The sequence below is a fragment of the Micromonospora sp. KC606 genome (assembly GCF_004348675.1).
Lineage (GTDB): Bacteria > Actinomycetota > Actinomycetes > Mycobacteriales > Micromonosporaceae > Micromonospora.
The window spans coordinates 1-46,834 of sequence record NZ_SMKN01000022.1; the positions used below are offsets into that span (position 1 = coordinate 1).

A 46,834-nucleotide genomic window follows, 5' to 3' on the forward strand; every position below is an offset into this window, starting at 1 on the left:
CCGGTACCCCTGCCCACCGACCGTCCGCGCACCACCGACGGAACGCCGACCGGCGGTCGGCTGGGCCGGCGGCTGCCCGCGGCGCTACGCGAACGGCTGCACGCGGTGTGCCGAGCCGAGGGCGTCACCCCGTTCATGGCGCTCCTCGCCGGATTCACCGGCCTGCTGCACCGCGTCGGCGGCGTACCGGACCTCGTCGTCGGCTCTCCCGTCGTGACCCGCACCGACCCCGGCGCCGACCGGCTGATCGGCAACTTCGGCAACACCCTCGCCCTGCGCACCCGGACGACGCCGGCGACGACGTTCCGCGCCTTCCTGCAGCACGTCCGCGAGGAGTGTCTCGCCGCGTACGCCCACCAGCGGGTGCCGTTCGACACCCTGGTGCAGGAACTGCGACCAGAACGCAGCGCCGGGCAGCACGTCTGGTTCGACGTCCTCTTCTCGGTGCGCAGCGACGTGTGGGCGGCGCTCGACCTGCCCGGCGTCACGGTGGCGGAACACCCCGTCGACAACGGAGCCGCAGCCTTCGACCTGGCGGTCGCCGCGGTGCTGGAAGCCGACGGCACCCTCGGTCTGGACGTCACCTACCGCGCCGACCGGTACGACGCCGTCACCGTCGAAGGCCTGATCGACCGCTACGCGCGGCTGCTCGACGCCGCGCTGACCGACCCGGACACTCCCCTCGGCGACCTCGAACTGCTCGCTCCCGGCGAGCGGGACATCGTCCTGAGCGGCTGGGGCAGCGACCCGCGGCCGCTGGAGCGGGCCACCATCGCGGAGCTGTTCCGCGCACAGGTCCGGCGCACACCGGACGCGGAGGCTCTGGTCTGGGAGAACGCCGACCCGGCGACCGGAACGCGACATGTGCTCAGCTACGCCGCCCTGGACAAGCGCTCGGATCTGCTGGCGGGTGCGCTCGCCGCGCGCGGCGCCGGACCCGGGGCCCTGGTGGCCGTGGCGCTCCCCCGCTGCGGCGAGTTTCTGGTCTGCGTGCTCGCCGTGCTGAAGGCCGGCGCGGCGTACCTGCCCGTCGATCCCGAGTACCCGAGGGACCGGATCGCGCTGATGCTCGACGACGCCCGTCCCGCACTGCTGGTGACCGACTCCGCGACCGCGCCGGCGCTGCCCGACGACACGCCGCCGGTGTTCCTGATCGACCGGGACGCCGCGGCGGGGGCGGTCCCCGAGCCCTGCCCGGCCGTGCCGGAGCAGGCCGCCTACGTCATCTACACCTCCGGGTCGACCGGCCGCCCGAAGGGCGTCGTGGTGACGCACGAGGGCGTCCCGAGCCTGGTCTCCACCATGGTTGGCGAGTTGGGCGTCGGGCCCGGGCACCGGGTGCTGCAGTTCGCGTCGATGAGCTTCGACACCTCGGTGTGGGAGTGGACGATGGGGTTGCTCACCGGCGCCACGCTGGTGGTCGTCCCGGCGGAGCAGCGCCTCGGCCCCCCGCTGGCCGACTTCTGCGCCCGCCACGGCATCACCCACCTGACGCTGCCGCCCGGAGTGCTCGCCTCCCTGCCCGACGAGCGCGCGCTGCCCGCCGGGGTCACCCTGATCGTGGCCGGCGAGGCGTGCCCGCCCGAACTGATGCGGCGCTGGGCGGCCACCTGCCGCATGTTCAACTCGTACGGCCCCACCGAGACCACCGTGGACGCCACGCTGTGGGCGTGCACCCCCGAGCACACCGGTCCCGTGGTGCCGATCGGGGGGCCGGTGCACAACACCGCCGTCCGACTGCTCGACGAGCGGCTTCACCCGGTCCCGCCCGGTGCCGCCGGCGAGCTGTACGTGGCCGGCGACGGCCTCGCCCGCGGCTACCACGACCGGCCCGGACTCACCGCCAGCCGCTTCGTCGCCGACCCCTACGGCCCGCCCGGCAGCCGGATGTACCGCACCGGGGACCTGGCCCGCTGGACCACGGGCGGCGTTCTGGAGTACCTCGGCCGGGTGGACCACCAGGTCAAGATCCGAGGCTTCCGGGTGGAACCGGGCGAGGTGGAGCAGCTGCTGCGCACCGACGCCTCGGTGGCGCAGGCCGCCGTGGTCGCCCGAGAAGACACCCCGGGTGACGTGCGCCTCGTCGCCTACGTCACCGGGACCGACCCGTCGCCCCAGCAGTTGCGCAACGACCTGGCCCGTACGCTGCCCGCGCATCTCGTACCGGCGGCGGTCGTCGTGCTGGAGAGGCTGCCGCTGACCAGCAATGGCAAGCTCGACCGCGCGGCCCTACCCGCGCCGGTCTACTCGGCCGGGCCCGGTCGGGCGCCCTCCTCGACTCTGGAGGCGCGGCTGTGCGCGGTGTTCGCGGCCGTCCTCGACGTGGCCGCCGTCGGGCCCGACGACGACTTCTTCACGCTGGGCGGCCACTCGATGCTCGCCGCCCGACTGATCACCCGAGTCCAGGCCGAGGTGGGCGTGCGACCCACCCTGCGATGCCTGTTCGACGGGCCCACGCCCGCCGCCCTGGCGCGTGCGCTGGCGCCGGCGGTCGCGCCGGGACCCGCCGACGCGCCCGCGGCGCATCCGACATCCCAGGCGGCGGTTCATGCTCCCGCCCCGCCCTCGTTGGCGCCGCGTGCCGACGACGGTCCGACCCCGTTGTCGTTCGCCCAGCAACGGCTGTGGGTGTTGCACCGTCTCGAGAACGCCGGTGCCGCCTACCACATCCCGTTCGGGCTGGTCCTTGACGGCCCGCTGGACGCGGACCTGCTCGATGCCGCGCTGCAGGACGTCGTCGCCCGGCACGAGATCCTGCGGACGATCTTCCCGGAGCGGGACGGAACGCCGTACCAGGTGCTCCTGCCCGTCGGGCCGCGGCTGGCCGTCCGGGACGTCACCGCGGCGACGCTGGACGCCGAGCTGACCTCGGCCGCCGCCCGGGTCTTCGCGCTCGACGCCGAGGCACCGCTGCGCGCCACACTGTTCAGGCTCGCGCCGGACAGGCACGTGCTGCTCCTGCTGCTGCACCACATCGCGGGCGACGGCCGGTCGCTGCCCGTGCTCGCCCGCGACCTCGCCACGGCGTACACGGCCCGGCGCTCGGGGGCGGCGCCCGCGTGGACCGCGTTGCCGGTGCAGTACGCCGACTTCGCGGTATGGCAGCGGCGGGCGCTCGGGCATGCCGACGACCCGGAGAGCCTCACCGCCCGGCAGGCGGCCCACTGGCGGCAGGTCCTCGACGGTGCGCCGGCCGAGCTGCGTCTGCCCACCGACCGGCCCCGGCCGGCCGAGTCCTCGTACGTCGGCGAGCTCACCCGGTTCACCATCGAGGCCGGGCAGGCCCGGGCCGTCCGGGAGCTGGCGGCCCGGTTGGGGGTCACCCCCTTCATGGTGTATCAGGCCGCCGTGGCGGCCCTGCTCACCCGGCTCGGCGCCGGCGACGACATCCCGCTCGGCACGCCCGTGGCCGGCCGCGGCGTGGAACCGCTCGACGACCTGGTCGGTTTCTTCGTCAACACGCTGGTGCTGCGCACGGACACGTCCGGCTCACCGACGTTCGAGCAACTGCTGCGTCGGGTCCGGCAGACCAACCTGGACGCCTACGAACACCAGGATCTGCCCTTCGAGAGGCTCGTCGAGATCCTGAACCCGCCGCGGTCCGCCGCCCGGCACCCGCTGTTCCAGGTGATGGTGGTGCACCAGAGCGGCACCGCGTCGGAGCTGCCCGTTGCGGGGCTGACCAGCCGCCCGTACGTCGTGGCCACGCAGACGGCCACGTTCGACCTGAGCCTGACGTTCATCGAGGACTTCGACCCCGCGGCGCCGGGCATGGTCGGCGGGTTCGCCGAGTACAGCGCCGACCTGTTCGACCGGGACACCGTGGACACGCTGACGGCGCGGCTGGTGCGGCTGCTCACCGCCGCGCTCGCCCACCCGTACCGGCCGATCGACGAGCACGATCTGCTCACCGCAGCGGAGCGGGCGGTGCTGGTGGCGGAGCCGCCACCCGCCCCCGCCGCGCCGGCGCTGCCGGAGGCGTTCGCCCGGCAGGCCGGCCGTACCCCGGAGGCGGTCGCACTCGTCGTGCGCGCCACCACCGGCGAGTTGTCGCGGCTGACCTACGCCGCGCTGTCCACGGTCGTGGACCGGATCGCCCGGCTGGTGACGGCGCACGGCGCGGGGCCCGACCGGTTGGTCGCGCTGGCCCTGCCCCGCCGTGACATGGTGCCCGCCCTGCTGGGCACGCTGCGCTCCGGCGCCGCGTTCCTGCCGCTCGACCCGGCGTACCCGCAGGACCGCCTGGCGGCGATGCTCGCCGACGCCGACCCGGTCTGCCTGCTCACCACCCGGACGCTCGCCGCGGACCTGCCCCGTCCTCCAGGGCTGCCCGTGGTGTTCGTCGAGGACGACGCGCCGCCCGGGGCGGTGCTGGACCCGCGGCCGCCGGCGCCCGCCAGCGCGGCGTACGTCATCTACACCTCCGGCTCCACCGGCCGCCCGAAGGGGGTGGTGGTCAGCCACGCCAATCTGGCGAACCTCTTCGCGGCCCACACGGGCACGCTCTTTCCGCCCGAGGTGGCCGCGGTCGGCGGGCGCCGGATCCGGGTGGGCCACGTGGCGTCGTTCGCGTTCGACGCCGCCCTCGACCCCGTGGTGCTGATGGTCGGCGGGCACGAGTTGCACGTCCTCGACGAGGCCGGGTATCCCGATCCCGAGGCCGTCACCGCGTACGTGGCCGAGGAGCGCATCGACTACCTCGACCTCACCCCGGCCCACCTGCAACAGCTCATCCGGCACGGCCTGTTCGCGCCGGACCGCCATCGGCCGGCGCTGCTCGGGCCGGGCGCCGACGCCATGCCGGACGCGCTGTGGCGCGACCTCGGCGCGCGGGCCGACCTGCACGCGTGGAACTTCTACGGGCCGACCGAGTGCACCGTCGACGCCGTCGTCGCCCGGGTCACCGGCGCGGGGACGCCGCGGATCGGCCGGCCGATCGCCGGTATGACCGCGTATGTGCTCGACGCTCGGCTGCGGCCCGTGCCGCCCGGTGTCACCGGCGAGCTGTACCTGGCCGGCGCCGGCCTGGCCCGCGGCTATCTGCGGCGCCCTGCGCTCACCGCCGAGCGGTTCGTCGCCGACCCGTTCGGTCGGCCCGGCGCCCGCATGTACCGCACCGGCGACCTGGCCCGGTGGGTCGACGGCGAACTGGAGTGCCTCGGCCGGGCCGACGACCAGGTGAAGATCCGCGGCTTCCGGATCGAGCCCCGCGAGATCGAGGCGGTCCTCAGCCGGCACGCGGGTGTCGCGGAGGTCGCGGTGGTCGCCCGCGACGACCTGCCCGGCTCCCGTCGCCTGGTGGCGTACGTGGTGCCCGCGCCCGGTCACCACGCCGACCCGGACGGCTGGCGGGCGCACGCCGCCGCGGCGCTGCCCGAGTACATGGTGCCGTCGCTGTGGGTGCCGCTCGACCGGCTTCCGCAGACCGCCAACCGCAAACTGGACCGGGCCGCGCTGCCGGTACCGCAGCTGCCGGCAGCCGACAGCGGGCGGAGCCCTGCCGACGCCGTCGAGGCCCTGTTCTGCGACCTGTTCGCCGTGCTGCTCGACCGCGACCGGGTCGCCGCCGACGCGAACTTCTTCGAGCTGGGCGGGGACAGCATCGTCTCGCTGCAGTTGGTGAGCAGGGCGCGGGGCGCCGGGTGGCTGGTCGAGCCGCGCGACGTGTTCCGCCACCAGACACCGGCCGCTCTGGCCGCCGTCGCACGGGCCGTCCCCGACGCGGCGCCCCGAGCGGCGGACGACGGCATCGGCCCCATCGGCGAGACGCCCATCGTGGGATGGCTGCGCGAACTCGCCGCGTCGGCCGACCCACCCGCGCCGATCGACGGTTACAGCCAGGGCATGGCGCTGCGCACCCCGGCCGGACTGACCGTCGAGCGGCTGACCGGCGTGCTCCAGGAGGTCCTGGACCGGCACCCGGCGCTGCGGGTCACGCTGGTGACCGCGGCGGACGGACGCTGGCAGCTGGCGGCCGCGCCCCCCGGCGCAATCCGCGCCGACGACCTGCTGCGGGTGGGCGACGGCGCCCCGGCCGACGAGGCACGGGCCGCCGCCCAGCGACTCCGACCGGCGGACGGGGTGCTGGTGCAGGCGGTCTGGCTGCCCGCGCGAGAGCAGCTGGTGCTGGTCGTGCACCACCTCGTCACGGACGGGGTGTCCTGGCGGATCCTCTGCGCCGACCTGGCCGCCGCGTGGCGCGGCACCACGCCGTCGCCGACTGGCACATCGCTGCGGGCCTGGTCCGCTCGGCTGCGCGACTACGCCGGGCGACCCGAGACGGAGGGCCAGGCGCCACAATGGTCAACCGCCCTGGACGCGCCGGGGCCGTTCGGTGACCGCCGGCTCGACCCGGCCCGGGACACCACGGCGACGCAGCAGCGCCGGGTGGTCACCCTGGCCGCCGACGTCACGCAGGCGCTGCTCACCCGGCTGCCCGTGGCCTTCCGCGCCGATCCGGCGGACGCGCTGCTGACCGCCCTGGTGCTCGCCGTCGCCGAGTCGCGCCGCGGCGGCGGGAGGTCGACGGCCCTCGCCGTCGCGTTGGAGGTCCACGGTCGGGAGGAGACCATCTGTCCGGGGACCGACCTGGCCGGCACCGTCGGCTGGTTCACCGCCGTGTACCCGGTCCGGCTCGACCCCGGACCCGTCGACCTGGCCTCGGCGCGGGCCGGTGGCACGGAGATCGGCCGAGCACTCAAGGCCGTCAAGGAGCAGCTGCGCGCGATCCCCGACGGCGGACTCGGGTACGGCGCGCTGCGCCACCTGAACCCGCAGGCGGCCCCGACCCTGGCGCAACTGCCCGCCCCGGCGGTCTGCGTCAACTATCTGGGTCGCCTCGGCGGTACCGGTGACGAACCATGGGAACCGGTGGCCGACGGGCTGTTCCACCACGTCGACCCGGCGCTGCCCCTCGCCCACCAGCTGGAGATCGACGCCTGGATCGCACCCGGAGCCGACGGCGCGGCCCTGCACGCCACCTGGTCGTGGGCCGGCGCCGCCCTCGACCCTGACGAGGTGCACACGCTGGCCGACCGCTGGGCGGCATACCTGGCCGCCCTCGCGGCACACGCCGACGATCCTGCCGCCGGCGGCCTGACGCCCTCCGACGTACCCCTGATGACGATGAGCCAGGACGAGATCGACGACTTCGTTTCCGATTGGAGCTTCTCGTGACGATCCGTCCCGAGCTCGACGACATCCTTCCGCCGACCCCGCTGCAGGAGGGACTGCTCTTCCGCGCCGAACTGGACGCCGACGGGCCGGACGTCTACGCCGGACGGCTGGTCCTCACCCTGCGCGGACCGGTGGATCCGGCTCGGCTGCGGGCCGCCGCGCAGGCACTGCTCGACGCCCACCCCATGCTGCGCTCGGCGTTCCGTCGCAACCGGCAGGGCAGGGCCGCCGCGCTGGTGGCCCGTCAGGTCCCGGCATCCTGGGAGTACGCCGACCTCGGCGCGCTGCCCGCCGAGGAGCAGAAGATCGCCGAGCGGCGGCTCGCCGAACAGGACCGACAGCGGCGGTTCGACCTGGGTCGGCCGCCACTGGTGCGGTTCACCCTGATCCGGCTCGCCGACGACGTGCACCGCTTCGTCCTCACCGCCCACCACATCGTCCTCGACGGGTGGTCGCAGCCGTTGCTGGTACGGGAGCTGTTCGCCCGGTACGCCGGCGAGACACCGCCACCCGCCCCGGCGCCCCGGCGCTACCTCGCATGGCTCGCCGCACAGGACCGCCCCGCCGCCGAGGCGGCCTGGCAGGTGGCGCTGTCCGGGATCGGAACGCCCACGCTCGTCTCGCCCGGCGCGGACGCCCACGTGCGGGAGCACCCGAGACGCGTCGTCGTGCAGCTCGACGCCGCGACCACGGCGCGACTGACCGCCACGGCCCGGTCGCAGAGCCTCACTCTGGGCACCGTCGCGCAGGGGGCGTGGGCACTCGCCCTGGGGCGGACGCTCGGCCGCGACGACGTGGTGTTCGGCACCACGGTGTCCGGTCGGCCCGCCGACCTGCCGGGTGCCGAGGCGATGATCGGGGCGTTCGTCAACACCGTCCCGGTGCGCGTCACGCTGCCGCCGGCCGAGCCGTACGCCGAGGCACTGCGCCGCCTGCAGGAGCAGCAGTCCGAGCTGGGCCGTCACCAGCACCTCGGACTGGCCGACATCCAGCGGGTCGCCGGCGGGCGGGAGCTGTTCGACACGCTCGTCGTGGTGGAGAACTATCCCTTTGATGCCGAGGGTCTCGCCGACCTGGCCCCCGGGATACGCCTCGCCGGCTCCTCCGGTGACGAGGGCGTGCACTATCCGCTCGCCGTCACGGTGCTGCCCGGCGAGCAGCTGCGGCTGGAGCTGGGGTACCGCCCCGACACGCTGACCGATCAGCAGGTGCGGCAGGTGGCCGACCGGCTGGTCCGGGCGCTGACCGCGTTCGCCACAGCGCCCGGCACGCCGCTGGGCCGGGTCGAGCTGCTCGACGCGGCCGACGCCGGGCCGTTGGTCGGCACCACCGCTGCCGTACCCGACACGACGTTGGCCGCGCTGCTGGCCGAGCAGGCCGCCCGCACACCACACGCCACCGCCGTGGTCGCCGATGGCGTCGCCCTCAGCTACGCCGAGTTGCACGAACGCGCCGGGAGGGTGGCCGCCTGGATCACCGCACAGGGCGGCGGACCCGGCACGGTGGTGGGGGTAGCGCTGCCCCGCTCGACCGACCTGGTCGTGGCGCTGGTCGCCGTGCTGCGCGCTGGCGCCGCCTACCTGCCCCTGGACCCCGACTACCCGGCCGACCGGCTCGCCCTGATGGTGGCCGACGCCGCCCCGGCCGCGCTGCTCACCGACACGCCGACCCGCGCCGTCCTGCCGGCTGAGGAGTCAGCGGTGCTGGCGTTGGACGATGCCGACCTCCCGCCCGTGACGGCCGGCGGGCCGACGGTGCGGCCGGAGGATCCGGCGTACGTCATCTACACCTCGGGCTCCACCGGCCGCCCGAAGGGCGTCGTCGTGTCGCACCGCGCGATCGTCAACCGGCTGCTGTGGACCCAGGCCGAGTACGGGCTCACCGCGGACGACCGGGTGCTGCAGAAGACACCGTCGAGCTTCGACGTCTCCGTGTGGGAGTTCTTCTGGCCGCTCGTCACCGGTGCCACGCTGGTCGTGGCCCGGGCGGGTGGCCACCGCGACCCGCGCTACCTGGCCCGCCTCATCCGCGACGAACAGGTCACGACCGTTCACTTCGTGCCGTCGATGCTGCGGGCGTTCCTGGCGGAGCCGGAGGCGGCCGGGTGCGCCGGCCTGACCCGGGTGCTCTGCAGCGGCGAAGCCCTGGGCGTCGACCTCGCCGACGCGTTCCACGCGCGGTACGGCGGCGCGGTCGAACTACACAACCTGTACGGGCCGACCGAGGCTGCCGTGGACGTCACCGCCTGGCCGTGCCCGCCGGGCGCGGCCAGCGTGCCGATCGGCCGCCCGGTGTGGAACACGACGGTGTACGTGCTGGACGCGGCGCTGCGGCCGGTCCCGGTGGGCGTGCCCGGGGAGCTGTACCTGGCGGGACGGCAGCTCGCCGACGGCTACCTCGGTCGGCCCGGACTGACCGCGCAACGGTTCGTCGCCGACCCGTTCGGCCCGCCCGGCAGGCGGATGTACCGCACCGGCGACCTCGTTCGCCGCACCGCCGACGGAGTGGTCGAGTATCTTGGCCGCACCGACGCCCAGGTCAAGATCCGCGGGTTCCGGGTGGAGCCGGGCGAGGTCGAGGCGGCTCTGCTGGCGTTGCCCGGCATCCGCGCGGCGGCGGTGGTCGCCCGGCCGGAGCTGGGGCTGGTCGGCTACGTCGTCGGTGACGGGCCCGATCCGGCCGTCGTGCGGCAGGCCCTGGCCGCGACGCTGCCCGCGCACCTGGTGCCCGCCACGGTCGTGGTGCTCGACGCCCTGCCCGCGACGCCGAGCGGCAAGCTCGACCGGAGCGCGCTTCCCGCGCCCGAGCGTCTGCCGGCCAGCGCGGGACGCCGGCCGCGTACTCCCGCCGAGGAGTTGCTCTGTGAGTTGTTCGCCGAGGTGCTGGAGGTCGAGGCGGTCGGCATCGACGACGATTTCTTCGCGCTGGGCGGCCACTCCCTGCTCGCCACGCGACTGGCCAGTCGGGTCCGCACCGTGTTCGGGGCTGAGCTGGCGCTGCGTACCGTGTTCGACCACCCGACCGTGGCTGCGCTGGCGACCCGGCTCGACGCCCAGGACACACGGCCGGTGCTGCGGGCCGGGGTCCGGCCTGACCCGCTGCCGCTGTCGTACGCCCAGGCCCGGATGTGGTTCCTGTACCGCCTTGACGGCCCGAACCCCGCGTACAACATGGCCTTCGCCGCCCGGATCACCGGCGACCTGGACGTCGCGGCGCTCCGCGCGGCGCTCGGCGATCTGACCGACCGGCACGAGGCGTTACGGACGGTGCTGGCGGACGAGGCGGGTGCCCCTCGCCAGGTCATCCTGCCCGCCGCGGCGGCGCGGCCGGCGCTGCCGGTCACCGCCGTCGAGGAAGACGACCTGGCCGGGATGCTGGCCGCCGCCGCTCGCCGGCCGTTCCGGATCGACGCGGAGTCGCCGTTCACGGCCGAGCTGTTCTCGCTCGGCGCGGACGAGCACGTACTCGCTCTGGTGGTGCACCACGTCGCGGCGGACGGGTGGTCGGCGCTGCCGCTGCTGCGCGACCTCGCCGCCGCCTACACGGCGCGCACGGGCGGCCGGGAGCCCGGCTGGTCACCTCTGCCGGTGCAGTATGCCGACCACGCCGTCTGGCAGCGGGGCCTGCTGCGCGACGACGACGATCCCGAGTCGCTCCTGAACCGTCAGGTCGGCTACTGGCGTAAGGCCCTCGACGGGCTGCCGGAGGAGCTGACCCTGCCCACCGACCGGCCCCGTCGCGCGGTGCCGAGCCTGCGTGGCGGCTCGGTGGAGGTGGCTGTCCCGGCTGGGCTGCACCGGGCGGTGCGGGCGCTGGCCCGGCGGTGCGACGCGAGCGTTTTCATGGTGCTGCACGCGGCACTGGGCGCCCTGCTGACCCGGCTCGGCGCTGGCACGGACATCCCCATCGGCACGCCGATCGCGGGGCGCACCGACGACGCCGTCGACGGGGTGGTCGGCTTCTTCGCGAACACGCTGGTGCTGCGGACCGACACCAGCGGCGACCCGACGTTCCGCACCCTGGTGGCACGGACCCGGGAGACCGACCTGGCCGCGTACGCCCACCAGGACGTTCCGTTCGAGCGGCTCGTCGAGGTGCTCAACCCGACCCGGTCGATGGCCCGGCACCCGCTGTTCCAGGTGATGCTGAGCCACCAGGTCAGGCCGGAGCTGGAGCTGCGGCTCGGGGCGTGCCGGGTGGCGCAGGAACCGGTGGACACCGCGACCGCAAAGTTCGACCTGGCGTTCGAGGTCGTGGAGGAGCCCGGCCGCGCCGCGATGACGCTGGGCGTGGAGTACAGCACCGACCTGTTCGACGACACCACGGTACGCAGCCTCGCGACCGGGCTGGTGCGGCTGCTCGCGGCCGTCACCGCCGAGCCGGAGCGTCCCATCGGCAGCCTGGAGTTGCTCAGCGCCGACGAGTACGACCGGGTGCTCGCGCAGGGCGCGGGGCCGGCGGTCGACTGTCCGCTGCGGACCATCGTCGAGCTGTTCGAGCACCAGGTGTGCCGCACCCCGGACGCTCCCGCGCTGGTCTGCGGTGACGTCGCGTACACGTTCGCCGAGCTGGACGCCCGCAGCGCGGAGTTGGCCCGCCTGCTCGTCGCCCACGGCGCCGGCCCCGAGACGGTGGTGGCGCTGCTGCTGCCCCGGACCGCAGACACCGTCGTGGCGCTGCTCGCCGTGCTGCGGGCCGGAGCGGCGTACCTGCCGATCGACCCCGGCTATCCCCCGGGGCGCATCGAGCACATCCTCGCCGACGCGGACCCGCTGCTCACGGTCACCACCGGGCGGCTCGCCACGCTGGCCGATGGACCGGTGCTTCTGCTCGACTCGCCCGAGGTGCAGGACCGGCTTGCCCAACCCGGCGCGGGTGACCTGCCCCGGCCACGGCCGGAGCACCCGGCGTACGTCATCTACACGTCCGGTTCGACGGGGCTGCCCAAGGGCGTGGTGGTGGAACACCGCAGCATCGCGAACCTGTTCCACAGCCACCGCGAGCTGCTGTACCGGCCCACCGTCGCCGCGGCCGGCGGCCGGTCGCTGCGGGTCGCGCACGGCTGGTCGTTCGCGTTCGACGCCTCCTGGCAGCCGCAGCTGTGGCTGCTCGACGGACACGCGCTGCACCTCGTCACGGAGGACACGCTGCGTGACCCGGCGCTGCTCGTCGACTTCGTCGAGCGACACCGGATCGACTTCATCGAGGTCACGCCGTCGCATGCGCTGCAGCTGGCCGGGGCGGGCCTGATCCGTGACGGGCGCTCACCGTTGCTCGCCTGGGGCGTCGGCGGCGAGGCCGTCCCGACGCCACTCTGGCGGCAGCTGCGGGACCTGCCAGGGACTGCGGCGTTCAACCTGTACGGGCCGACCGAGGCCACCGTCGACGCCCTCGCCGCCCGGGTCGCCGACAGCGAACGGCCCCTGGTCGGCCGGCCCACCGCGAACACCCGGGCGTACGTGCTGGACCGGACGCTGCGGCCGGTGCCCAGCGGCGTCGTCGGCGAGCTGTACCTGGCCGGGGCCGGGCTGGCCCGCGGCTACCTGAACCGGCCCGGGCTCACCGCGGAGCGCTTCGTCGCCGACCCCTACGGCCCGGCCGGCAGCCGGATGTACCGCACCGGCGACCTGGCGCGCTGGATGCCGGACGGTGCGATCGACTTCCTCGGCCGCACCGACGAGCAGGTCAAGATCCGCGGCTTCCGGATCGAGCTGGGCGAGATCACCGCTGCGCTGTCCGCCGACCCGGCCGTGGCACGGGCCGCTGTCGTGGTACGCGACGACCCGCCCGCCGGAAAGCGAATCGTGGCCTACTGCGTCCTGGCCGAGGGAGCCCGGCTCGACCCGGCGGCGCTGCGCTCCCGGCTCGGCCGGATGCTGCCCGACTACATGATCCCGTCGGCGTTCGTCGCGCTGGCCGAGCTGCCGCTGACGGAGCACGGCAAGCTCGACCGGCGGGCGCTGCCGGCACCGACGGGAGACGACAGGCCGCAGGGCCGCCGCCCGGGAACCCCAGAGGAGGCGTCGCTCTGCGGTCTGTTCGCCGAGTTGCTCGACGTGCCCGAGGTCGGTGCGGACGAGAGCTTCTTCGACCTCGGCGGGCACTCGTTGCTGCTCGTGCGGCTGCGCGAACGGGTCCGTGAGGTCACGGGAGTCAACCTGGGTATCGCCGAGTTCTTCGCCCGTCCCACGGCGGCAGGGCTGGCGGAGCTGCTCACCGTCCGCGCGGCGGTCTGACACGCACGCGTACCCGGTGACCGAGCACGGTCACCGGGTACGCGGTCTCGGTGCCGCCGCGGCATTTCGCCGGGGCGCCCGCGGACTAGCGGTGCAGGTAGTGGCTGATGCTGCGCAGCTTCTCGGCGGTCTCCTCCAGCTCGCGCTCGGGGGTGGACTGTTCGACGATGCCGGCGCCCGCGCGCAGCCAGGTCCGGCCCTCCTGCTGGAAGACCGATCGCAGCACCAGGGCCGCGTCCATCGAGCCGTCCGCGTCAACGGTCAGGACCGCCCCGCTGTACAGGCCACGTGGCGCGTTCTCGAGCCGGTCGATGGCCTCGCACGCGGCGGCCTTCGGGACACCTGACGCGGTGATCGCCGGGAAGAGCACGGCGAGCGCGTGCCAGGCGTTGCGACCGCTGTCCAGCGTGGCACTGACCCGCGAGGCGAGGTGCTGCACGCTGCCCCGCTCCTTGACGTCCATGAAGTCGTCGACCTGCACCGTCCCGGGCACCGCGACGGCGGCCAGTTCGTCGAATGCGAGCTTCACGCTGATCGCGTGTTCGAAGATCTCCTTGGCGTCGGCCTGCAGGTCCATCCGGAGCGCGCCGTCGAGCAGCGGATCGCCGTGTCGGGCGCGGGTGCCCGCCAGCGGCTGCGTGGACACCTTGCCGGCGGCGGACACCTCGACGACCGTCTCGGGGCTGAAGCCGGCGCACCGCAGGTCGCCGAGGTCCAGCAGGTACGAACGAGCCGGGGTGTTGGCCCTGCGCCCCGCCTCGTACGTGGCGAACAGGTCGACGTCGCCGTCGACCGGCACGAGGCGGGACAGGATCACCTTCTGGTACCGCCGGGCCCGGATCTCCTCGACCGCGCTGGACACGACAGTGCGGTAGAACTCGGCATCGTGCCCAGTGTCGGCCGGCGGCAACGGCATGGCGGCGGACGGAACGGCCCGCGTGGCGGCGTCCACAGCGGACATCAACGACCGCAGGTCGGCGACGTCGACCGCACGGACGTCGACGGTTTCGGCAGTGATCCGTACTTCCTGGGTGGGAACGATCAGGCGCAGCAATGGCCCACGAGCGGCTGCGGGGTCGCCGTGCAGCAGGTGGCTGAGCCCGAATCCGGCCCAGCCGTACGCGCGCGCACCCGCGATCGGGCAGCCGTCCAACGCATCGGCAACGGTCTGCAGCGGCTTTCCGCCTGCGGGACGAGCCGTCCATCCGGCTGCGTCCCGGATGCGCAGCTCGTCGGCGTACAGCACCAGCTCGTACGCGGCCCCTGAGGCAAGCGACCAGGTGCCGCTGTTCTCGTAGAGGACGTACGGCCCCGACGTCGACCGGGCCAGCTCGGTAGCCAACCGAAGGGGGTCCACCGCACCGACGAGCCGACCCGAGTGGTAGCGGGTACCGACTTCCCGGTCAACTTCCAACAACCCACGACGTTCCAACCCCGGTGCCTCCTCTTGCAGGCGGTCCCCTGCAGACGCCGGGCACCGCGCCTCGTGCGCAGGTCCACACCACAGCGCCTGTTAGGTGAGCCTACCCTTATTCCTGGGAGTGGCGGTAGACGCCACACTCCCCTCAACCCCAAACCCCCGGGCAACCAGCAGCCCTGTCAGAAGACGCGCCTCGGCATTAGGATAGGCTTGCCTAAATGTGACCATCGGCCAGTCGACGGAGGCGGGATGCGGCTGTACCTCACCGCGCTCAACCCCACCGACGCCGTCCTGGAAGGATTCCTACCGGCAGCGGCCTCGCTCGGGCTGCCGGTCACGGTGCTGACCGACCGGCCCGAGCAGTGGCCCGCCGGGACGCCGGTCGCCCGGTGCGCCGTCCGCGACGCGGCGGCCGTCGTCACGGCGGCGACCCGGCCGGCGGCGCTGCTGTCCAACAGCGACCATCTCCAGGAAGCGACCGCGATCGCCGCCCGCAAGCTCGGCCTGCCGGGCAAGGACCCCGCCGCCGCCCGGCGCTGCAAGGACAAGGCCGCCGCCCGCCGGGCCGTCGCCGCCGCCGGGCTCGATCTGGTCCGCGCCGTCGCCGTCGACCCCGGTACGACGCCCGCGGTGCCGGACGGGATGTTCCCCGCCGTGGTCAAGCCCCGCGACGGCGTCGCCAGCGAGGACGCCTACCTGGTGACCGACCCCGGTGACCTGGCTGCCCGGATCGCCGAGATCCACCGACGACGGCCCGAGGTCGCGCTGGTGGTCGAGGAGTACCTCGCCGGCGAACTACGGACGTACGACACCCTCGGCGACACTGCCGGCCTCGCCGTCATCGGCGGGTGGCACACCGGCCTCGGCCCGCCACCGACGTTCACCGAGACGAGCCTCGACTGGTCGCCCCCGCCGGAGCGGGACGACATCGCACTACGGGCGCGGCTCGACGCGCTCGCCGTGCGCTTCGGCGCCTGCCACACCGAGTACGTCGTCCAGGACGGTCGGGTGCGGCTGATCGAGGTGAACTACCGCCTGATCGGCGACCGGATGGACCTGATCCTCGCCGAGCTGCTCGGCGTTCCGCTGTTCGAACACGTCATCCGGCTGCACCTCGGTGAGCCGCTGACCGCCCTCGACCTGCCCGCACCGGCCTCCGTCGCCCGGCACGCCCGCGTCGAGTACGTCTGCGCCGACCGGTCGGGGCGGCTCGCCGCCGCTCCCGGCCGGCTGGACACCGTCCAGGACGGTGTCCGGCTGGCCTGCCGACCCCTGCGCGAGGTGGGCCGGGTCGCCGACCGGACCGGCACCAACCGCGACTACCTCGCGGCGCTGCACGCCGTCGGCCCCGACCGGGACAGCGTCCGGAATGCGCTCGCCGCTTTCCGACGGGACCTGCGGTGGACAATCGTCGGATGATCGACGACAGCGAGCGGGAGCTGTTCGGCCGGGTGCTCGACGCCCTGCTGCGCGAGGACCACCTCGACCTGCTCAGCCGCGGCCGGCCCGCCGACCCCGGCTGGTGGGCGGCGCCGCACCCCGCCGGGCTGCTGCGGATCCCGGTCCGCGCGGACGGTTTCCAGCAGGACCTCCGCAGCGCCGCGCCCGTGCTGCAAGTCGTCGCCGACGGCAACGCCCGCGAGGTGGACACCCTGCAAGGTCTGCTGGCGCTGCTCGCTCCACGGGACGACCCGGAGGCCGAAACCGGCTGGCAGGCGTTCAGCGCCGAGTGCCGGGCCGACCTTCGGGCCCGCCGGCTCGCCGCCGGGGCCCGGCGGCGGGTACTCGCGGCGGTCGTGGCCGAACGCGCGACCGCCCCCACCGGCATGCCGGCAGCGCTGCTCGACGACGTGCTCGCCGCGTACGCCGGCCACCCGGTCTACCCCACGGACCGTTGCCGGCACGGGCTCGGCGACGACGACCTGCTCCGGTACGCCCCCGAGCACGGGCCCCGCCTCGCCCTGCGCTGGTACACCGCCCGCGCCGAGGCGGTGCGGCTCACCGGTGACCTCCCCGACTGGTGGCCGCGGGCGCGACGGACCGACCGGGTGCTGATGCCGGTGCATCCACTCACCGCGGAACGCTACGGGCTGCCGGTGAGCGACCGGCCGGCGATCACCGTACGGCCCACCCTCTCCATGCGGACGGTGGCGCTCGCGCACGACCCGTACACCCATCTGAAGCTGCCGCTGCCGACCGCGACCCTCGGCGCCCGGAACCGGCGGACCCTGCAACCCGACACCCTCGCCGACGGCGCGGCGGTCGCCGGGTTGCTCGACCGGATCGCTACCGCGGAACCGGCCTTCGCCGGCCGGATCCGGCACGCCGACGAGAGCAGCTACGGGCACGTCGGCGACGACGACCGGCTCAGCTTCCTGCTCCGCCGCTTCCCACGCGACCTGGCCGGGGTCCGGGTGGTGCCGGTCGCGGCCCTCGCCGCGCCCGATCCGGTGGCGGGCACCGTGCTCGGACGGGTCACCGCGCGACCCGCGGACCTGGTGGAATCCTATCTGGACCTGTTGCTCGACTGGCACGTCTGCCTGTGGCTACGGCACGGAGTGGCCCTCGAGGCCCACCCGCAGAACATCCACCTGCTGGTGCATCCGGACGGAACGGTCGGCCTGCTCTACAAGGACAACGACGGCGCCCGGCTGGACTCACGCCATCGCGGGCCCGGTGGGCCCCCGCTGCGGGACGACCGGATGTGGGCGCGCGACCCGCAGGAACTGGCCGACGTGTTCGTCACCATCACCCTGCACCTGGCCGCGGCGGCACCCCTGCTCGCCCTCGCCGCCCACGGGGTACGCGTACCGTCGCCGGCCGCCGCGCTGGCACCGAGGCTGGCCGCGGCGCGCGACCGCTGGGGCGACGGCCCGGCGGCGCGGTTCTTCACCGAGCGGGTGCTGCGCGCCGCCCGACTGCCGGTCAAGGCGATGCTCACCGCCGGCACCCTGCTACCGAAGCAGCGGCTCGGCTGCACCGACGTCAACAAGTACTACCGGCGTACCGGCCCGAACTATCTGCGGGAGACACCATGACGGACACGGTGTCCCGACCGAGGCCACGCCTCGACGCTCACCGGCACGCCGACCTGGCCGCCGCCCACGCCGTCCTCGGCTGCCTGGTCCGCGAGATCGCCCTGCCCGACGGCGACGTGACCGTGGCCGCAGGCGCGGCGGTGCTCCGGTTACGGCACCTCGACGTGGCGCTGCGCTGCGCCGTCGCGCGGATCTCACCGGTCGGCGCGCACCGTTACACTGGCCCGGTGCAGCTGCGGCTCGACGGCGACCGGTGGACGGACCTGGACGCGAGCCGCCTGGCGGAACTGGTCGCCGCGGAGCTCACCGCCCGCACCGGCCGGACGAACGACGAGTTCATCGGGCAGGTGCGGGCCAGCCGGGACGCGGTGACCCGGCTGCTGGCCGAGCGGCCGGACCGGGATCCCACCCCCACCGGTGAACCCGCCATCGACGCGTACGTGGATTCCGAGCAGTCGCTGCTCTTCGGCCACCCGCACCACCCCGCCCCGAAGTGGCGCAGCGGCGATGCGGACAAGTGGCGGGCGTACGCGCCGGAGCTGCGCACCGCGTTCCGGCTGCACTGGCTCGCCGTCCCGGACGACCTGGTCGCGGGGGCCGGGCCGTTCGATGCGATGGTGGCGGCCCTCGACCCACCGCGCCCGCCGGCCGGGCACCGGGTGTTGCCCGTACATCCCTGGCAGCTGGCGCTGATCCCGCCCGCGCACCCACAGGTCCGTCGGCTGGGTCCGGCCGGCGTCCCGGTGCGCCCCACGGCGAGCGTCCGCACCCTCTACGCCCCCGAAGCCGACCTGTTCCTCAAGACCAGCCTGCACGTGCGGATCACCAACTGCCTGCGCAAGAACGCCCGGTACGAACTCACCGGTGCGGTCGCCCTGACCGACCTGTTGTCCCGGGTGCCGACGCCGGCCGGGGTCGCACTGCTCACCGAGCCCGCCTACCGCACGGTCGACGCGCCGGGCGCGGACGAGGCGTACGGCACCATCCTGCGCACCGGCCTGCGTCCGCACCTGGGCCCCGGGGAGACCCCGCTACTCGCGGCGGCGCTCGCCGCCGCACCGCTGCCAGCGGTGGACCCGGTGCCCTGGTGGCGGGCGTACGTCGAGCTGCTGGTGCCGGCGGTCCTGCGCTGCTGGCTCCGTCACGGCGTCGTGCACGAGGCGCACCTGCAGAACGTGATCGTGGTGCTCGACTCGGACCGCCGCCCGGTGAAGATGCTGCTGCGGGACCTGGAGGGGGCGAAGCTGGACACCAGCCGGTGGGCCACCTGGCCGGACGGCGTCCCGTCGCAGGCCGCGTACGAGCCCCGGGACGCCCGCCGCCGCGTCGTCTACTGCCTGTTCGTCAATCACCTCGCCGGCGTCTGCGGCGCGCTCGCCGACGCGCGGCCCGGCATCGAACCCCAGCTGTGGCGGGAGCTCGGCGCGGTCGTCGCGGCGGTGGCCGCCGACCTCGGCGACCCGCCCGAACTGCGCGCGCTGCTGCGCGGCGAACCGCTGGCGGCCAAGGCGAACCTCCTGGTCCGGTGGCAGCGCGACGCCGACCGCGCCGCGCCGTTCGTGCCGGTCCCGAACCCGATCGGATCGCGGCGGTGAACGGGCCGGTCTACGTGCACGACCTCGACGGCCTGGCCGCGCACGCCCGGTCCATCCGGGCGGCGTTGCCGAGTCGGGTCGAGCTGCTCTACGCCGTCAAGGCGAACCCGGACCCGGATGTGCTGCAGACCCTCGCCCCGGTCGTCGACGGGTTCGAGACCGCCAGCCGCGGCGAACTGCGGCGGATGGCCGAAGTGCTGCCCGGACGGGCGCCGGCCGCGTTCGCCGGGCCCGGCAAGACCGCTGAGGACCTCGCCGCCGCCCTCGCCGCCGGGGTGGACCGCATCCACGTCGAGTCGCCGGCCGAGCTGCGACGCCTCGGCGCGCTGGCCGTCGCCGGGGGCACGCCGGCCCGGGTGCTGCTCCGGGTGAACCTCCCGGTGGAAGCGCCCGGGGCAAGCCTGATCATGGGCGGGCGACCCAGTCCGTTCGGGATGGACCCGACCGACGCGGTGGAATGCGCCCGCCATCCGCCGCCCGGCGTCGAGGTGCGGGGCGTCCACGCCCACCTGGCCAGCGGGCTGGACGCCCCGCTCGCCGGCGCGGTCGCCGCCGCCGTGGTCCGCTGGGCGGTCGCCGAGGTCGACGCCGCAGAGGTCGACGTGGGCGGCGGCATGGCCGTCGACTACGCCGACCCGGCGGCGCGGTTCGACTGGGTGGGCTACGGCCGGGCGCTGGCGAACGTCCTCGACGCGCACCCGGGGCTGCGGCTGCGCGTCGAGCCGGGGCGGTCGGTGACCGCATACTGCGGGGCGTACCTGGCCGAGGTGATCGACGTGAAGCGCTCGCACGGCGAGTGGTTCGTGGTGGTGGCGGGCGGTACGCACCACCTGCGTACACCTGCCGCGAAGGGGCATCCGCAGCCGTTCACGGTGCACCGGCGGCAGGATGCCGACGGCCCCCGCACCGACGGCGGACCGGTCACCGTGGTCGGGCAGCTGTGCACCCCCAAGGACGTCCTGTCCCGGTCGGCCACCGCAGGACCGATCGGTGTGGGCGACGTGCTGCTCTTCGCCATGGCCGGGGCGTACGCCTGGAACATCAGCCACCGCGACTTTTTGCTGCACGACCCACCGGCGTTCCGCACCGGTGATCCCGAGCAGGTGGCCGCCGACTGGGCGGCCCGACCGGCCCGGTCGTAACCCGCAAGCACGGGCGCTCCGGCACCGGGCCGCCCGCCTCGCGCCGATCGCCGCAGGGTTCGTGCTCGCGGACACCGAGGAATCGCCCTGGATCAGACCCGTCGACGCGCCGCGGGACGGTGACCCTCGTTCTGGCCAACCGCACCAGTCGACTCGCGAAGGTGCCAATTCCGCGGCCACTCAGTCGAGACAGAACTCGTTACCCTCGATGTCCTGCATCACCAGGCACGACTCGTTGTCGCCATCGGCAGGCAGCAGGCGCACGCGTACCGCGCCGAGCGCGACCAGTCGTGCGCATTCGGCCTCAAGTGCCCCCAGGCGCTCCTCACCCACGAGCCCGGTGCCGACCCGCACGTCGAGATGCAGCCGATTCTTGACGACCTTGCCTTCGGGAACGCGCTGGAAGAACAGTCGCGGGCCCACACCCGAGGGATCAGTGCATGCGAACGCCGAACCCTGATGCTCAGGCGGCAGCGCGCGATCGAAATCGTCCCAGGTGGTGAACCCCTCCGGCGGCGGCGGTACGACGTACCCCAACACCTCGCACCAGAAACGGGCGAGGCGCTCAGGTTCTGCGCAGTCGAAGGTGACCTGGATCTGCTTGACCGACGCCATCGGTCCACCATGAAGGTGGGGTCTGTCGTCGTCTCCACGGGCCCGCCGCTGGCCAGGTTGACGGCGCATCCGGCCGACTCTCGACGATGAGAGGGACCTTGAGCCGTCGGAGCCATCAGCACCGTGCCGGTGCTCCGCACCCCCCCGGGAACCCGACGCCTGTTCGCGTAGTCTCCAGCAGAGATCACCGGGCTGCCCGCGGCCAGAGCTGCCGGCAGGCACGACGGGGCACCCCAGGGCGATCGGCCGAACCGCCACACCCGTTTTGGAGGACACCATGGCGATCATTCGTTGGCGCCGGACACTGACCACCGTCCTGGCGGCCTGCCTCGTCGCCGGTTGCGACAGCGGCTCGCCGGAAGCCGCCGACGTGCCAACCCGGCCCCAGTCCGGGAGCCTCGCCGTGGAGACCGTCGTGGCCGGGCTGGAGCACCCGTGGGACATCGGCTTCCTGCCGGACGGGCGCATCCTGCTCACCGAGCGGCCGGCCCGGTTCCGGCTCGTCGACGGCGGCACGGCGAGCGAGGTGCGGGCCGATCTCGCCGATGTGCTCGTCGGCGGCGAGGGCGGGCTGATGGGCCTGGTGATCCACCCGGACTTCGCCCGGACTCGCGAGTTCACCACCTGCCAGACCCGCCAGGAGAACGGTCAGCCGGTGGACGTGCGCCTGGTGACTTGGCGGCTGTCGCCGGACGCGGCGAGCGCCACCCGGGTGCGCGACCTGCTGACCGGGCTTCCGATCAGCACGGGCCGGCACTCGGGCTGCCGGCCGACGATCGCCGCGGACGGCGCGCTGCTGGTCGGCACCGGCGACGTGGCGCGACCGTCGCACCCGCAGGACCGGCGCAGCCTGGGCGGGAAGGTGCTGCGCGTCGACCTGCGCACCGGCGAGGGCCTGCCGGGCAACCCGTTCTCGTCGTCGTCCGACGCCAACGAGCGGCGCGTCTACAGCTACGGCCACCGCAACGTCCAGGGTGTCGCCGTGCGGCCCGGCTCGGGCCAGGTGTTCACCGCCGAGCACGGTCCGAGCGGGTTCGACGAGATGAACCGCATCCGGCCCGGCGGCAACTACGGCTGGGATCCGTCGCGTGGCGGCACCGTTCAGACGTACGACGAGAGCGTGCCGATGACCGACCGCGAACGTTTCCCCGACGCGATCCTGCCGCTGTGGACCTCGGGCCAGACCTCGACAGAGGCGCCGTCCGGGGCCGCGTTCCTCAGCGGCACGCAGTGGGGCCCACTGAACGGCCGACTGGCCGTCGTCGCGCTGCGCGGGCAGAAGACCCTGCTGTTCCAGCTCGACGAGGCCGGGGACCGGGTCGTCGACCTGGCGTTGCCGACCGAGCTCAACGACGCCTACGGCCGGCTGCGCGGCGTGCGCGGCGGCCCGGACGGCGCCCTCTACATCACCACCTCGAACGGCAACGACGATCGCCTGCTCCGCGTCACACCCCGGACCTGACGCCGCGGCTCGGCAGCGATCCGGGTCGCGCGTCCAGGAGTGCGGTGTGTACAGCTCCCGGTCCACCGCCGCGTGCCCGCGGAGTCCCGCATAGACGAGGTACACAACGACCAGCGCGTTTTCGATCCCTCGCCGAGCCGGTCGGCGGCCCCCCGGCGCTGGAGGTCCGCCGGGAAGAACCGGTCCTCGCGGGCGATGAGCACCTTCGTCGGCACATCCGGCCAGGTGTTCAGAGGCCACGGCTCGTTCCACTCCGCGCTGACTTGGTCCCGGCCATGCGCCGCTGCCTCCTCGACAATCTCGGCCGGCACACCGTTGTAGAACTGCTGCTCCTCGCTGAGTCCCTCCGCGCCGCGGTAACCGGTGTTGCCCCACCAGTCCCCGGGCCTCTCACCCGGCTCCGGGACCATGGGAGTGAGCAGGACGACTACCTCGCGCTGGCGGGCCCTTCGAGATAGCCGACGTCCGTCGAGGCGGACGCGACGTGGACTCGGTAGCCCCAACGGTGCCGTCGGCGGTCAGGACGTTGGCCGGGTGCGGGTCGGCGTGCGGCTCAGCCGACCCGCTGGGTCAGCACCTGCCCGGGCGTACGGGAGGTTCTCGGTCATGTACCGATCGACCAGCTCGATCCCTCCGGGCTTTTCGGAGAACTTGCGCGGCCAGTTGTCGCTCAGGGCACCAGCGTGAGGCTGTCGGCCGCCTCGCGCTCGATCGTGGCTCGGTCCCACCGCATCGGAACAGTCTGCCCGGTTCGCCATTTCTCGAACTGGTCGTCGTAGTGGTCGGCGAACGCGTGGCCTGAGTTGCCGGTGAGCTGAATCCACCGTGACTCGTCCAGATCCGACATGTCAACGATCATCCGCATGGACGGCACCCAGTCCACCTCGTACCCGACCGAGGCGTCCCATCCGGTCGCGTTGACGATCGACGAGCCGCCCGACACGCCGGCCCCACGTCCGTTGAACAGCCACTCGATCGGCGCGATCCCCGACTCGCCGAAGGTCTGGTTGCGCGGCGTCAGCGTGTGCAGGTCGCCCCAGCGCCACCGCGACAGGTCGTCGCCCAGCCGGTCGGCGAGCTCCTCGGCCGCCTCGGCCATCGCCGCCGCGACGACCTGGTCGGCGGTCTCCACCACGGGCGTACGTCGGTCGTCCCACCATGGCGACGACGGGTTCGTGACCAGGCCGCGCATGACCTCCCACCATCGGTCGCCGCCGTCCGGCGCGTGACCGTCGGGCAGTTCGTCGAACGTGCGCCGCAGCAGCGCCCGCCACACGGCGTTGAAGTACGCCGCAGCGGCCGAGCTGCGCGCCTCGCCCCGGTCTCCGCGGTCCCCGGCAGGCTGCTGGAAGTTCCAGTCGCGCAGCAGGTCCTGTGCCTGCCGGGCGGTGCCGGACAGCGAGGCGCGCAGCAGCACCGGCACCAGCGTCGCGGCCAGCCCGTTGTGGCTGTCGGCCTGCATGCGCTGAACCTCCCCGGTGGTGATGCCGGCACCCGCCTCGGTGAGCATCTGGTGGATCCGCTCGGAGCGGTAGCCGTACGACCAGTCATCGGTCAGCAGGTGTCGGTAACCTGGCCCGGTCACCGCCTGGTTCGCCGCGACGACATAGCCCTCCGGCGGGTTGAACACGCTCGGCAGCTCGTCGAACGCGATGAAGGAGCGCCACGCGTACGCGGAGTCCCAACCCGGGGCGGGCCACCGGCCGTCGCCTGCCCCGCGCACCGGTATCCGTCCCGGTGCCTGGTACCCGATGTTGCCGTCGACGTCGGCGTACACGATGTTCTGCGCCGGCACCTCGAAGAGGGCCGCGGCGGCACGGAAGCTCGTCCAGTCGCGCGCCCGGTTGAGAGCGAAGAGCGCGTCGATCGTTCGGCCGGGGTCGAGCGCGGTCCAGCGCAGCGCGACCGCGTATCCGCCTCCGGCGTCGCGCAACTCCTCGGACGCGTCCGACAGCAGCGGCCCGTTGCGGCTGGTGCGCACCGTCACGGTCACCGGGTCGCCGCCCGCCACCCTGATGGTCTCCTGTCGCCGGTCTAGGTTCTGCCACCCGCCGTCGACGCGTACCCGATCGCCCTCGACCTTCTCCAGGTAGAGGTCGGTCACGTCGGGACCGAGGTTGGTGAAGCCCCACGCGATCCGCGCGTTGTGGCCGATCACAGCTCCGGGCACGCCGGAGAAGCTGAAGCCCGTCACCTCGTAGCCGCATGCGCAGTGCAGGCCGACCTGAAACCAGATGCCCGGCATCGACGGCGCCAGGTGCGGGTCGTTGGCGAGCAGCGGCTTGCCCGTCGCGGTGCGCGAACCCGCCAGTACCCACGAATTCGAACCGATGTCGTGCCCGGCGCGGCCGAGCAACGCCGGCAGGGCGGCGAGGTCGTCGCGCAGCGCGTCCAGGGTGGCGACCGGCACTCCGCCGCCGGTGCCCGCCGTGCTCGCCACGAACGCGCCGGTGGCGACGTCGCCGCCCGCGACGACGGGCCGGTGCGTCCGGTACGGGTACGGCGGGTAGAGCTGCTCCACCTGCTCACGGCTTAGTCCTCTGCCGAGCAGGATCGCCCGTTCGGCCTCGTCGACCATGTTGCCCCGCAGGTCCCATGCCATCGCCTTCAGCCAGGCGAGGCTGTCCACCGGGTCCCACCTCTCGATCCGGTAGCCGCGGTTCTGCAGGCCCAGCACCGCGTACTCGAGGCTCACGTCACCACCTGGGTCGCCACCGCCGTGCTGGTCGAGCCAGGCGTTGACGCCGTCGGCGTACGCCTGGAGGTAGGCGCGGCTCTGCACCGCGATGAGCGACCACTCCCGCTCGGCGACCCGCCGCCAGCCGAGCGTGCGCAGATACGTGTCGGTCTCGACCTGGCCGGCGCCGAACAGCTCGCTCAGCCTGCCGCTGGTGACGTGGCGGCGGAAGTCCATCTCCCAGAAACGTTCCTGGGCGTGCAGGTAGCCCTGCGCCCGGAAGAGGTCGCCCTCGGTTTCGGCGTAGACGTGCGGCACGCCGGACGCGTCGTGGTGGACCGTCACCTGGGCGCCCAGGCCGGGCAGGGTCGCCTCGCCGCCGTACTGCGGGAACGAACGGCGGATCGTCCAGACGCCCGCCAGCCCCAGCAGGACGGTGACTGCGACGAGCGCCGCGAGCGCCCACATCGCTGACCGTCGCACCCGCGCCCACACCCGCCGACGCGGCGGCCGTGGCTCGTCCGGCAGCTGCGACGAGGGCTGAAGATCGCTGCTTTCCGTGACGTCCGAGGCCTCTGGCACCCCTGGATCGTAGCCACGCTGCCGCCCCGCGGCGGCGCGTGGTCACGGCCAGGCCCCCGGTCGCCACTCGTGCTACTCCAGACCGCCACCCACGATGCATGGATAACCATCGATTGACAGCTGTTCACGCTCCGGGGAGGATATGTGACACACGTCGCCGCGAGCGGACCACAGCGAGGCCGTTGGCGCGACGTGACAACCACACTGCAAGCCACTGGGCACCTCGGGTGCCGTCCTGCCTCCGGGCGGCAGGTCGGGCGCGGTGGCAATGGGTCATGGGCGGGCGGTGGCGGCGGTCAGCCGGGCGGATCCGCCGACCATCCCCGTCTCGAAACCGGTTCGATTCACGTCCCCTGGAGCGCAATCATGCTTTCACGTAGACAGCGCCTCGCGCTGCTCGCCGCCGGCACCGCGCTGACGGTAGCCGGCGCGGGTGCCCTCACCGCGACGGTGGCCGTCGCGGCGGCGACCCGTTACGAGGCCGAAACTTCACCAGCCACCTGCGACGGCTCGATCGACTCGAACCACACCGGGTTCTCCGGCAGCGGATTCTGCAACGGCAACGGCGCGGTCGGCGCGGCGGCGCAGTTCACGGTGACCGCCTCCACCGCCGGCACAGCCAGCATCGGCATCCGGTACGCCAACGGCGCGTCCGCCAACCGTCCGGCGGACGTGCTGGTCAACGGCACCGTCGCCCACTCTGGCGCCGCGTTCGACGCCACCGGCGCCTGGTCCACGTGGGCCACCAAGACACTCACCGTCGCGGTGAACGCGGGCAGCAACACCATCCGGCTGTCCCCGACCACCGCCAACGGCCTGGCCAACATCGACTACCTGGACTTCGAAATCGGTGGCACGCCGCCCACGACACCGCCGCCCACCGGATCGGGCAAGCAGATGGAGGACCTCGACCGCGGCGTGATCAGCGTGCGGTCCGGGTCGGGGAACCTGGTGTCGTGGCGGCTGCTCGGGTATGAGTCCCTCTCGACCGGGTTCAACGTGTACCGGGGCTCGACGAAGGTGAACTCCGCGCCCATCACCAACTCGACCAACTTGCTGGACTCCGGTGCGCCGTCCGACGCCTCGTACACCGTCCGGGCGATCGTGAACGGGGCTGAGCAGCCGGCGTCCGCGCCGTCGCTGCGCTTCGCCGGCGGCAACCACCTGGACGTGCCGATCTCCCGGCCGGGCAGCAACTACACCGCCGGGGACGCCAGCGTCGGTGACGCGGACGGCGACGGCCAGTACGAGATTTTCCTGAAGTGGGATCCGAGCAACCAGAAGGACAACGCGCAGTCCGGCGTCACCAGCAACGTCTACATCGACGCGTACCGGCTCAACGGGCAGCGGCTGTGGCGCATCGACCTGGGTCGCAACATCCGGGCCGGCGCGCACTACACCCAGTTCCAGGTCTACGACTACGACGGCGACGGCCGCGCCGAGCTGGCCGTCAAGACCGGCGACGGCACCGTCTCCGGCACCGGCCAGGTGATCGGCAACGGCAGCGCCCTGCACCGCAACTCCGACGGGTACATCATCACCGGCCCCGAGTACCTCACCATGTTCAACGGGCTCACCGGCGCGGTGCTGTCCACGGTGAACTTCGAGCCCGCCCGCGGCAACATCTGCGACTGGGGTGACTGCAAGGGCAACCGGGGTGACCGGTTCCTGGCCGGCACCGCCTACCTGGACGGGCAGCGGCCCAGCGTGATCATGGCTCGCGGCTACTACGAGAAGAGCACGGTCGCGGCGTGGGACTTCCGCAACGGCGCGCTGACCCTGCGCTGGAAGTTCGACTCCGGCAACGCCGGCAGGCAGTGGACGGGCCGGGGTGCGCACTCGCTCTCCATCGCCGATGTCGACGGCAACGGCACCGACGAGGTCGTCTACGGCGGCATGACCATCAACGCCAACGGCACCGGCCGATACACCACCAGCTTCTACGCCCACGGCGACGCCCTGCACGTGAGCGACTTCGTGCCCAGCCGTGCCGGCCAGGAAATCTGGATGATCCACGAGCAGAGCTCCGGCGCCGCCGCCACGCTCCGCGACGCCAACAACGGCAGCGTCATCATGCAGAAGAACAACACCTGCAACTGCGAGGGGCCCGCCCGCGGCGTCGCCGGCGACATACACGCCGGCAACGCCGGCGGCGAGTTCTGGGGCAGCGGCACCGGGTTGGGCAACCTGTTCAACGCCTCCGGTGGCTCGGTCGGCCGCAACCCGTCGTCATACAACTTCCTGGCCTGGTGGGACGGCGATCCGGTGCGGGAACTGCTGAACGGCAACCAGGTCGCCAAGTACGGCACCGGCGGCGACACCCGCCTGCTCACCGCCTCCGGCGCGCACTCCATCAACGGCACCAAGTCCACCCCGTCGCTCTCCGGAGACCTGTTCGGCGACTGGCGGGAGGAGATCATCCTCCCCCGTGACGACAACGCCGCGCTGCGCATCTACGCCACGCCCATCCAAACCGACCGGCGGATCTACACCCTGATGCACGACGCCCAGTACCGGGTCGCGATCGCCTGGCAGAACACCGCCTACAACCAGCCGCCGCACACCAGCTTCTTCCTCGGCAACGGCATGAGCACCCCGCCGCAACCCGACATCCACGTCCGCTGACATCGTCGAACCGGCGCGAGCCCGGGGCCTGGCACCGCGTGTGCCGGGCCCCGGTCCGCGTACCCGTGACGACACCCGCGTACGCCGCGACGACACCGTCGAGCGGTCAGCTGGTGCGATCCAGGCGGCAGGAACCCGGGCCGGGTGACCGCACGTCAGGAGATGCCTGCCGGGATGCCAAGAAATAGGTTGGAGTCGATGCCACTCGCACGGGTCCAGACGTCACCACGCCCCGCTCCGCACCGACCCGTCGCGGGCCGGTGGGGCGGGGCGGGTTCCTGTCGTGAACGGGTGACGCCCCGGCAACCAGGTGAAAGGGTTGTGATCAGCATGTTCGTACGGAGATCACTCACGGTGGGCGCGCTGTCGGCCGTGGCGCTCGTCGTCACCGCGGGCGCGAGCGGCACCGCCGCCTCGGGCACGGCCCGGGCCGCCGACAGCTCGTGCGGTTTCGTCCGCACGTTGTGCGCCTGGGACCAGGAGGCGTACCAGGGAAACCGGTTCACCGTGCAGGCCCTCAACCCGTCCACGGGAACCTGCGTGGACCTCGCCGCGCACGGCTGGGGCGGCGGCCGGGTGAAGTCCGCCCGAAACACCGCCAGCCAGCCCGCCAGGCTGTACGCCAACCAGAACTGCACGGGCTCCTCCTACACGATCATGCCGTCGGGCTCCTACAGCTCGATCAACTTCGCGTCGCAGAGCGTGTACGTGTACTGACGGGTGTCGGCGGGGTGGACGCGCCCTCGGTCGTGCACCCCGGTCACCGCCGCTCGCCGGGCAACGGCGCCAAAAGGGAGTCATCCGGTCCTCGGCTGCCCGCCGGATACTCCTGCAACGGCACCACTCCCGCCCGCCATGCCTCGAGTACCGGCTCCACGATGCGCCAGCACTCCTCGGCGGTGTCACCCCGCACCGACAGCGTGGGGTCGCCCTCGAAGGCGCCGCGCAGCACCTCGCCGTACGGCGGCAGTTCGCCCGGCCCGAAGTCGGCCACCAGATGCACCTGGTCCAACTCCATCGGGTTGCCCGGGCCGTTGATGTTCACGTCGAGGCCCAACTGGTCCGGGCCGAAGCCGATCCGCAACCGGTCCGGCTGGTCGTACCCGCTCAGCCCGGAGGGCACCCGGGGTGGCTGCTTGAACGTGATGACGGCCTCCTTGCGTCTGCCGGACAGCGCCTTGCCGGAACGGAGCCGGAACGGCACCCCCGCCCAGCGCCAGGTGTCCACCGCCAGCACCACCTCGGCGAGGGTCTCGGTCTGGCGGGCCGGGTCGATGCCCGGCTCGTCGACGTACGCGGGCATCCGCCGCCCCGCGATCTTGCCTGCCGTGTACCGGGCCCGCCTGCTCCACCTCGGTGGGTCGTCGTCCCACACCCGGGTGGCCCGTAGTACCTGCGCCTTGCGTCCGCGCAGGTCCCGGGCTTCGAGGGTGGGCGGCGGGTCCATCGCGATCAGCGCGAGAACCTGCAGCAGATGACTCTGCACCATGTCGATGAGCGCGCCCGCGTCGTCGTAGTAGCCGGCCCGGCCCGCGAGTCCCAGGGTTTCGTCGAAAACGATGTCCACGCACGCCACGTGCGCGGAGGTGAGCACCGGTTCGAAGATCCGGTTGGCGAAACGCAGCCCGAGGATGTTCACCACCGTGGATTTGCCGAGAAAGTGGTCGATGCGGTGCACCTGCTCCTCCGGCACGAGCCGGGCCAGGATGTCGTTGAGCGACCGCGCCGAGACGGCGTCCGTGCCGAACGGTTTCTCCAGCATCAGCCGGGTGCCCGGCGGCAGACCGATTTGGGACAGCGCGGCGGCGGTCCGGGCGGTGACCGTCGGGGGCAGGGCGAAGAAGATCACCAGCTGACCGTGGCAGGCGGCCAGCAGCCGACGCAGGTCCTCCTCCCGGGTGACGTCGGCGGGCAGGTAACGGGAGGCGCGGATCAACTCGGCCTCCCGGGGCCCGTCGGCACCCACCGTCGCGAAGGAGTCGGCCACCCGGCGACGCCACCGCTCGTCGTCCCAGTCGTCCCGGCCGCTGCCGATCAGGATGAGGTGGGGCTGGGCGCCGTCGGCCACCAGCCGGCCCAGACCGGGCAGCAGCAGGCGCCCGGCCAGGTCACCGGTGGCCCCCAACAACAGCAGCGTCTGGGGCAGCGGTTGCGGCGCGGCGGAATGTTCGGCACCGGAATGCGGGGCGCTCGGGGTCGAGGTCGTCATGCACCTACCATGCCCTGCCGACCGGGCGCGCACCCGCCGGTTGTGCGGACGCACCGGCGGTTGCCTGACCACCGCCGCCTCCTGGCTGTCCTTTGCCGATCCGCGGCTCCGCGAGGTGCGCCGGCTCCTCCCGCTCCGCGAGGTGCGCCGGCTCCTTCCAGAGGAGGAGGCGGCGCTCCGACCGCCGGCCGCAACCGAGGCTTGAGGTCGGGCGCGCACCGGGTGCGGGTTCACGAACATCTGCGGTATGACCACCCAGTTGCCCCGGGCGGCGCCCTGGCCCCGCCCACTGACGGTTCTCGTCTCGGCGATGGCGGCGCTCGCCGTCGTCTCCGCTGTCGGCGTCCTCGCCGACCCACGTGTGCTCTCCGGCGGGCCGATCTGGCTCAAGCCGTTCAAGTTCTCCGTGTCCCTCGCGCTCTACGGCGCCACTCTCGCCTGGATGCTCTCCCACCTGCCACGACGCAGCCGGGTCGTCGAATGGTCGGCCACCGTCGTCGTCGCGATGGCGCTGGTCGAGATGCTGGTGATCGTCGTGCAGGTGCTCCGCGGCACCGCCAGTCACTTCAATGTCACGACCCCACTGGACGCCGCCCTGTGGCGGGTGATGGGGGCGGCGATCACCGTGCTGTTCGCCGCGCACGTGGTCATCGCGATCGTGCTGCTGCGCCGGCCAACCACGGACCGGGTCACCACGTACGCCGTGGGGCTGGGGCTCGGCCTGTCGCTGCTGGGAATGCTGGTGGCGTTCCCGATGGTGCGGTCCCGCCCGACGGCCGACGGGATCACCGGGGCACACAGCGTGGGCGTGCCGGACGGTGGGCCCGGCCTGCCGCTGGTGGGGTGGAACACCACCGGCGGGGATCTGCGCATCGGGCACTTCGTGGGACTGCACGCCATGCAGTTGCTGCCGGTCCTGGCGATCCTGCTGACCCGTTTCCTCGGGTCGTGGCTCGATGAGCGCACCCACGTGCGTCTGCTGGTCGTCGGCGGCGCGGCGTACGGCGGACTCATATTGCTGTTGACCTGGCAGGCGCTGCGCGGGCAGCCGCTGCTGCGACCGGACCTGTCCACGGTCGCCGCCGGGGTGGCCCTGTTGGCGGCGACCGCGACCGCGACCAGCCTCGTCGTGGCTCGCCGCCGTAGTCCGGAACTGGCGGCGGCCGTATGACCGGGGGCTTGTTCACGCTGGCCTTCGCGGTGGCCGCGCCGTTCTGGGTGCTGATGATCCTGCTGCCGCACTGGTCCTGGACCGGGCGGGTCGTCAGGTCGCCGCTGATCGTGCTGCCGGTTCTGGTGATCTACGGGATGCTGGTGATACCGGCGATCGGCGACGTGCTGCCGGCGGTGATGTCGCCGACCCTGGAGGGGGTGCGTGACCTTCTGGGCAGCGCCGACGGTGCCGCGGCGGCCTGGGCGCACATGGTCGGGTTCGATCTGTTCGTCGGCCGCTGGGCGTGGCTCGACAGCCGGGAACGAAGGATACCGGCGCTGATCATGGCCCCGGTGCTGGTGCTGACGATCCTGCTCGGGCCGATTGGGCTGGCGACATACCTCGCGGTGCGCGTCAGGTGGGCTCTGCCCGAGGCTCCTGGCACCAAACCGCAACCCCTAGGCTGAGCCCGTGGGCTGGGCGGGGCGGCTGTTCGACGCGCGCGAAGGGCTGGTGCGGGTCCTGCTGCTCAACCTCAGCGGAGTCGGCTACCTGCTCTTCGGCACCCAGGCCGGAGAGCAACCGGCAGCGCAGCAGTGGGTTCTCGCCGTGGCCGCGTTCAGCGTCGGGCTGGTGGCGCACCGCCGGCCACTGATCAATCTGGTGGCGCAGACCACGCTGCTGGCGGTGGCGATCGGCGTCATCGACGACACGACGATCAACCAGGCGGGCGCCAGTTGGGCCTTGCTCGAAGTGACCATGTGCGCGCGCCGACCGAGGACCGTCTGGTTGGCCGCCGGGGTACTGGCGACGGTCGTCCTGTCCGCCTCGGTCGGCGGCACGTTCCGACACTTCGCCGCCGGCGTCATCGGGCTCGCGGTGAAGGCCGGCCTGCCGCTGCTGCTCGGTATGGTCATCCGGACCACCCGGGAACTCGGCCGGCAGGCCGAGGAGCGAACCAGGGAGGAGCAGCGCCGGCGCGAGGCGGACAACCGCGCCGCGCGCGCCGACGAGCGCAGCGCCATCGCCCGCGAGCTGCACGACGTGGTCGCGCATCATGTGGCGTCGATGGTGTTGCGTGTCGGCGTGACCCGGCACGTCTTCACCGACCTGGACCCACGGGTGGGCGCGGTGTTCGACGACGTGCACAGCACGGGAACCGCGGCGCTGGCGGATCTGCGCCGGCTGGTCGCGGTCCTGCGCGACCCCGACGTCGTCCGGAGTGACGCGGCGCTGACCGCGATCGAGCCGTCGGCGCTGCCGGCGGCACTCGGCGCGGCGGTCGACCGGGCCCGCCAGGCCGGCGTCACGGTGGAGGCCGACATCGACCCGGCGGTCGGCTCGCTGGACGCGGTCCGGGGCCTGGCGGTGCTGCGGCTGACTCAGGAGGCGTTGACCAACGTGGTCAAACATGCGGGCACATCCGCGCGGTCCCGGCTGTCGGTGTCGGTGGTGGACCGGGCCGTCCACTGGGAGGTTTCGGACAACGGGCGGGGCTCGGTGCTGGCGGCGGTGCCGCCCGGCGGCGGGCACGGCATCACCGGCATGCGCGAGCGCGTCGACCTCCTCGGGGGCCGGCTGGACGTCGGGCCCACCGGCGCCGGATGGCGCGCCTCCGCCGTCCTCCCGGCCCCGGTGCCTGCCTCCACGCCACCGGCCACCGCCGGCCCAGCCCTTTCGGCGTGGCGCGACGGCACGGTGCCGGCCGGCCCGCGCGCACCGGAACCGGCGTGATCCGCGTCCTGCTGGTCGACGACCAGCACCTCATCCGCGCGGGCCTGCGCATGCTCTGCGAAGCCCAACCCGACATCGAGATCGTCGGCGAGGCCGACAACGGGCGCGAGGCGATCTCCCTCGCCACGCGGCTCGTCCCCGACGTCGTCGTCATGGACCTGCGCATGCCGGCGGTCGACGGGATCACCGCGACCAGCCGCATCCTCGCCGACCGGCCCGCCACCCGCGTCCTGGTCCTGACCACCTTCGGCGACGACGACCACCTCTATCCGGCACTGACCGCCGGCGCCTGCGGGTTCCTGCTCAAGGACGCGCCGCCTGCCGACCTGATCGACGGCATCCGCCGAGCCGCAGCGGGTGCCAGCCCGTTCAGCCAGGAGGTGCTCCAGCGCCTGGTCCAGCGGGCCGTACACGCCCGCGCCGAGACACCGCAACCGACCGCGGGACTGACCGCACGCGAGCGGGACGTGCTCGACCTGGTCGCCGAGGGCCTGTCGAACACGGAGATCGCCGACCGCCTGCACATCGGCGTCACCACGGTCAAGACCCACATCACCAACCTGATGGCCAAGACCAACAGCCCCAACCGGGTACGCCTGGCCCTGTTCGCCCGCGGCGGCTGAGCGGAGACCGGACGATCACGCCGGGGACGGCCCCCGCCACGCGCCGTCCCGGAACGTAACCGCGCCCATCGGTGCGCCGGCTCAGGCGGCCTGAACCGCCCTGATCACCTCGGTCACCGCCGCCGCGACCGGCGCGACCGCACCGCCAGCGCGGCCAGGTGGCACAGCAGCTCCGCCGCCCTTGGCGGCGACGCGGGCCAGTGGGCCGCGGGCCGTCGGAGGTTCGTCTGCTCCTGATCGCAGTCCCCGCCACCCTCGCCACCTCATGGCGTCCCCGCGCCGCCCGACCGAACCCCGGCGCGCACCGTCAGACCGGGCTGACCGGGGCGCGCAGGCCCACCAGCCCGGGTACGGTGGCGCGACCGAGCTCCTTGCCGGTGGCGGGGTCGTGCCAGCTCGCGGCGCCGTTCTGCCCCACATAGAGGCGCACGCCGTCGGGGCCGCGGACCAGGCCGGTGATCGGGTCACGGACGGACCACTCGGCGGCGACGCCGAGGCCCGCGAGGTCCACGGTCCGCAGGGTGGCGCCGACGCCGAGGAACAGGCGGTCGCGGTCGGCCACCGCGTAGGCGGGGCCGGTGCCACGGGCCAGCGTGGCGGTGCGGCGCACCGTCAACTCCTCGGTGGAGATCTCCGCGACGGCGCCCGAGGTGACGTCGATGACCAGGAGCCGTCCGCCGTCCGGGCTGAGCGCCATGGCGTGCCCGTTCGCCGGCCCCTCGCCGAACGGGTGCGGCAGATCGACGCAGTACGCCCACCGCTCGCCGAGGTGCAGCGTGTGCACGAACGCGTGCACGTTGCCCGGCCGTCCGCTCACCAGATCACGGGTGTGCTGGTGGTCGGGCTGGTGGGTGTAGAGCGTGTAGAGGGTGGCACGGTCCGGCGCGAGGACCGCCTGGCGCCCGTCGCCGCGCATCTCCTCCTCCGCGCCGGCCGGGATCGGCCCCTTGTCCCGGGTGGACAACGGACCGGAGGTGCCGGTGGCGAGGTCGACGACGCGAACCCGGTAGCGGTCCGGGGCGTGCGCCGGCAGCCACTCCAGCACGAAGAGCCCGGACTGGTCGGCGGTGAACGCCTCCGGCACGATGTTGCCCGGCAACCGGAGCCGGTGGCGGATCCCGGTGGCGTTGACGACCAGCACAGGCGTGGTGTCCCGAGGGCCGGGCCGTTCGGCGGTGACACTCACCGCGTCCGGGGTCAGGGCCACGTTGGCGCCGTCGGTGGAGACGGTCTGCGGCACCCAGCGCCCGGGCAGGGTGACACGGTCGGAGGTACGGCCGGTTGTGACGTCGAGCCGCCAGAGGGCCGTGTCGGCCCCTTCGGGGGCGGTCGCGTGGAGCACCCGCCCGTCGGCGGCGGCGACGGCGTGCGGGATCGTCTCCCGGTCGGTGCCGCGCAGCACGCCGACCCCGCCGTCGAGGTCGACCAGCAACGGGTCGGGAATCGCCGCGGAGGGCACCGCGCCGGGACGTCGGGCCGGCTCGCACCCGACGAACGCTGCGACACCGGACCCGGCGAGTGCGGTCAGTACGGTGCGACGCGAGAGGTTCGTGTTCGCCATCATGCTCCGGTGACACCGTCGGCGCCACCCGGGTTCCGACCGGATGGAACCCGCGCCCCGCAGGCGGTGTCACCAGTGTGATCGAACCGGAGGTTGCCCTGGACGACGACGAGGCTGTCACCCGCGCTCAGGCCGGTGACCTGGAGGCGTACGGGTTCCTGGTCGCCCGGTACACCGCGTCCGCGCACCGGACGGCGACGCTGCTCGGTGCGGGCTCGGACGCGGACGACGTCATCCAGGAGGCGTTCGTGAAGGGGTACCGCAGGCTCTCCCGGTACCGCGGGGAGTCGTCCTTCCGCTCCTGGCTGCTGGCGATCGTGGCCAACGAGACGCGCAACCTGCACCGGTCGCGCGGCCGGCGCGACGGGCTCGTGCTGAGGGCCGCGACGGCGAACCCGCACTCGGAGATCGCCGAGGACGTCGCGGTCGGCAGCGTCCTTGCCGGGGAACGCCGCGCCGCGCTGGTGCGGGCCCTGCGCCTGCTTCCGGTCAAGGACCGGGAGGTGATCGTCTGCCGGTACTTTCTCGATCTGAACGAGGACGAGACGGTCACGATGCTGGGGTGGCCGCGTGGCACGGTGAAGTCGCGGACGTCCCGGGCGCTTGCCAAGCTGCGCGGCCTGCTCGCCGTCGAGGAGGTCAGCCGTGGATGACCTGGAACGCGAGTTGCGGGAGCTGTCGGCCTGGCTGGAGGCTCCCGACCCGCCCGAGGTGGCGACCCGGGTACACGCGCGGCTCGCCGCGCCGAAGCGGCGCCGGTGGCGGTGGCGGTACCCGGTCGCGGTGGCGCTGGCCGCGCTGGTGGTCGCGGTGCTGCCACCAGGCCGGGCCGCAATCGCCGACGCCGTGGCGGGTCTGCTGCGCTTCGCCGGGATCACCATCAGCACGTCGTCCGCGCCGGTGATGCCGACCGGTTCCCCGTCGCCGTTGCCCGCACAGCGACCGGCCGGGTTCGACGAGGCGCAGCGTGCGGTGCGGTTCCCGATCCGGATGCCGGCGAGGCTGGGCGCGCCCGAGCAGGTGCTGGTGGCCGATCCGGACAGCAACGGCAGCCACCGGGTGGCGACCCTGCTCTACCGGGGCGGCGCGCTGCGCCTCGACGCCTTCGACGGTCGCCTCGACCCGGTCTTCTTCAAGCAGGCCGGCGGGCCGGGGACGGAGTGGGTGCAGGTCGGCGAGCGGCAGGCGATCTGGATCGGCGGCCCGCACCCGGTGTCCTACGTGGACCGGGACGGTGTGGTCCGGGTGGAGAGCGCCCGGCTGGCGGCCCCGACCCTGGTCTGGGATGACGCGGGTGTCAGCTACCGGCTCGAGGGCCAGCTCACCATGGCCGAGGCCGTCGAGGTCGCGGCCTCGATGAAGTGACGTGTGCAGGACGTGCGGCAGGCCGGGAGGGCCGTGACGGCCCTCCCGGCCTGCCGGTCAGGACAGCATCGCGATCACGGCCCCGGCCTGGTGGGTGAGCGCCGTGTACGCGGCGCCGGAGATGTGGCTCGGGCGCTTGACCTGCCCGAGGTCCCGGACGAAACGCTCCAGCGCCCGGGCCGCCGCGGCCTGCCGGCCCTGGTCGAGGTGGTACTCGGCCTCGACGAGGGCCACCTTCAGCCGCAACACCACCGGGCCGAACACCTCGCCCGCGCGGATCTGCGTGTCGAACTGGTCGCCGAGCGCGGCGACGCTGCCCGGCGCCCAGATCTTCGGCACCGGCACCTGGGACCAGTTGATGTCCGAGCCGAGGTAGAAGCTCGGGTACGAGGGCTGGTTGTACGTGGTCTGCTGCCGGGCCACCTCGGCGCGGTACTGCGGATCGTGCATGAGGGTGTACAGCTTGCGGTTGGTCACCTCGGTGCTCAGGTAGATCCGGATCGCCGAGCTGTCCGCGGTCCGCACGAGCATCTCCTCCCGCCAGTCGCCGAAGATGTCGGCGACGAGGCCGGGGTTCCCCTTCGTGTGGTTGTTGGTGCGGGTCCCCTCCGCGGTGAGCAGGGTGCCGCGCCGCCAGTCGCCGATGGTCGGCGTGACCTCCTGCGACCCGCCGACGATCTGGGTCGTCATGTCGGCGGCCCATTTGATGCTCTGGTTGGTGCCGGGCACCCGGTCACCGAGGCTCGCCCCGTCCGCACCGCGTAGCCCGATGCCGCTGATCGACCCGGAGGGCTGCGAGCACCAGGTCTCCAGACCGGGGTGCTCGGGGACGACGTCACCGATCATGCCGCGACCGGTGTCCACACCGGTGTAGCCACCGTAGATCAGTTGGCCGGTGGCGCCGTCGCGCAGGGTGTAGCCGTACGGCGCCCACCGCCCGCCCTCGTGCACCTGGTACATCTCCAACCCCGGGCGGTTCGGGTCGATGTCGGTCACGTGCATGGCGTCGCCGTGGCCGATCCGGGCCGACGTGCCGGGGGCGCCGCTCCCCGGCGGCATCTGCCCGAACGAGCTGTACAGCAGGGTGCCGTCATGGTCGATGGTGGCCCCACCGTAGACGATCTCCTGCTTGCCGTCGGCGTCCACGTCGGCCGCGCTCAGCGAGTGCTGGCCCTGGGTCGTGATCGTGCCGAACTGCGGGTCGGTGCCGTCCCGGCCGTGCGGGCCGTCGTTGAACGGGTTGGTCATGGGCGTCCAACCACTGTCGACATACCAGTTCTGCGTCAACCGCCTGCCATCCCAGCCGTAGGCGACGAGCGTCGAGCGCGTGTAGTAGCCGCGGGCGAAGACCGCCGACGGACGCCGGCCGTCGAGGTACGCCACGCCGGAGAGGAACCGGTCCACCCGGTTGCCCGGCTCGATGCGCCCCATCGCGTAGTCGCCCCACATGAGGCCGTCGTCGTGCCGCCCGGGCTTGTAGTCGATGGTGTGCAGGTCCCGTCCGGTGGCGCCGTCGAAGACGGTGAGGTACTCGGGCCCGTGCAGGATGAAGCCCTCGAACGCCCGCAGGTTGTTGCGGCTGCTGCGGCTGGGGGCGTACACGTCCATGAAGTGGTCCGCGAGGGCCTGCGCGTGCTCCTGCGACAGCGGGTACTGGTAGCGCGGCTCGATGCCGAAGGCCTGCTCCAGGGTGGCGGGCCAACGCCCGGCCACCACCTCGGGGTGTTGGTGCCACTGCCGGAACATCCGCACGACGTGGGCGTAGTAGTCGGTCCGGCTGAGGCGGTAGTCGTCGGTGTGCGAGACGCCCGCCCGGACGTCCTTCTTCGGCAGCGTGATGTACCGCTCGGAGACGACGTTGCCCTTCTTGCCGTACCTGGTGATCTTCGTGCCCGGCGCGGTCTTGAACATCATCTCGGACCGGCCGTCGCCGTCGAAGTCGTAGACCAGGAACTGGGTGTAGTGCGCGCCGGCGCGGATGTTGACCCCGAGGTCGACGCGGTACAGCAGCGTGCCGTCCAGCTCGTACGCGTCGATGAGGACGTTGCCGGTGTAGCCGACCTGCGAGACGTCCTTGGCGTTCGACGGATCCCACTTGACGATGTACTCGTACTGGCCGTCGCCGTCCACGTCGCCGACGCTCAGGTCGCCCGCCGAGTACGTGTAGCTCTCCCCGGCCGGGGTGACGCCGTCGGCCGGTTTGCGCAGCGGCAGGTCGCGGAAGGCGTCGGACCAGGCGGTCACGGTCGCGCTCCGGTCGACCTCGTGCCCCCCGACGACCGCCGCCACCCGGTACGTGGCCGTGGACGTGCCGGCCCCGTCCAGGTAGTTGGTGCTGTCGGTGACCGTCGCGATCCGCCTGCCGTCGCGGTACACGTGGAAGTTCGCCCCGGTCATGCCGCTGGCGGTGGAACCGGTTACCTCGTGCCCGAGCAGGCGCCAGCTGAGGAAGACGCCGTTGCTGGTGGTCGCGGCCACCAGTCCGCGGTCGAGGTGCTCCAGTTGGACGCGGGCCGAACCGGTCCGACCGGGGTCGGCCGACGCCGGGATGGATGACACGGGCACGGCGATGGCGCAGACAGCCGCCATCAGTGCACCTGATGTCGCGGCCAGTCCGCGACGGGATCTGCTGCGAGGACGCATTCGGTCTCCTGAATCGATGCCGGCCTCAGCGGGGAGGCGGGCATGGCCGATGGCGGCCCAGCGGGTGCCATGCCGGTGCAGTCGTCCGCCGGGCCGGAGGTCAGCTCTGCCGTGAAACGTTTTAAGGATCAAGGATGTAAATATATTAGCCAATCCACGGGCCGGGGCCTAGGACGACGAGGGAAGACGCTGCGCAACCGGCAGAAGGGCCGGCGCACCCCCGGAGACAGACGGGGTGCGCCGGCCCTTCTGCCGGTGGTATCGGTCGGCCGTACACGCCAAGGGGGGCAGGACCCGGCCGGTCCTGCCCCCCTTGGCGTACGGCGTCAGCGGGCGGTGCCTGCCCGGCGCTTGTTCCAGACGTCGAACGCGACGGCGATGAGCAGCACGAGTCCCTTCACCACCGACTGCAACGACTGGTCCACGCCCATGAGCTGCATCCCGTTGCTCATCACCGCCATGATCAGGCCACCGACCATGGCACCGACGACCGTGCCGACCCCGCCGGTCACCGCCGCGCCGCCGATGAACGCCGCCGCGATCGCGTCGAGTTCGAACATGTTCCCGGCGGCCGGCTGCGCGCCGTTGGAACGGGAGGAGTAGATGACCCCGGCGATGGCCGCCAGGAAGCCCATGTTGACGAACATCCAGAAATTGACCGTCTTGACCTTCACCCCCGACAGCGTCGCCGCCGACAGGTTGCCGCCGATCGCGTAGACCTGGCGGCCGAAGACGGTGCGCCGGGTGAGCAGCCCGTACACGAGGACGAGGGCCGCGAGGATGATCAGCACGATCGGCAGTCCCCGGGCGTGGGCCAACTGCCAGGCGAAGTACATGATGACGGCGCCGACCGCGACCACCCGGGCGACGAACAGCGGGAACGACTCGACAGGCTGCTGGTACCGGATGCGGGCGAGGCGGGTGCGGAAGCCGCTGACCGCGTACCCGGCCACCGCGAGGGCCCCGATGAGCAGGGTGAAGGCGTCGTAGCCCTGCCCGCCGATGAGTCCGTTGAGGAAACCGGCCGCGACCTGCTGGTACTCCGCCGGGAACGGCGACAGCGAGATGTTGTCGAGCACCCGCAGGGTGAGCCCGCGGAACAGCAGCATGCCGGCCAGGGTCACGATGAACGCCGGAATCCCGACGTAGGCCACCCAGAAACCGTGCCAGGCGCCGACCGCGACACCGACGGCCAGCGCGGCCAGGATGCCGACCCACCACGGTTGCCCCTGCCGGATGACGAGCACGGCGGAGACCGAACCGGTGAGCGCGACCACCGACCCCACCGACAGGTCGATGTGACCACCGATGATCACGATGACCATGCCGATCGCGAGCACCAGGATGTATGAGTACTGCAGGATGATGTTCGTGATGTTGCCGGGGCTCAACGAGACACCGTCGGTCAGGATCGCGAAGAGCGCGACGATGACGACAAGCGCGACGTAGATGCCGCTCTGCCGCAGGTTGCTCATCAGCAGCGTCCGCACGTCGCTGGTCCCGGTGTGCAGGGCCATGGCGGGGGCGCTGTCGGCGGAGGCGGTGGGCCGCGTCGAGGGGTTCTTGGTGCTGGTCATCCGACGGGCTCCTTGTCCTTCGTCATGAGCTCCATGAGGTTCTCCTGTGTCGCCATACCGATCGGCATCTCACCGGTGATCCGTCCGGCGGAGAGGGTGTAGATCCGGTCGCACATTCCGAGCAGTTCCGGCAGCTCCGAGGAGATGACGATCACCGCCTTCCCGTCGGCCACGAGCCGGTTGATGATCGTGTAGATCTCAAACTTCGCTCCGACGTCGATGCCGCGCGTCGGCTCGTCCAGGATCAGCACGTCCGGATCGGTGAACAACCACTTCGACAGCACCACCTTCTGCTGGTTGCCGCCGGAGAGCTTGCCGACCACGGCCATCACGCTCGGTGTCTTGATGTTCAGGTCGCGCCGACTCTGCTCGGCGACCTTGATTTCCTCGTTGCCGTTCACCCAGCCCAGCCGCGCGAGCTTGCCGAGCGCGGCGGCGGAGACGTTGCGGCGGATGTCGTCGATGAGGTTGAGGCCGAAACGCTTGCGGTCCTCGGTGACGTAGGCGATGCCGTTGTCGATCGCCTCGGCCACGGTACGGGCCCTCACCTCCCGGCCCCGGACGAACAGGCGGCCCCGGACGTCGCGCCCGTACGATCGGCCGAACACGCTCATGGCCAGTTCGGTGCGGCCGGCTCCCATGAGTCCGGCGATGCCGACCACCTCTCCGGCCCGGACGTGCAGATCGACGCGCTCGACCACCAGACGGTCCTGGGTCGGGTGCCGTACGCTCCAGTCCTCGATGCGTAGCACCTCCTCGCCCGGATTCGACACCCGGTCGGGGTAGAAGCTGTCGAGGTCGCGGCCGACCATGCCCCGGATGATCCGCTCCTGGGTCACCTCGCCGGAGCGCATGTCGAGCGTCTCCACCGTGCGGCCGTCCCGGATGACGGTGGTGGAGTCGGCGATCGCGGTGATCTCGTTGAGCTTGTGAGAGATCATGATGCAGGTGATGCCCCGCTCCCGCAGCCGGCGCAGCAGGGCGAGCAGGTGCGCCGAGTCGACGTCGTTGAGGGCCGCGGTCGGCTCGTCGAGGATGAGCAGTTTCACCTGCTTGGACAGCGCCTTGGCGATCTCCACCAGTTGCTGTTTGCCGACGCCGAGCTGGATGACCGGGGTGACCGGGTTCTCACGCAGCCCGACGGACTCCAGCAGGGCTGCGGCGTCGGCGTTGGCGCGGTTCCAGTCGATCAACCCGCCGCGCCCGCGCCGTTCGTTGCCGAGGAAGATGTTCTCGGCGGTCGACAGGTACGGCACCAGGGCGAGTTCCTGGTGGATGATGACGATGCCGTGGGCCTCGCTGTCCCTGATGCCGCGGAAGTGCACCGGCTTGCCATCGAAGATGACCTCCCCGTCGTAGGAGCCCGACGGGTAGACACCCGAGAGCACCTTCATCAGGGTGGACTTGCCGGCGCCGTTCTCACCGCAGATGGCGTGGATCTCCCCCCGCCGTACCGCGAGGGAGACGTCCTGGAGGGCCGTCACCCCGGGAAACCTCTTCGTGATGCCCCGCATCTCGAGGATGGTGTCGTCCATGGTCATCGTCCTGATCGTCGATCTGGGTCGTGCTGCGACATGGGGTGCGGGCCCGGCGGCCGTGGTCACCGGGCCCGCACGGGAGGGGTCAGCCCTTGGCCTGGCCCGCGGCGACCTCTTCGGCCGACCAGTAGCCGGAGTCGATCAGGACCGGCTTGATGTCGTCCTTGTAGACCGTCTGGACCGGCAGGAGGAACGACGGGACGACCTTGACCCCGTTGTCGTACGTCTTGACGTCGTTGGCCTGCGGCTCCTTGCCCTGGAGGTACGCCTCGGCCGCGACCGCGGCCTGCTCGGCCAGCAGGCGGGTGTCCTTGAAGATCGTGGAACCCTGCACGCCGTCGTTGATCAGCTTGACCGACGCGATCTCCGCGTCCTGGCCGGTGACCACCGGCATCTTCTTGCCGGCGCCGCCGTACCCGGCGTTCTGCAGGGCGGTGATGATCCCGCGCGACAGACCGTCGTACGGAGACAGGACCCCGTCGACCTTCGCGCCGTCGTTGTAGCTGGAGGTGAGCAGGTCCTCCATGCGCTTCTGCGCGGTCTCCTGCTGCCAGCGCAGGGTCGCCACCTGCTCGATCTTCGTCTGGCCCGACTTGACCACCAGCGACTTGTTGTCGATGTACGGCTTGAGCGTGTCCATCGCGCCGTTGAAGAAGAAGTGGGCGTTGTTGTCGTCCAGCGAGCCGGCGAAGAGCTCGACGTTGAACGGCCCGGTCGCGGTGCCCTTCGACCCGTCCTTGTTCTGCAGGCCGAGGCCGACCAGCAGGGCGGTCGCCTGGGCGGTGCCGACCTTGTAGTTGTCGAAGCTGACGTAGAAGTCGACGTTCTTGCTGTCCCGGATCAGCCGGTCGTACGCGATGACCGGGATCTTCGCGTCGGCCGCCGTCTGCAGCTGGCTGGACAGCGCCGTGCCGTCGATCGCCGCGATCACCAGCACGTCCGCGCCCCGGGTGATCATCTGATCGACCTGCTGGGACTGGGTGGGGATGTCGTCGCCCGCGTACTGCAGGTCGACCTTGTACCCCTTCGACTCGAGCTTCTGCTTCACGGCGTTGCCGTCCGCGATCCACCGCTCCGAAGTCTGCGTCGGCATCGAGACGCCGATCGTCAGCTCGCTGGGCTTCTTGTCACTGGTGTCGCCGCCACTTCCGGCGCCCTCACCACCGCAGGCCGCCAGGGTCAGCGCCAGCGCGGCGCTACCGACAGCGACCAGGAATTTCCTGCTCACAGGCTTGCTCCTCTCAGAACTCCCACCGACGGCCGGGCCGCACCGGTAACACTTCCGGGGTGAGTGTTAGCGCTCACAAACGGCTCGTCAACGGCTGCGTCGAAATCTCTACGTCACGGTCTCGTAACAGGGCCGGGGGCAATGGAAAGCCGTCATTGGCGGGCGCGAACCCACGTCGATCAGCCGGGCGGTGCGGCGACACTGTTCCGGGCGACCAGGATGGGGGCGATGGTCTGGCGCAGCTCGCCGCCGGCGGCGCCCTCGATCTGGGTCAGCAGCAGGTCGAGGCTCGCCCGGGCCACCGCCGCGAAGCCCGGCCGCACCGTGGTCAACGGCGGGATGAAGTAGGCGGCCTCCGGCACGTCGTCGAAGCCCACCACGCTGATCTCGGCCGGCACCCGTCGGCCGTACTCGTGCATGGCACGCAGCACACCGAGCGCGAGGTGGTCGTTGGCGGTGAACACGGCGGTGACCTCCGGCATCCGCGCCAGCATCTGCCCGCACCGGTACCCCGAGGCCGCGGACCAGTCCGCCGGCACCGGTGCCGGCACCTCCGCCCCCGCCGCCAGCAGCGCCTCCCGCCAGCCCTGGATTCGGCCGGCGCTGTCGAACCAGTCCGCCGGCCCGGACACATGCCAGACCGTGCGGTGCCCCGCGTCGAGCAGGTGCCGGGTGGCCTCCCGCGCCCCGGCCGCCTGGTCGACCGTCACCAGCGGGACCGACCCCCGCGGGTCGCCGTCGACGGTGACCAGCGGCACCTCCTTCGGGAGACGCTCCAGCGCCGCGCCGGCCGACTCGACCGGCGCGATCACCACGATGCCGGCGACCCCGTGCATCAGGTGCCGCTCCACCACCGCCGAGATCGAACGATGGTCCAGGTCGCGAACGCTGCCCACGCTGACGGCGAACCCGGCTTCGGCCGCGACCTGTTCCAGGGCCGCCAGCAGGGAGGCCGGCCCGTATAGGGTGGTGTTCTGCGCGACCACGCCGATCACCTGCGAGCGGCCGGTGACCAGGGCGCGGGCCGCCCGGTTGGGCCGGTAGCCGAGTTCGACGATGGCGGCCTCGACCCGCAGCCGGGTCTGCTCGCGGACGTAGGGGTGCTTGTTGAGCACCCGCGACACCGTTTGATGGGAGACGCCGGCGAGACGGGCCACATCGGTCATCGCCGGACCGCGTATCGCCATCTCGCACCCACCTGCCCCGTTGGTCGCCCCGGTCCGTGGCGGACCGGGGCATCCTGATGCCCGGCCGTCTCTCCCGGCACCCGTGGCGGTGCACGTCTCAGCGGGGCAGAGAGCGCTGGCATGGACACTCTACGCCAACCTGCGACAGGCAGCGTGACAGCCCGGTCCGCCGGCCTGCCGGACGGCGCAGGGGCAGGCGGCAGGTCAGTGGACGCCGGACGGCGAGCGAGGCGGCATGCGCTCCGCCGGCCATCGGTGACGCCACCTCCCCTGCGCGTCGACCCACTATCGATTATATTTACGAAAATCACTCTCTCGGAGGTGGTCGTCGTGCGCATGCGATCGATGGTGGTGACAGCGGTCGTCACCGGTTTGACGATCGCCGGTGTCGGAGCCGGCGCGCTCGCCGGAACCGCGCCGGCTGAATTCCCGACAGCAGCCAACGATGCACTCGCGGTCGGTGACTTCGATTTCACCCGACCGGAGGTCGTCGCCACCGGCCTGACCGTGCCCTGGGGAATGGACTTCCTGCCCGACGGCAGCGCCCTGGTGGCGCTACGGAACTCCGGTCAGGTCCTCCGGGTGCGGCCGGGACAGCCCCCGGAGCCGGTGGCCCAGATCTCCGGCGTCGCCGCCGGTGGGGAGGGCGGCCTGCTCGGCCTGGCAGTCTCCCCCACGTACGCCCAGGACGGCTACGTCTACGTCTACCTGACCACCACCTCGGACAACCGAATCGTCCGCTTCCGGCCCACGGCGCCGCAGACCCAGCAGCCGGTCCTCACCGGACTGGCCCGGGCCAGCATTCACAACGGCGGCCGGATCGCGTTCGGTCCGGACGGGATGCTGTACGCGGGAGTCGGCGACGCCGGGCAGACGGCCACCGCGCAGAACCCGCAGAGCCGCAACGGCAAGATCCTGCGGATGCGGCCGGATGGTTCGGCTCCGCCGGACAACCCCTTCCCCGGCTCCCTGGTCTACAGTCTCGGCCACCGCAACGTGCAGGGCCTGGCCTGGGACGCCCAGGGTCGGCTGCTCGCCACCGAGTTCGGGCAGAACACCTGGGACGAGGTGAACCTGATCGTCGCCGGCGGCAACTACGGCTGGCCGACGGTCGAAGGCCGGGGCAACGACCCCCGGTTCCGTGACCCGCTGCTGGTCTGGTCGCCCGCCCAGGCCTCCCCCAGCGGCGCGGCGGTGGCCGGGAACCGGCTCTTCGTGGCCGCCCTGCGCGGCGCCCGGTTGTGGAACGTGCCGCTCAATGGCGCCGGCGTCGGCACCCCGGTCGCCGAGCTCGTCGGCACGTACGGACGCCTGCGGACCGTCGAGTACGGACCGGACGGCTGGCTCTGGGTCACCACCAGCAACCGTGACGGGCGCGGATCACCGGCCGCCACCGACGACCGGATCCTGCGCTTCCCACCGCGCGACACCACCCCGCCCACCACGAC

At 72.6% G+C, this 46,834-nt stretch carries 26 protein-coding genes and 1 pseudogene; 16 read left to right on the forward strand and 11 right to left on the reverse strand.

Translation table 11 applies throughout. From position 1 onward, the window contains the following. Positions 1–9 precede the first annotated feature (9 nt). Complete coding sequence (locus E1193_RS08135; protein WP_279433309.1) at positions 10–7,176, forward strand: non-ribosomal peptide synthetase; 7,167 nt, start codon at positions 10–12, stop codon at positions 7,174–7,176. Further along, on the forward strand, positions 7,173–13,412 hold the full coding sequence (locus tag E1193_RS08140; RefSeq protein ID WP_132181769.1) for a non-ribosomal peptide synthetase: 6,240 nt from the start codon (positions 7,173–7,175) through the stop codon (positions 13,410–13,412). Before E1193_RS08135 ends, E1193_RS08140 begins: the two co-directional genes overlap by 4 nt. Before the next feature lie 85 nt (positions 13,413–13,497). Here E1193_RS08140 and E1193_RS08145 read toward each other — a convergent pair whose 3' ends face one another. After that, on the reverse strand, positions 13,498–14,829 hold the full coding sequence (locus E1193_RS08145; RefSeq protein WP_207922624.1) for a salicylate synthase: 1,332 nt from the start codon (positions 14,827–14,829) through the stop codon (positions 13,498–13,500). 252 nt (positions 14,830–15,081) lie between these two features. Here E1193_RS08145 and E1193_RS08150 point away from each other — a divergent pair, with 252 nt between their 5' ends. Genes E1193_RS08150 through E1193_RS08165 form a run of 4 tightly spaced genes read left to right on the forward strand, consistent with a single transcriptional unit; the run spans position 15,082 to position 20,607 of the window. Then, the gene (locus tag E1193_RS08150; RefSeq protein ID WP_132181771.1) at positions 15,082–16,251 is read left to right on the forward strand and encodes a siderophore biosynthesis protein; all 1,170 of its coding nucleotides are present in this window, start codon (positions 15,082–15,084) and stop codon (positions 16,249–16,251) included. Then, on the forward strand, positions 16,248–17,870 hold the full coding sequence (locus E1193_RS08155; protein WP_132181773.1) for an IucA/IucC family protein: 1,623 nt from the start codon (positions 16,248–16,250) through the stop codon (positions 17,868–17,870). The genes E1193_RS08150 and E1193_RS08155 overlap by 4 nt, the downstream gene beginning before the upstream one ends. Further along, positions 17,867–19,465 (forward strand): IucA/IucC family protein, encoded by a 1,599-nt coding sequence (locus tag E1193_RS08160; RefSeq protein ID WP_132181775.1) that lies wholly within the window; start codon positions 17,867–17,869, stop codon positions 19,463–19,465. The genes E1193_RS08155 and E1193_RS08160 overlap by 4 nt, the downstream gene beginning before the upstream one ends. Next, complete coding sequence (locus E1193_RS08165) at positions 19,462–20,607, forward strand: alanine racemase (protein WP_132181777.1); 1,146 nt, start codon at positions 19,462–19,464, stop codon at positions 20,605–20,607. The genes E1193_RS08160 and E1193_RS08165 overlap by 4 nt, the downstream gene beginning before the upstream one ends. A 180-nt stretch (positions 20,608–20,787) precedes the next feature. Here the strand turns inward: E1193_RS08165 and E1193_RS08170 are convergent, their stop codons facing one another. Then, positions 20,788–21,222: a VOC family protein gene (locus tag E1193_RS08170; protein WP_132181779.1), complete on the reverse strand. Its 435-nt coding sequence runs from the start codon at positions 21,220–21,222 to the stop codon at positions 20,788–20,790. A 277-nt stretch (positions 21,223–21,499) separates the two neighbouring features. Between E1193_RS08170 and E1193_RS08175 the strand changes: the two genes are divergently transcribed. Then, on the forward strand, positions 21,500–22,684 hold the full coding sequence (locus tag E1193_RS08175) for a PQQ-dependent sugar dehydrogenase (protein WP_132181781.1): 1,185 nt from the start codon (positions 21,500–21,502) through the stop codon (positions 22,682–22,684). A gap of 3 nt (positions 22,685–22,687) precedes the next feature. On the opposite strand, the pseudogene E1193_RS08180 reads toward E1193_RS08175, so the two are convergent. Together E1193_RS08180 and E1193_RS08190 are read right to left on the reverse strand one after the other, a co-directional pair. After that, positions 22,688–22,810 (reverse strand): annotated as a pseudogene (locus E1193_RS08180) (IS701 family transposase); the annotation flags it as partial. A gap of 544 nt (positions 22,811–23,354) precedes the next feature. Continuing rightward, positions 23,355–25,829 carry a penicillin acylase family protein gene (locus E1193_RS08190; RefSeq protein WP_132181809.1) on the reverse strand — a complete coding sequence of 825 codons (2,475 nt, stop codon included), beginning with the start codon at positions 25,827–25,829 and terminating at the stop codon, positions 23,355–23,357. 480 nt (positions 25,830–26,309) lie between these two features. On the opposite strand from E1193_RS08190, the gene E1193_RS08195 reads away from it, so the two are divergent. Together E1193_RS08195 and E1193_RS08200 are read left to right on the forward strand one after the other, a co-directional pair. Next, positions 26,310–28,568: a carbohydrate-binding protein gene (locus E1193_RS08195; RefSeq protein ID WP_132181783.1), complete on the forward strand. Its 2,259-nt coding sequence runs from the start codon at positions 26,310–26,312 to the stop codon at positions 28,566–28,568. A 330-nt stretch (positions 28,569–28,898) separates the two neighbouring features. After that, positions 28,899–29,285: a peptidase inhibitor family I36 protein gene (locus E1193_RS08200; RefSeq protein ID WP_165945678.1), complete on the forward strand. Its 387-nt coding sequence runs from the start codon at positions 28,899–28,901 to the stop codon at positions 29,283–29,285. Between the two features lie 43 nt (positions 29,286–29,328). On the opposite strand, the gene E1193_RS08205 is transcribed toward E1193_RS08200, so the two are convergent. After that, entirely contained in the window at positions 29,329–30,777 is a 1,449-nt protein-coding gene (locus tag E1193_RS08205) for a glucose-6-phosphate dehydrogenase (protein WP_132181787.1), read from the reverse strand. A 247-nt stretch (positions 30,778–31,024) separates the two neighbouring features. Between E1193_RS08205 and E1193_RS08210 the strand changes: the two genes are divergently transcribed. Genes E1193_RS08210 through E1193_RS08225 form a run of 4 tightly spaced genes read left to right on the forward strand, consistent with a single transcriptional unit; the run spans position 31,025 to position 34,287 of the window. Beyond that, positions 31,025–31,948, forward strand: coding sequence for a hypothetical protein (locus tag E1193_RS08210; protein ID WP_132181789.1), 924 nt, complete (start codon positions 31,025–31,027; stop codon positions 31,946–31,948). Next, positions 31,945–32,397 carry an ABA4-like family protein gene (locus E1193_RS08215; protein WP_132181791.1) on the forward strand — a complete coding sequence of 151 codons (453 nt, stop codon included), beginning with the start codon at positions 31,945–31,947 and terminating at the stop codon, positions 32,395–32,397. The genes E1193_RS08210 and E1193_RS08215 overlap by 4 nt, the downstream gene beginning before the upstream one ends. A gap of 4 nt (positions 32,398–32,401) precedes the next feature. Continuing rightward, positions 32,402–33,664 carry a histidine kinase gene (locus E1193_RS08220; protein WP_132181793.1) on the forward strand — a complete coding sequence of 421 codons (1,263 nt, stop codon included), beginning with the start codon at positions 32,402–32,404 and terminating at the stop codon, positions 33,662–33,664. Further along, on the forward strand, positions 33,661–34,287 hold the full coding sequence (locus E1193_RS08225) for a response regulator transcription factor (protein ID WP_132181795.1): 627 nt from the start codon (positions 33,661–33,663) through the stop codon (positions 34,285–34,287). Before E1193_RS08220 ends, E1193_RS08225 begins: the two co-directional genes overlap by 4 nt. A 307-nt stretch (positions 34,288–34,594) precedes the next feature. Here the strand turns inward: E1193_RS08225 and E1193_RS08230 are convergent, their stop codons facing one another. Then, positions 34,595–35,848, reverse strand: a complete 1,254-nt coding sequence (locus E1193_RS08230) for a hypothetical protein (RefSeq protein ID WP_132181797.1) — start codon at positions 35,846–35,848, stop codon at positions 34,595–34,597. A gap of 77 nt (positions 35,849–35,925) precedes the next feature. Here E1193_RS08230 and E1193_RS08235 point away from each other — a divergent pair, with 77 nt between their 5' ends. Then, on the forward strand, positions 35,926–36,501 hold the full coding sequence (locus tag E1193_RS08235; RefSeq protein WP_243707409.1) for an RNA polymerase sigma factor: 576 nt from the start codon (positions 35,926–35,928) through the stop codon (positions 36,499–36,501). Then, positions 36,494–37,213 carry a hypothetical protein gene (locus E1193_RS08240; RefSeq protein ID WP_132181799.1) on the forward strand — a complete coding sequence of 240 codons (720 nt, stop codon included), beginning with the start codon at positions 36,494–36,496 and terminating at the stop codon, positions 37,211–37,213. The genes E1193_RS08235 and E1193_RS08240 overlap by 8 nt, the downstream gene beginning before the upstream one ends. A 57-nt stretch (positions 37,214–37,270) precedes the next feature. Here the strand turns inward: E1193_RS08240 and E1193_RS33715 are convergent, their stop codons facing one another. The 5 genes from E1193_RS33715 to E1193_RS08265 form a co-directional block, all read right to left on the reverse strand. Next, the gene (locus E1193_RS33715) at positions 37,271–39,802 is read right to left on the reverse strand and encodes a rhamnogalacturonan lyase (protein ID WP_207922625.1); all 2,532 of its coding nucleotides are present in this window, start codon (positions 39,800–39,802) and stop codon (positions 37,271–37,273) included. Positions 39,803–40,182: 380 nt separating this feature from the next. Beyond that, on the reverse strand, positions 40,183–41,433 hold the full coding sequence (mmsB, locus tag E1193_RS08250) for a multiple monosaccharide ABC transporter permease (protein ID WP_132181803.1): 1,251 nt from the start codon (positions 41,431–41,433) through the stop codon (positions 40,183–40,185). After that, complete coding sequence (gene mmsA, locus E1193_RS08255; protein WP_132181813.1) at positions 41,430–42,968, reverse strand: multiple monosaccharide ABC transporter ATP-binding protein; 1,539 nt, start codon at positions 42,966–42,968, stop codon at positions 41,430–41,432. Before mmsA ends, mmsB begins: the two co-directional genes overlap by 4 nt. A gap of 88 nt (positions 42,969–43,056) precedes the next feature. After that, the gene (gene chvE, locus E1193_RS08260) at positions 43,057–44,199 is read right to left on the reverse strand and encodes a multiple monosaccharide ABC transporter substrate-binding protein (protein ID WP_132181805.1); all 1,143 of its coding nucleotides are present in this window, start codon (positions 44,197–44,199) and stop codon (positions 43,057–43,059) included. A 179-nt stretch (positions 44,200–44,378) separates the two neighbouring features. Next, positions 44,379–45,386, reverse strand: a complete 1,008-nt coding sequence (locus E1193_RS08265) for a LacI family DNA-binding transcriptional regulator (protein WP_243707412.1) — start codon at positions 45,384–45,386, stop codon at positions 44,379–44,381. Between the two features lie 336 nt (positions 45,387–45,722). Here E1193_RS08265 and E1193_RS08270 point away from each other — a divergent pair. Beyond that, the coding region (locus tag E1193_RS08270; protein ID WP_243707416.1) for a PQQ-dependent sugar dehydrogenase at positions 45,723–46,834 on the forward strand (1,112 nt) is incomplete at its 3' end.

Coding starts and splice junctions, on each gene's coding strand:
- E1193_RS08150 (WP_132181771.1), top strand. CDS start 15,082: ATGCGGCTGTACCTCACCGCGCTCAACCCCACCGACGCCGTCCTGGAA.
- E1193_RS08155 (WP_132181773.1), top strand. CDS start 16,248: ATGATCGACGACAGCGAGCGGGAGCTGTTCGGCCGGGTGCTCGACGCC.
- E1193_RS08160 (WP_132181775.1), top strand. CDS start 17,867: ATGACGGACACGGTGTCCCGACCGAGGCCACGCCTCGACGCTCACCGG.
- E1193_RS08170 (WP_132181779.1), bottom strand. CDS start 21,222: ATGGCGTCGGTCAAGCAGATCCAGGTCACCTTCGACTGCGCAGAACCT.
- E1193_RS08175 (WP_132181781.1), top strand. CDS start 21,500: ATGGCGATCATTCGTTGGCGCCGGACACTGACCACCGTCCTGGCGGCC.
- E1193_RS08190 (WP_132181809.1), bottom strand. CDS start 25,829: ATGTGGGCGCTCGCGGCGCTCGTCGCAGTCACCGTCCTGCTGGGGCTG.
- E1193_RS08195 (WP_132181783.1), top strand. CDS start 26,310: ATGCTTTCACGTAGACAGCGCCTCGCGCTGCTCGCCGCCGGCACCGCG.
- E1193_RS08200 (WP_165945678.1), top strand. CDS start 28,899: ATGTTCGTACGGAGATCACTCACGGTGGGCGCGCTGTCGGCCGTGGCG.
- E1193_RS08205 (WP_132181787.1), bottom strand. CDS start 30,777: ATGACGACCTCGACCCCGAGCGCCCCGCATTCCGGTGCCGAACATTCC.
- E1193_RS08210 (WP_132181789.1), top strand. CDS start 31,025: ATGACCACCCAGTTGCCCCGGGCGGCGCCCTGGCCCCGCCCACTGACG.
- E1193_RS08215 (WP_132181791.1), top strand. CDS start 31,945: ATGACCGGGGGCTTGTTCACGCTGGCCTTCGCGGTGGCCGCGCCGTTC.
- E1193_RS08230 (WP_132181797.1), bottom strand. CDS start 35,848: ATGGCGAACACGAACCTCTCGCGTCGCACCGTACTGACCGCACTCGCC.
- E1193_RS33715 (WP_207922625.1), bottom strand. CDS start 39,802: ATGGCGGCTGTCTGCGCCATCGCCGTGCCCGTGTCATCCATCCCGGCG.
- mmsB (WP_132181803.1), bottom strand. CDS start 41,433: ATGACCAGCACCAAGAACCCCTCGACGCGGCCCACCGCCTCCGCCGAC.
- mmsA (WP_132181813.1), bottom strand. CDS start 42,968: ATGGACGACACCATCCTCGAGATGCGGGGCATCACGAAGAGGTTTCCC.
- E1193_RS08265 (WP_243707412.1), bottom strand. CDS start 45,386: ATGGCGATACGCGGTCCGGCGATGACCGATGTGGCCCGTCTCGCCGGC.